The following is a 54521-nucleotide window of genomic DNA, read 5'->3' as shown; positions in this document are numbered from 1 at the left end:
GCCAGGATGGCAAGATCCGGGCGGTCAAGCACGGCGAGCCGCAATCAGACGCCGTCATTTCGCCTGGTGTACCGGTGCGCTTCGTGCTTGAGCTCAAGGCCGGCACTGCCGCCAGGAACGGCATCGAATATGGCGACCTTTTGCGCCATCCGGCTGTGGGCACGGTGTCCGGCCCCGGCATGCCACCAGCCGACAATGGCGATGCGCCAAATGGCGGTGGCGGTTGAGCACACAGGCGGGATCGCAGATGCAGTCTTTCACCCATGACGGCTTCGACCTTGCCTTCCTCGACCGCCAGCCAGCATCGGGGGAGGGCGATCCGGTGCTGATGATCCACGGCTTCGCTTCGAGCCACTATGTCAACTGGGTGTCGCCCGGCTGGTTCAAGACGCTGAACGATGCCGGTTACCGCGCCATCGCCTTTGACAATCGCGGCCACGGCGCGTCGTCCAAGAGCTATGATGAGGCCGACTATACGCCGGTCAAGATGGCCTCCGATGCCACTGCCTTGCTCGACCATCTCGGCATCGAGCGCGCCCACGTCATGGGTTATTCGATGGGCGCGCGCATCGCGGCGTTCATGGCGCTGTCCGATCCGGACAAGGTGGCGACGCTGGTCTTCGGCGGCCTCGGCATCGGCATGATCGACGGTGTCGGCGATTGGGACCCGATCGCCGACGCGCTGCTTGCCGAAGATCCGGCCGCGACCAGCCATCCGCGCGGCCGGTCGTTTCGCGCCTTTGCCGACCAGACCCGCAGCGATCGCCGTGCCTTGGCGGCTTGCATCGCCAAATCGCGCGAATTGCTGAGCGAGCAGGATGTTGCCCGCATCGCCCAGCCGACGCTGGTCGCCGTCGGAACCACCGACGACATAGGCGGCTCGCCCGATGAGCTTGCAGCGTTGATGCCGAACGCCAGCGCTTTTCATATCGAGGGCCGGGACCATATGCTGGCCGTCGGGGACAAGACCTTCAAGCAGCGCGTGCTGGAGTTCTATGCCGAAAATCCGCTCTGAGCGGAGGGCCAGGGCAGCGAGAAGCAGTGCCGTAGTCGGGGACGAGGCTGCTTGGCATCGTGATAGGCGCCTATCCTGATTGTCCTTAGCCGTTTGCAAGGGCCGCCAGCGATCGCGCGATGTTTTCCCGGGCCTGCGGTTCGAAGCGCTGGCGAAACTCTTGCGTGTGGAAGATATGCGGGCGGGCGAGGAAACTCTTCAAGACCGTACTGCGTCCGGCTCGCCACATCGGCTCCTCCATCCAGTGGTACTCGCGCCGCACGGCGCGCTCATAGGCGTCGAAGGCGTCCGGTGCGGCACCCAGGATCGACAGGTCCATATCCAGGAAAAGACTTGCGTCCTGTGTGGCCGTCGCGTCGTCGAACGGCGGGACCTGGTGCGTGGCGGTGGCGACGATCATTGCCGAGATGCGGTTGATACGTGAAGGATCTGCGCGGCCCGCCAGCTTTTTTTCGGCAAGGGCGGCACTTTGCGCCTCATTGTCCTTGGCCCTGCTGTCATAGACGGCATCGTGGAACCAGATCGCCGCTTCGATCGCCTCGGGATCGGCCAGCAACCTTCGATAGTCGCCAGCCAGCGCCAGCATCGCCTCGATATGGGCAAGGTTGTGGTAGTGGCGGCCCTGTGCCCGGTAGAGCCCTGAGAGCTCGCTTTTCAGCGCGTCGTCGATCAAGGGTTCGTTTTCCATGGCTGCTTGAATTCCCGCGAACCAAATCCATTTGACAAAGCACTAAGGAAAATTGAGTTCAATCGTGCTATGATCTGGCTTATATGTGCGGCCAGGCAACAGGCAAGCACAACAGGCAGGCCAGGCAGGACGCAGGACGAGACGGCGATGAACAGCATCAGCATTTCCCGACACAGCGCATTGAAGCCGGTCGATCCGATCTGGCGTTCGATCCGGGACGAGGCCATGGAGGCTGTCAACCGCGACCCGCTGCTCGCTGCATTCCTCTATTCGACCATCCTCAACCAGGACAGCCTGGAAGAAGCAGTCATTCATCGGCTGGCCGAGCGGCTGGCGCACCAGGACATCGGCTCCGATCTCATCCGCCAGACCTTCAAGTCCATGCTGGCCGACGACAAGGAGTGGCCGACGACGGTACGTGTCGACATCCAGGCCTATTACGATCGCGATCCTGCCTGCGACCGCTTCATCATGCCGGTGCTCTATTTCAAGGGGTTCCACGCCATCCAGACCCATCGGCTGGCGCATTGGCTGTGGAACCAGGGGCGCAAGGATTTCGCGCTCTATCTGCAGAGCCGCTCGTCCTCGGTCTTCCAGACCGACATCAACCCGGCCGCGCGCATCGGCAAGGGCATCTTCATCGACCACGCAACCGGCCTCGTGGTCGGCGAGACCGCGGTCATCGAGGATGACGTGTCGATCCTGCATGGCGTGACGCTGGGCGGCACCGGCAAGGCCGGCGGCGACCGCCACCCCAAGATCCGCTACGGCGTGCTGATCGGCGCCGGCGCCAAGATACTCGGCAACATCGAAATCGGCCATTGCTCGAAGATAGCGGCCGGCTCGGTGGTGCTGTCGCCTGTGCCGCACAACAAGACGGTTGCCGGCGTGCCGGCCCGCGTCGTCGGCGAGACCGGCTGCGATCAGCCGTCGCGCCAGATGGACCAGCTTTTGCCGTCGCAGACGATGGATCAGGTCGTCAGTTTCGACATCTGATCGTCATATGTCCGCTGCCTGAGGCCGTGGGCAGACATGGGCGATTGTTTCGCCCAAGGTCTTTTGAGATTCAGGTCAGGTCGAGCCGAAAATGGTGGGTTCCGAGAACCGGAGCGGAGCGTACGTTTGGGTACGTGAGCACAGTTCTACCGCGATGCGGTAGAACGGGGAAGCGCAGGAAACCGCCATTTGCAGGCCGGCCTCACGTGAATATCAACAGACCTTAATCAGGCCGCTTGCCTTTACATCGCCATTGTCGACGTGCCAGAAGCGCGTTCGAACGAGCAAGCCCGATGATCGGAGAAGACTGTTGAAGCCGGACGAAATCAGAAAGCTGGACGCCTATTTCAAGCGCGTCTTCCAAAACCCCAGGCTCGAGGTCAAGGCGCGGCCGCGCAAGGACGATTCGGCCGAGGTCTATGTCGGCGACGAATTCCTCGGCATCGTCTTCAAGGACGAGGACGACGGCGACTACAATTTTTCGATGGCGATTCTCGACATCGATCTGGCCTGAGCCAGCAAATCTTGCGGTCGGCCGGCTCATGCGGCCGGCCAGCCGGTTCCCTTGAAGCGTTCTTAACGTCCCGCCTTCAGAACGCGCCCGGCTTCGGTGGCGATTGCCGCGTCGAGCGCCTGCCAATCGCCCAGAAACTCCCTTGGGAAGCGATAGGTGAGGCTGAGTTCGTCGCCGACCTGGATGTCGCGCTCGCAAGGCGCCAGCGATTGGTCGGCACTCGGCCCGCTCAGGCAACGGGCCACGAACGGCTCCTTGCCGGGGCGATTGCCGACAACCAGCACCTCGTTCAGATAGCCTGATTTCTCGTTGAAACCATAAATCATCGTGCCGCCAGGCCCGGCAGTGCCGGGTCGGGTGATCAGCGCGCTGTAGATCGGCGCGAAGCGGCCGCTCATGTCACGCGACATCATCTGCTGTTCGAAGGACAGGAAGACGATGCTTTTGGCTGTTCCCGTATGGTTGAAATCATCCCGCGCGGCCTCGCTGTAGCCGTCCATCTGGGGATAGCGCAGATAGAGGTCGAGCCGCGAGGCGATGCCGTCGCGCCGGGCCTGGGCGAAACGGATGGCATTGGCCGGGACCGTGATGACATTGTTGCCGATCACCACCTGGTGGGCCGTTGCGTCGTCGGTGTATCCGGCCATGGCGATCGAATGGCCGAACCATTTGCCGGCAAGGCTGATCGCCACCGACAACAGGGCGAGCGCCGCGAACCCGTAGAGCACCCGCTTCATCAGCGTGGAATCGACCACGGTGAGTTCGTTGGCGAGCGCTGCCTGCTTCATCTCAGTCCTCGGATCTCGGGCCGCCCGTCCGCCTCCAGTGTCCCCGGGCGGCACACATCGCACGGCATGGCTCTTGCAGCCTGCATGGAACGACTGTGCAATTTCATGGTAAACGGAAAGTTAAGATGGGACCGCTGGAACTCACACTCTTTGCTTTTGCCGTCGGGTTGACGGCCTGCGGGCTGGCCGGATCGGCCATGGAACTGGTGTCGGGCCGCAAGGTCGCCTTCACCGAACCCTATGTGTCGCCGTCACATGTCTTGCGCTCGCTGCTCGCCACGGCCTGTGCGGGACCGTTCATGCTGGTCAACGACGCCATCGATGCCCGGCGTCAGCGCCGCATTTCAACGTTGGCGCTGATGTCCTGCGGCTGCACGGCAATTGCGTGGACCTTGGCGCTGGGCGTCGTCGTGCTTGCCATTGCCTCATGGTCGGTCCGTCTCCTAGGGTCCGAGCTGCCAGGCTGAGACGATTCGGAGACCAGAAATGCCGCTTTATGCGATCGATGGAACAGAGCCCAGCTTCGCCGATGCGGACTCGAACTGGATCGCGCCCGATGCGACGCTGATCGGCGACGTCAGGGTCGGACGCAATGCCGGCTTCTGGTTCGGCGCCGTCATCCGCGGCGACAATGAGCCCATCGTCATCGGTGCCGACACCAACGTGCAGGAACATACGGTCATGCACACCGATCCCGGTTTTCCGCTGACGATCGGCGAAGGCTGCACGATCGGCCACCGCGCCTTGCTGCATGGCTGCACGATCGGCGACAACAGCCTGATCGGCATGGGCGCCATCGTGCTGAACGGCGCGAAAATCGGCAGGAATTGCCTGGTCGGCGCCGGTGCGCTGGTTACCGAGGGCAAGGAATTCCCGGACAATTCGCTGATCGTCGGCTCGCCCGCCAAGGCGATCAGGGTGCTGGACGACGCGGCCGTGGCAAGGTTGCGCGGCTCGGCGGCGCATTATGTCGCCAACGGCAAGCGCTTCAAGGCGGGGTTGAAGAAGGTTTGAGGCTAGCCTGGCATTTGCTGGTTTCTTAGCGCCTCAACTCACTGTCCGTCAGTTGCGCCCAGCCATCGCATCGCGCAGCAAGGAAGCACCGCCTTCAAAGCCGGCAATCTCGGCTTCCTTGATGGCGGTCCTGTAGTCATCGATGCGGGTTTCGAGCGCCGGGTCGGCGCCCGCCGCCAAAAGCAGGCGGATCGCATCGACACTGCGGATGGCCACCGAATAGTGCAGCGGAGTCCAGTCGTTGACGCCCCGCATGTTGGGGTCGGCGCCAGCTTCGATCAGCACCCGCACGATGTCCAGCCTATTGGCGCGATCGGTGGACAGCGCCGCAATGATGGACGGAAACCCGCCATGATCCTGATAATTCGGATCCGAGCCCGCCTCCAGCAAGATCGAGATGAAGCTGACGGGGCTCCAATAGATCGCATATTCCAGCGGATGCCCAAGGCCGAACTCAAACGGCATGCGCTCGTCGAACCATCGGGAAGAGCCGCCCAAGGCTAGACCGAGGCCGTCGAAGTCGCCGGCCTTGAAGGCATCGTCGATCGCCTTGAAGAGGCGATGACGCTCGCATCGATCTTCCGGGATTTCCAACATCGCCGTGTTCCAGAAGGCGAAAACCAACGGCTTATATTGCCCCGATCCCCTGCGCGTGGAAAGGCGGTCGTCCGATGCGTCCAGTAGGTCGACGATGCGCATACCATTTCACGGATTGCTGATATAAGTCATCGCTGAATAATAATCTGCATCGCGGAGGTAGCTTTCCGGCATGCCATTCCAGCTCAGTGAGCAAACGCAGCAAATTCTTTCGCTAATTTGCATTCTGTTAGCTGGCGTCTTCATTGGTATGGCCTTGGAACGTCTCCTATCGAGGAAACGGAGGCAGGCATGGAGGGAGAGCAATAGCAGGCGCTGGGCGAGAGAGCGCAGAGGGGGCGACATTCTTAGCGGCCTATGGGTTGCCCCGAAGCCTGTTTCCGCGCCACCGAAACCGACTGATCCTGCTGACCAGTTGCGGATCGTCATGGGTGCGAGCTTCACTATTCAACCGCTCCTCAACAGGAGTGAAGTGCGCGTCTTCAAGGAACTTGATCGCATGGTGATCAGCTGCAATCCGGGATGGCAGGTGATGGCCCAAGTGTCACTGGGCGAAATTTTGCGCAGCGCGAACGCTGATGCCTACAGCTGCATCAACTCGAAACGAGTGGACCTTCTTCTTGTGGACGAGACTTGTCTACCTCGACATGCGCTCGAATACCAAGGCCATGCGCATCACCAAGGCACAGCAGCAGCACGTGATGCGGTCAAAAAGGAAGCGCTGCGACGTGCTGGCATCAGTTACCATGAGATCGTCGGCGGTCACACGACACCTTCGGAACTCAGGCGACTGGTTGAGAGGCTGGTGGACAAGCCCACCGCACCGCAATAGCTGACCTTTTGCAACGCAGATTTCTCGGAACCTGATTGGTTTTCGAACGGCCATAGCCAGAAATGGCGGAGCCGGCCCGGGGACGGGGCCGGCTCCTTTCACCCGGTCGTTGGGGACGGGGAGGGTGGGGACTCGACCGGGTTTCTCCTGAAGCGCCTCGCATTCACGCGGCGCGCTTGAGCTCTGTTTTAGCGGACGCTGGCGACCGCGTCGGAGCGGCCGTCATTGATCGTCACCCAAACGCCGGAATTCTGGTCCGACTGGCGCTTGAGATAGGTGTAGTCGGTGTCCGTCCAGGACAGGACCTTGGTCTCAAGATTGTCGAGGATGAATTCTCCGAGGCTGGTGCGCACGGTCAGCACCGCGTGGCCGTCGCCATTCGGCTGGCGCGCCACCGTCATCAGCAGATTGCCGGCGGGGACGCCCACATCCATCAACTCGCGGCGCTTTTCCAGCGCGTAATCCTCGCAATCGCCATAGCCATTGGCCGGATAGGCCCAATATTCCTCGACACCGTAGTTTTCCATGTCGGTGCGCGGCTTGATGCGGGTGTTGACCGAATTGTTGATGTTGACGATCGTCGCCCACAGCTTGCGGGTCAGTTCGACCGGCGCACCCCTGGGGGTCCGTTCGCTGCATTCGCCGGGAATGCGCTGGCAGAACTCATAGTGACCAACAGGCTGGGTGGTGCGTCCACCGGTGTGCATATAGGCCGGTCCCGCGGCATATGCTGATCCCCAAGCGGAAAGCTGCATCGCCATTGCCGCCAGCAACAGCTTGCCCCTCGTTTTCTTCATTGTTGTAGTCTCCCCGTTCGAAGGAGACATTGCCACGTGTGGATTTATTTGACGCAAAAGCGCGAAGTAGATATTGAGTAAAACTCCAATAGAATAAACGTAAAATTTGAATCATTTGAGTATTAATTCGTTTGGATCTGAAGGCTCCCACCTCGGGCGCGGAGCGCTCCCAGAAACAAGCTCCCAGAAACAAAAAACCGGCCGCAAGGGCCGGTTCCTGGAATGTTGCTGTCGGGCCTGCTCAGGCGCGTGGCGTGTTGAATTCGGAATCAAGCGTTTCGGGACGCTGGATCACAGCGAATTCGATGGCGACGCCGTCCTCGAAATGACGCACGACCTGCCCGCGCATGGTGCCAAGCATGACCTGGATGCCGATCGCCGGTTTGACGTCGATTTCGACAGCGGCGCCGGAGAGCGAAAGGTCGATGATGCGGCACTGGTACTGGCGGCCGTCGGTGAGCTGCAGCACGCTTGTCGGATTGCGCGGTGCGACGCGCTCGTGGCGGCGATCTTCCGGCAGGTCGAGTTCATGCTTGTTGGCCAGCCAGGTCAATTGCGCGGCCAGCTTGTCCTTCTTGCGATCCGACGCAATGACGGTCATCGCGAAACCGTCCTGCAGGGTGCGTGTGACGACGCCTTCGATGCGGCCGATATGATCGATGTAGGCGATGATTTTTTCGCCGGGCATGCCGATGCGGTCGGTGCGAAACGCGACATTGCCCGGTGACATGTCGACGACTTGGCAGGGATGTTCGGTGCGGTCTTCCAGCATGAAGCGTCCGTAAATTTTAACCCGGACGCGCTGAAAGTTTCGCCTTTCAGCTTGGGACGGCGCATAGTCGACCGCCGCTGACCTCATGACTGCCTACACCCCGTTTGGCATCCCGCGCGCCGATGCGAGGAACTTCATCACAGAAGTACAACAAAGCGGGTTAACAAAGGGGAAAAGCGGGCGCTCAGCGTTTTCCTTTCTGCAGGCCGTTGTGCCAAAACCGCCGCGCAGTTTTGGGCGACGTGCATCAGGTCTTAAAAAACAGCGGGCTATTCCTCGCGCCCGCCATCGAAGACGACGAGATGGCGGATGCGACGCACCCGGCCGAGCGCCGAGATCGTCTCGGGTGCCCCAAGTTCATCGGGAACAAGCGAGGGAACATCGATCGCCGGGCGATTGTTCAGAAGCTCCTTCTCCGGATCTATGACGCGGATCGAATCGATCAACGCATCGGTGATCGGATCGGCACCCAGCCAGAAGGGTTTCTCCACGGCGCTGATGACGCCCAGGCAGCGCGGATTTTCGACGCCGCCGTCCAGCGGCAGGGCAAGCAGTTCGAACTTGTTGGAGCGCCCGTTGCGGCTGAAGCCCTCATAGCTGATGAGCACGACCGATTTCTGCTCGAACACGCCATGGATCAGGCGCGAGACGAGCCGCTGGTCCTTCTCGCGCCACAGCGATGGAAAGGAAAACCCCTTGAGCTCGCGGCCGTAGCAGGAGCAAAGCCTTGTGCCGGCCAGCCGGAATACGGCCTGTCCGCGCGTGTCACGTTCCAGGATAAAGGTGTCGGCCAGCAGCGACTTGATGTCGGCCGGTTCGACCTCCGAACGCTTCGGGGCGGGGCGTCCATCACGCAGGCGGTTCCAATATTGGAACAGCGTGATCGATCCATTCTGGTTCATGCTATGCTGCTCCGCGCAATCTGTCGTCTGATGTCCCATCGGTGAACAGAAGGGCGCCCTCCGAGGACCTACATGCGTTGCGGAGCAGGAAGCGTGCCAGCGTCGTTAACACTTGTTCACGGGTCGGGGCCGTTAAGGTTAACAAGTGGTTTACGTTGCGTCTGAGCGAGCCCCGTGGCACACAAAAACCACTCCAGAAGCGGTCGTTTCGCGACGATCGGCAGCACTTCAGTCAGAGTTTTAGGGGAGCAGGGGGCTCGACCGGCCGTTCAAGGGAAACCTTGAACGGCTTCTTTTTTGATTCGCGCCAGATGATTCGCGGTTTGCTGTTCGGTCCGCGTTAATCTAGATGCTCGAACCTGGAATCCCGCAGTGAGTGCAATTTCAAATGAGTGAACCGGTAATTCCCTCGGAAGCCGACCCGGTCGAGGGCGCGCCCGAGCCGCGGCGCGAGCCGGTGTTCAACCTGCCGCCCGTCGTGCTGGCGGTGATCGGCATCTGCGTCGTCGTCTATCTGTTGCAGCAATATGTGTTGAGCGAATCCCAGCAGATGACATTGCTGTATGACGGGGCCTTCATCCCCGTTCTCTACACCGGGCAATACGGCTTCGACTGGTTCCTGTTTTCGCGGCCCTTCACCTACGCGTTCATGCATGGCGGCTTTGCCCATATCGCCATCAACATGGTGTGGCTCGCCGCGTTTGGTTCACCATTGGCAAACCGTCTGGGAACGCTGTGGTTCGCGCTGTTCTTTGCCGCAACCGGGCTGGCTTCGGTCGCGCTTTTCTGGGCACTGCATCCTTACGGTGAGGCGCCGCTGGTCGGGGCTTCCGGTGCGATATCAGGCATGATGGGGGCTGCGGCGCGTTTTGGCTTCCGCACCGATCGTTCGGCCGGCAAGGCCGCCTTCGCCGGCCCGGTGCTGCCGATCGCATTCGTGTTGCGCTTGCGCGGTGTCGTGATTTTCCTTGCCATGTGGATGGTCATCAATCTCGCCACCGGCCTGCTCGGTTTTGCCCCGGGGATAGACGGCCAGATCGCCTGGGAGGCCCATATTGGCGGCTTTGTCGCCGGCTTCTTCGGCCTGCGCTGGTTCGACAGGAGATGGCAGGCGCCCGAATGGGAGACGGCCGACCACCACACTTGAAATGCAACCGATCACGGCGCACGATGTTCACTCTTACGTGAAGGCCGGTCAGGGCAGGAACCGGCAGGCAAAGCAGAGGAGGACGCCATGACGGTTAAGGCAATTCTCGAGAGAAAAGGCCATGACGTGTTGACGCTCGGGCCGAACGAAAAGCTTAGCGAAGCCATCCGTATCCTGGCAGAGCACAAGATCGGGGCGCTGGTCATCACCAATGGCGATCGCAAGATCGTCGGCATCCTGTCAGAGCGCGACATCGTCCGGGTTGTCGCCCGCGAAGGTGGAGCCGCGCTCGATATCCCCGTGCGTTCGGCGATGACGCCGAAAGTGAAGATCTGCAACGAAAACCACACCGTCAACGAGGTGATGGAGATCATGACGCGAGGCCGCTTCCGCCATCTGCCGGTGGAAAAGGACGGCATGCTCGATGGCATCGTGTCCATTGGCGACGTGGTCAAGCGCCGCATCGAGGATGTCGAGCGCGAGGCCGACGAGATCAGAGCCTACATCGCCACCGCCTGAGCGGTGAGGCGAACCGCCGGCCGGAGAACCGACCGGCGGAGCCGTGGTTACCTGTTGTCGAGTTCGGAGCGGACGAGTGCGAGCCCGCGCCGGGTGATGCGGTAGGGTCCACCGTCAGACGAAGAAACAGCCTTCTTCCGCTTCAGTTTTCGAAACAGCTCGAGATCGACGCCCGGATAATGCCAGCCGTCGCGGGTCAGGCATTTGACGGAGGCGATCCGTTTCTTCTCGTTCTTTTCGATTTCAATGCGTCCGCCCTGCGCGAGCAGGTGCAGGATGCGCTGTTTCCACAGCGCCGCGCGTCCTCTTGGACGCGCAAGGACGCTGTGGCACTTATGATTTGGCGCATGATCCTTTCCGAAAATCGATACCGATTTTCGGGGTCATGCGCTGCGCGAAATATCCATGTGAGAGTTTTCCGGAAAAACAAAAAATGCCGCCGCCGCGAAGCTTCGCGGCACGGGGTTTCAGGTTTTTTGCCCTGCCTCGCCAGGAGGTCAGGGCCTTACCGGGACTGAGCGTAAGTGGACATCCACTCTCCATTGGAATGGACCTCCTATAGGCGAACGCAGCTGAAAAGGCCAGTCCGCGGCTTTGCGCTTGTGTTTTTTGGGCGCTTGTCTCTTTTGGCGGTTTGCACTAGCGAAGTTGCAAATCAGAATGTGCGTTAATGCAACTTCCCATCATTCCAGTTCGCAGGCTGCCATGTCCCTCATCGATACCCGCACCCCAGACGCGAAACGCCTGATCCCGGGCGCCACCGGCGACTGGGAGATCATCATCGGCCTTGAGGTCCATGCGCAGGTCACATCGGAAGCAAAGCTGTTTTCGGGCGCCTCGACCGCTTTCGGCGCGGCGCCCAACGCCAATGTCAGCCTGGTCGATGCGGCGATGCCCGGCATGCTGCCGGTCATCAACGAGGAATGCGTCAAGCAGGCAATCCGCACCGGCCTTGGGCTGAAAGCGCAGATCAACCACAAGTCGGTCTTCGATCGGAAGAACTACTTCTATCCAGACCTGCCGCAGGGCTACCAGATCTCGCAGTTCAAGCAGCCGATCGTCGGCGAGGGCACGGTGATCGTTTCCGTTGGCCCCGATCGTCAGGGCGAATTCGAGGACATCGAGGTCGGCATCGAGCGGCTGCATCTGGAGCAGGATGCCGGAAAGTCGATGCACGACCAGCATGTGACCATGTCCTATGTCGATCTCAACCGCTCCGGCGTGGCGCTGATGGAGATCGTCTCCAAGCCCGACATGCGCTCGGCCGACGAAGCCAAGGCTTATGTCACCAAGCTGCGTACCATCGTGCGCTATCTCGGCACCTGCGACGGCAACATGGACGAAGGTTCGATGCGCGCCGACGTCAACGTTTCGGTGCGCAAGCCGGGCGGCGAGTTCGGCACGCGCTGCGAGATCAAGAACGTCAACTCGATCCGCTTCATCGGCCAGGCCATCGACTTCGAGGCGCGCCGGCAGATCGCCATTCTCGAGGATGGCGGCAAGATCGACCAGGAGACGCGGCTGTTCGACGCCGTCAAGGGCGAGACGCGTTCGATGCGCTCCAAGGAAGAGGCGCATGATTACCGCTACTTCCCCGATCCGGACCTCTTGCCGCTGGAATTCGACCAGGCCTATGTCGATGCGCTGGCCAAGGAATTGCCGGAACTGCCAGACGACAAGAAGGCGCGGCTGATCGCGTCGCTCGGCCTGTCGGCCTATGACGCCTCGATCCTGGTTTCGGAAAAGCCGATCGCCGACTATTTCGAGAAGGTGGCCGCCGGCCGCGACGGCAAGCTAGCCGCCAACTGGGTCATCAACGATCTGCTCGGGCAATTGAACAAGGCCGGAAAAGACATTGAAAACGCTCCGGTTTCCCCCGAGCAGCTTGGCGCGGTCATCGATCTGATCAAGGACGGCACCATTTCCGGCAAGATCGCCAAGGACCTGTTCGAGATCGTCTGGAATGAGGGCGGCGATCCGCGCCAGCTGGTCGAGAGCCGTGGCATGAAGCAGGTCACCGACACCGGCGCCATCGAGAAGGCCGTAGACGAGGTGATCGCAGCCAACCCCGACAAGGTCGAACAGGCGCGCGCCAAGCCGAGCATGGCCGGTTGGTTCGTTGGCCAGGTGATGAAGGTGACCGGCGGCAAGGCCAATCCACAAGCGGTCAACGACCTCGTCAAGACCAAGCTGGGCATCGAGTAGCGCGGTGTTTGTCCGCACCGCAGGTGAACGTGATCTGACGGCCATCCGGGCGCTGCTGGTCGAAACCTGGCACACGACCTATGACGCGGTCTATGGCCCTGATCGGATCGACCGGGTCATCGAGGATTGGTGTTCGCCGGCGAAATTGAGAGCTAGCCTTGAGCGGCCGAATGCCGAATTCCTGGTCGCCGACGACGGCAAGCGCATCGGCGGCGTCGCCTATGCCGAAAGCGTCGAAGGCGGCACCGTGGTCGACCTGCAACAGCTCCATGTCGCACCCGACCTGCAAGGCCGGGGCATCGGCGGGATGTTGCTCGATGAGGTGATCGAGAATTTTCCGGAAGCCCGCTCTCTACGCAGCGAGGTCGTGGAGCAGAACAGGCGTGCGGTCGCCTTCTATCTGGCCAACGGCTTTGCCGAGATTGGCCGGGCCGACAATTATGGGCCGGCGCAGTCCGGTATTGCTGCGTTGATTCTTGAGCGGATGCTGACCGCCTGAGCGCTCGATGATCGCGCGATTGCATCACGTTGTTGCGAGTGGACCCTCGAGCGCACGGCTTTCATTTGACGGCGCAAATATCGAGCGCAAAGCTGTGGCCGCTGACCCCAGCCATGATCGGTGTTTGACCGGTGGCATGCGAGGCAGCTTGGGGAATCGTCATGCCAAGCTTGCCGGAACTGATGCCGACACAGGTGTCGGACGAGACCTTTGGCGGCGTCACCTATCATATAGCGGGCGAGCTGGTGCCGGTGCTTTCGGTCGATGTCACGCGCATGCCGGTCTATTTCGAGCACCACATCCTTTTGTGGAAGAATTCCACCATCACCATCGGCCTGAAATCGCTGAAGGGCGCGCTGAAGCGCATGATGGCCGGCATGCAGATCTTCGTCACCGAGGCGTCGGGGGCGGGCATCGTTGCCTTCAGCCGCGATGGGCCGGGCCACATCGTGCCGATCCATCTCAGGCACGGCGAAGAGATCCAGGTGCGCGAGCACCAGTTTCTCGCCGCCACCGGCAATGTCGACTACACCTTCGAACGGGTGCGCGGCCTGGCGACGATGCTGTTCGGCCAGAGCGGCTTTTTCATCGACCGCTTTCGCGGTGATTCCGGCGATGGCATCGTCTGGCTGCACGGCTATGGCAACGTCTTCGAAAAGACGCTCGCCGCCGGCGAAACCATCGACATCGAACCAGGCGGCTGGCTGTTCAAGGATGCCTCGGTCAGGATGGAGACCAAGATCGATCGCCTGTCGAGCGGCTTCTTCGGCGCCAACATGAATTTCATCGTCAACCGATTCACCGGACCGGGCCGTGTCGGCATCCAGTCGATGTATCTGCATATGCCGACGGAGGAATAGTTCGGCGAAGGCCACTGGCGGGCAGCAATGGCGGCCGCGACTCGGCCATGCGTCATCGCGGCGTTTGCCGTGCCGGCTCACCACGGATATGCAAGGGCCATGACCAAATTGTTCCGCACTGCGGCGCTGGCGCTGCTCGCCATCATCATTTTCGCGACCTTGTCGCCGATCCAGATGCGGCCGCATCTCGCTGAAGCAAATGTCGAGCGTGCCTTGGCTTATGTCCTGCTAGGCTTCGCCCTCGCGGTCGGCTTCCCCAACCGACTGTATCAAGTCGTGATCTTTGTGGCTGTGATCGCCGGCATGCTGGAACTGCTTCAGCTCATTGATCCCGGTCGCCATGCACGCCTCATCGATGCATGGGTGAAAGCCTTTGCCGGGGTGGTTGGGATCGTCGCGGGACACCTGATCGTCAGGGCCGGCCGGCAAAAGAGCGAGAGCTAGGCGCGGCAGCAATCCGCCGCGGAGGATCGAGCCTTCGCTAGGCAGCGGGAACCCCCACATTGTCGATTAGCCTGGTTTTGCCGAGCCATGCCGCTGCGAGAAGACGCCCTTCGCGGTTTCGACGCCATGGCGCAAGCGTCAGGCTTTCGCGTGCCTCGACATAGTCGACCTTCTGGAAACCGGCGGCGATGAGGTCGCGGCTGGCCTCTTCGGTTGCGTCGGTTTGGTGGGCGCCTGCCGCCAGGGCCGCAGCCGTTTTGCGCAATATCACGTTGAGTTGGCGGGCGACCTTCAGTTCGGCCTCATCGAGATAGGCGTTGCGTGACGACATGGCGAGACCATGCGCGTCGCGTATCGTCGGGGCGCCGACGATGTCGACGGGCAGGTCGAGATCGCCGCAGAGCTGCCTCACAACGCAAAGCTGCTGGTAGTCCTTCTCGCCGAAGACCGCAAAGTCGGGCGTTGCCTGCAGGAGGAGCTTTGCCACGACGGTGGCGACGCCTTCGAAAAAGGTCGGCCGAAAGTCCGATTCGAGCCCGGCGGAGGGGCCGCCGACCGAGATTTTCGTGGCGAAGCCGGCGGGATACATCTCGCCAACCGTCGGTGTGAAAGCAAGGTCGGCCTTTGCCGCGCCGAGCCGGTCGAGATCGCGGGCGAGTTGGCGCGGGTACTTGTCGAGGTCTTCGCTCGGCGCGAACTGTGTCGGGTTGACGAAGATCGACACGACGCAGCGCTCGGCTTTTTCGAGTGCGATCCTGACCAGCGAGATGTGCCCGTCGTGCAAAGCGCCCATAGTCGGCACCATGGCGACACGAAGGCCGTCACGGCGCCAGTCATGGATTTGCGTGCGAAGTGCGGCAACGCTGTCGACGACGACGGGTTGGCTCATGCGTCATCCCTGCTGTTTGTCGCCGAAAAGACATGGCCGGGGCCCGGGAATGTCCGGTTTCGCACTTCTGCTGCATAGCTCTTTGCGGCATGCGAGATCGCGTTGCGCAGGTCGGCGTATTCCTTGACGAATTTCGGCACGCGATCGACGGTCAGCCCGACCATGTCGTCGGTGACCAGGATCTGGCCGTCGCAGTCGCCGCTGGCGCCGATGCCGATGGTTGGGATGGCGAGGCGGCGGCTGATATCGGCGGCGACCCTCTCGACCGTGCCTTCGATGACCACCGAGAAAGCCCCGGCGTTCTCGACGGCGAGCGCATCGCGAAGCAAAGCCGCAACAGCCTCCTCGGTGCGGCCTTTGATCTTGTAGCCGCCGTCCTTCTCGACCGATTGCGGCTGCAGGCCGATATGCCCCATGACCGGAATGCCGGCGGCGACGATGGCCGCGATCTGGCTAACCATGTCGACGCCGCCTTCGAGCTTTACCGCCTGGCAGCCGGTTTCGTCGACGACCCGCCGCGCCGAGGCGACGGCAAGTGCTGCCGTGACCTCATAGCTGCCAGCCGGCAGGTCGACGACGACGCAGGCACTGGCCGAGCCGCGCATCACGGCTTGCCCATGTGCGATCATCATCTCCAGCGAGGCACCCAGTGTCGTCTTGTGGCCATGGAGGACCATGGCGACACTGTCACCGACCAGAAGCAGATCGACATGGTGATCAAGCAGACGGGCGATGGGATAGGTATAGGCGGTCAGGCAAACGATCGGCGCGCCGCCCTTGCGGTGGCGAATCGCCTCGGCGCTGATGCGCATGTCGGTGGTCGGCAATTCCGTGGCCAATCGTCACCTCCTTTGGCCTCAAGCCGGGCTGGATACAAGCATGGGCGCGCAGAGCTTTAGAAACACCGCAAAGGCTTGGCAAGCGTGCATGCAGCCACCGGCAGGATCACAGGCTTGTGTCGGGTTTCAGGAAAGCCATTTGCGCACACGCCGTGGCAAAAGCCTTGCCTTCGGCAAGGCCTGACGCCATAAGCAGGAAACGGGCGCTGCCGGCGCGAGGGTTTTGAGATGAAGACTTTCCTTACGCAGTTTTTCACCTGGTGGAACAGCCAGACGATAGGAACCCGCCTGCACACGTGGCGGTATGGCAAGAAGGTCGGCCAGGACGAGACCGGCAATTTTTACTACGAAGGCGGCATCGATTCGGAAGGCCGCACGCGCCGCTGGGTCATCTACCGCAATTATTCGGAAGCTTCGGCGATACCGCCCGGCTGGCACGGCTGGATGCACCACCGTGTCGACGTCGCGCCGTCCAGCGAGGACTACAAGCCACGCGACTGGCAGAAGCCGCATCAGCCCAATCTGACCGGCAGCCCGGCGGCCTATCGTCCGAAGGGCTCGGTGCTCACCAATCAGCATCGCCCGCAGGTCACCGGCGACTACGATGCCTGGACACCCGGGTCGTAGCGACAGGGTGCAAGCCGGTCCTTTATCGCCACAATTGGTGTTTAGCTGCTTGCTGATCAGAAAACGGCGACTAGCCTTGGCGATCGACAGAATCACCCGGGCGCGAACCACCGGTATCTTTGCATGAGCTTTTCTTACTCAATATCGGCCAGTCTGGCGCTAGCCGCCGGTCTTGCCGTCAGCACCGTGGCCTTCGCCGCTTCGCCTGAGCCCGCGGCACCCGCGCCGGCGCCGCCCGCGGGAGCGGACCGGGTTACCAATGCCGTTGCCGAGTTTGCCGGTATCGACAAGATCACCGGCCGGATCATCACCTTCGATGTCTATATCGACGAGACGGTGCAGTTCGGCGCTTTGCAGGTGACGCCGCGCGTCTGCTATTCGCGGCCGCAGGCGGAGGCGCCGAAGACCGATTCCTTCGTCGAGGTCGACGAGATCACGCTCGACCGCAAGATCCGCCGCATCTTCACCGGCTGGATGTTTGCCGAAAGCCCCGGCCTCAACGCCGTCGAGCATGCCGTCTACGACGTCTGGCTGAAGGCCTGCAAGCAGAAGTCGGATGTGCCGGCGCCCGACGGAGCCAAGGCTGACGCAACCAAAGCGGAGGCTCCCAAGCCCGCCGCAGCCAAACCGGAAGCCGCGACCACTCCGGACGTCACAACGCCTGATGTGACGGAGCCGGACGCTTCGGAACCCGATACTACCGACACCAACTGATCCCCCGGAACCGTCCTGGCCACAATGCGTTGGGCCACGGACGAGCGCACATTCATGCGTAAGGAGGATCTTCCGATGTCAGACAGCAAACGGATCACGGCTAGCAAGGCCGAATTGCTGGAACTCGAAAAGGGATTCTGGACGGGCGACTCCGCCTACTACGCGGCCAACGCCGACACCGAATGCCTGGTGGCATTTCCGCAGATGGCACAGGCGATGGACAATGCGGATCTGGCCAAGACCGCGGCCAAGCCCAACCGCTGGCGCAACCTGCGAATGGATCTCAAGGGCATTATCGAGCCGGGCAGCGACATCATCATGCTGACTTACGAGGCGCGTGCGACACGGGAAAATGGCGAGGCTTATGCCGCGCTGGTCAGCACCGGCTACGTCCATCGCGCCAACGGCTGGAAGATGATGTTCCATTCGCAGACGCCATTGGAAGCCGCTACCGGGAAGTAGGCTCAATCCTCAGGGATAGAATATTGCCTCGCCCTTCAACGCATCGGCGAGCATCTTCTCATACTTGCCGCGCGGCACGTCGACCGCGCCGAACCGCTTGAGGTGCTCGGTGGTGAACTGCGTATCAAGCAGAGCAAAGCCCCGCGCCTTCAAACGCTCGACGAGGTAGAAGAGGCAGGTCTTGGAAGCGTCCGTCTCTCTGGCGAACATGCTCTCGCCAAAGAACACCCGGCCGAGCGACACGCCATAGAGGCCGCCGACCAGCCGGTCCTCACGCCACGCTTCGACCGAATGACAATGGCCTATCCGATGCAACTCGATATAGGCTTCGCGGATCGGCGCATTGATCCAGGTCGAGCGCCGCTCCGCGCGCTTTTCGGCGCAGCCGTCGATGGTCGCCTCGAAATCGAAATCGAAACGGATGTCGAAGGGATGTTTCTTGATCGTTTTCCAGAGACTTTTCGGCGTGTGAAAGCCGTCAAGCGGGATGATGCCACGTGTCTCCGGCCGCACCCAGAACACCTCCGGGTCGCCGGCACTTTCTGCCATTGGGAAGACGCCCGAGGCGTAGGCCTTGAGCAGCAGGTCGGTGGGGATGCGATAGCCGGGCGCGTAGGGGCGGGTCATCGCGTCTCCGCGCTATTCTTCCTTGGCCAGGTATTTTTCCAGCCAGTGGATGTCATAATCGCCATTGGCGATGTCGGCATTGCCGACGAGATCGCGAAACAGCGGCAGCGTCGTCTTGATACCGTCGACGACGAACTCGTCCAGGGCGCGGCGCAGGCGCATCATGCACTCGACGCGGTTACGCCCATGTACAATCAGCTTGCCGATCAGGCTGTCGTAATAGGGCGGGATCTTGTAGCCGGAATAGACGCCGGAATCGACGCGGATGCCCAGACCACCCGGTGTGTGGAAATGGGTGATCGTACCGGGCGAGGGGGTGAAGGTGCGTGGGTCCTCGGCGTTGATGCGGCATTCGATGGCGTGGCCGTTGAACTTGATGTCCTCCTGCTTCACCGAGAGGCCGCCGCCGGAAGCGACGCGGATCTGCTCATGCACGAGATCGATGCCGGTGATCGCTTCCGTCACCGGATGCTCGACCTGCAGGCGCGTGTTCATCTCGATGAAATAGAACTCGCCATTTTCGTAGAGGAACTCGATCGTGCCGGCGCCGGAATAGCCGAGGTCGGCGATCGCCTTGGCGCAGATGCCGCCGATACGGGCGCGCTCTTCGGCATTGAGGGCCGGCGAGGGCGCCTCTTCCCAGACTTTCTGGTGGCGGCGCTGCAAGGAACAGTCGCGCTCGCCGAAATGCACGCCGCGGCCAAAGCCGTCGCCGAACACCTGCACCTCGATATGGCGCGGCTTTTCCAGGTATTTCTCGATGTAGACCGCATCGTCGCCGAAGGCCGCACCGGCTTCCGTGCTCGCCGTTTGCAAGGCGACCTCAAGGTCGGCCTCGGTAAGCGCTACCTTCATACCGCGCCCGCCACCACCGGCCGATGCCTTGATGATCACGGGATAGCCGATCTCGGCGGCAATGCGCCTGGCTTCCTTTTGGTCGGTGACGGCACCGTCCGAACCGGGCACAACCGGAATGCCGAGGCGCTTGGCGGTTCGCTTGGCCTCGATCTTGTCGCCCATGATGCGGATATGGTCGCCGGACGGACCGATGAAGGTGATGTTGTGCGCGGCCAGTATGTCGGCGAACTTGGCGTTCTCCGACAGGAAGCCGTAGCCCGGATGCACGGCGTCGGCGCCGGTGATTTCGCAGGCCGCAACGATCTGATGAATGTTGAGATAGCTGTCGCGCGATGGCGGCGGACCGATGCAGACGCTCTCGTCCGCGAGCCGCACATGCATGGCGTCGGCATCGGCGGTCGAATGCACCACCACCGTCTGGATGCCGAGTTCCTTGCAGGCGCGCAGTACCCGGAGGGCGATTTCGCCGCGATTGGCGATGAGGATCTTCTGAAACATCAGGCCCGCTCTACTCGATCACGACGAGCGGCATGCCATATTCGACCGGCTGCGAATCCTCGAAAAGGATCGCGGTCACCGTGCCGGCGCGTGGCGAGGGGATCTGGTTCATCGTTTTCATTGCTTCGATGATCAGCAGCGTCTGGCCTTCCTTGACCTTCTGGCCGACTTCGATGAATGCCTTGGCGTCCGGCGACGGAGCCAAATAGGCCGTGCCGACCATCGGTGAGGTGACCGCATTCTTGGAAAGGTCCGCCACCACAGGCACGGCAACGGCGGCAGCCTGCGCTGCTGCCGGCGCATAGGCCGGTTGCGGCGCCGCGATTGCATGGACGGCCGGCGCCTGCCGCGAGACGCGCACCTTCAGGTCGCCCAGTTCAACCTCGATCTCGGTGAGGTTGGTGTCGTTCAGTATGCCCGCCAGATCGCGGATCAGTTGCTGGTCAACACCGGTCTTCTTTATCGACATTTTCGAGCCTTCTGTTTGTTGGCCGGTCATAGGCGTGCGGCCAGCGCCTGTAGCGCCAGCGTATAGCCGAGCGGCCCAAAGCCACAGATCATGCCGACGGCGACCGGCGCGACCATGGAGACGTGGCGGAATGGTTCCCGCGCATGGATGTTGGAAAGATGAACTTCGGCCACCGGCAATGGTGCGACGGCGCGGATGGCGTCGTGGATGGCAATCGAGGTGTGGCTGTAGGCGCCCGGGTTGATGACGATGCCGACAGCCTTGTCGCCGGCTTCCTGAATCCAGTCGACAAGGTCGCCCTCATGGTTCGACTGGCGGAAATCGATCTCGAACCCCAGCGCCGTGCCTGCCTGCTTGCAGTCGTCGGCGATCGCGGCAAGCGTCTTGCCGCCATAGATGCCCGGCTCGCGCTTGCCGAGCGCGTTGAGATTGGGACCGTTCAGGACGAAAACCGTTTTCAAAAAAGCCGACCTTTCCCGGCGCCGTCATCAAGCCGGCGCGCTGGGCCCTCTATAATGGGCATAGCCGCCCGCGGAAAGAGCGCAAGTGCGTTCTTTCACTGTCCACAACAGGCGGAAATGTGCCAGTGAGAGATAGCTGGCGAGCAAGATCAGAGCGCGGCTTTCGCCGCCTCGATCTTTTCAGCCAGCACTTCCTGCCCGAGCGCCCCGAACACCACCTCGTTGCCGACGACATAGGACGGCGTTCCGGTGATCGCCAGCTTGTTGGCAAGATCGTAGGTCTTGGCGAGGGCCTCGTTGATTGTCGGGTCCTTCATCTTCTCGCGCAGCGCCGCTTCGTCGGCGCCGAGCGACAGCGCGACCTTCATGGCCGCCGCCTCGGTGGCGCGTCCCTGACCGCCGAGCAACGCATTGTGGAACTCGCCGTACTTTTCCGGGTGCATCAGGTGGAAGGCCATCGAGACCACGCTCGCCTTCTGCGAATCCGGTCCGAGGATGGGGAATTCCTTGAGCACGAAACGCAGGTCCGGATCGGTCTTGGTCAGCGCCTTCATGTCGTCGATGGCACGTTTGCAGAAGCCGCAATTATAGTCGTAGAACTCGACGATGGTGACCTTGCCGGTCGGATTGCCGACGACGCCGTCGAAGGCGGAGTTGAAAATCTGGTCCTTGGCATCTTTGATCACGCCGAGATGAGCGATGCGCTGCTCTTCCTTCTGCTTGGCCTCAAGCGCATCCTGGACTTCCAGGAGGACTTCCGGGTTTTTCAACAAATAGTCGCGGATGATGCCTTCGACCTCGGTGCGGTCGATCTTGGTATCGGCCGCCGCCGTCTCGACCGGCTGTGCGGTCCCGGCCTTGGCGATCTGCGGGTTTCCGGCAACGAATCCGAAAGCCAGCATGGCCAGAGCGACCGCAACCCCCGTGGTGCCCAGCAGCAGTGCCTTTTTCATCGTTCCTGTTCCTTCTGCCTGTTTTCCGGTCTGGCTATGTCGTGGCGCGGGGCCGGAAGGTTCACTTGATCTTGGTTGACGGCTTGTAGTTTATGATATCCTGGGCGCGAAGCCAGCGCGGCTCGCCGCGTTTCATCTGCTGCTGCGCCCGCATGGCGAAAATCTTCGCATCCTTGTAGTTGCCGGAATAGAAATGGCTTTCGGCGGTGGCAAGTTCAGCGCCAGGTATGTCGCCCAACTCGCCATAGGCCTGCGCCAGATAGCGATATCCGGCTGAATTTTCCTTGTCGCGACCGAGGCCATTGTTGATCTGCACGACGGCTTTTTTGAGGGAGTCGGGCGTGCCGACGGCCATCAGCGCCTGGCCCACGGACACCGGCAGCAGACCGGACCGAGCCGAATCGAGGCTGACCGCCTTGGCATAGGCGTCCGCGGCTTCCTTGGGTTTGTTGGCTTTCATCAGGATGTCGCCGCGCAGTTCCTGGAAGTAGGCATTCTTCGGTTGCGCCTTGATCAGTGCATTGGTCTTGGCGAGGGCGGCGGCGATGTTGCCGAACAGGTAGGTCGACTGGGCGTCGCCGTACTGGGCGGCGAGGGTTCCTTGCATCTTTCGCATCAGCCGGGACGCGGCCGCCTGGCCTTCCATGTAAACGGCGATCTTCACCCGCATCATGTCATGGCGCTGCTGCAGCGCGGGCGGGTCCGGCCTGTCGACATTGGGGTCCTGTTTCACCAGCACTTCGAGATTGGCGATGCGGTCCTGCGGCATCGGATGGCTGATCCGATACGGATCGACCTGGGCGCCCGAAAGCGAAAGTGCGGTCTGGAAGCGGCGGAATGTCTTCAGCATGCCCATGCCGGACTGGCCGGTGGCGTTGAGATAGGTGATCGCCGAGCGGTCGGCCGTCATCTCCTCGGTGCGCTGATAGGCGAGGATGCTGCGCTGTGCCATTTCGCCGCCGCCGGCAGCCACGCCCATGCCGGCGCCGGCGAGACCGCGGCTGCTGGTTGTGGCACCGGCGACAATGGCGCCGGCGCCAAGCAATGTCGCGATGACGGCCATCGTCTTGGCTCGTTCGAGCTGGTCGCGCAGCTTCTGCTGGTGGCCGCCGGCAATATGACCGGCTTCGTGCGCGATGACGCCGATGATCTCGTTGGGCGTTTCAGCCGTCATCAGCGCGCCGGTGTTGATGAACAGCCGACGCCCGGTGACGAAGGCGTTGAAACTCTGGTCGTTGACCAGGACGATGTCGATGCCGTCATTCGCCAGGCCGGCCGCCCTGAAGATCGGCCGCGCGTAATCGCGCACCAGCGCCTCGATCTCGGCGTCGCGCACCACCGGCACGTTCTGGGCGAAGGCGCTGACCGAGCTCGACATTGCAACGGCAACGCCAAGCGAAAGCGTCGCGAAGACGCGCGCTGCCTGGGCAATCGTCGATCTGGGTCGGCTCAACATGATGTGTCCACTGGTAGACGAGCGGGCGAAAGATGAAAAGTCGGCGCCGGAAACTTCCTCAACTTGTGATCCTCACATCAATCGGGCATTTGTGCGGCACATGCGCCAGTGCCTGGCGCCGTCAGTCATCGGGAATACTGGTTAAATGGTCGTTTCGCTCTCACGCCGTGGCAATGTCGAGCCCTTCCATGCGATGGACATTCTGGCAGAGGCAAACCGGCTGAAGTCCCAGGGCGTGCCGGTTGTTTCGATGGCCGTCGGCCAACCCTCCGATCCCGCACCGGTTCTGGTTCGCGCCGCAGCAGCCAAGGCGCTGCAGGATGGGCGCATCGGCTACACCGACGCGCTCGGACTGGCAGGTTTGCGCAAGGCGATAGCCGGACACTACGCCGATCACTACGGGCTTGAGATCGAGCCCGGCCGGATCGCGGTGACCACCGGCTCGTCGGCCGCCTTCAATCTTGCCTTCCTGGCGATGTTCGATCGGGGTGACCGCGTCGCCATCGCGGCACCCGGTTACCCTGCCTACCGCAACATCATGGCCGCACTCGGCATCGAGGTGGTCGAGATCGAGCTCGGCGACGCCGCCTACCTGCATGCCGGCCATTTGGAAGCCGCGCATCGTGAAAAGCCGCTGAAAGGCGTTCTCTTCGCCAGTCCCGCCAATCCAACCGGCGCGGTCATACCAGCCGATGAACTGGCGGCTCTGGTAAGGACGGCACAGGACCTCGGCATCGCCGTCATCTCCGACGAAATCTATCACCGGCTGGCCTATGCCGCCCCCGACACCACGGCACTTGCCTATGGCGGCGATGTGACGGTGATCAATTCCTTCTCCAAATATTACTGCATGACCGGCTGGCGAATCGGCTGGATGGTGCTGCCGCAGGAACTGGTGCGGCCGGTCGAGCGCGTCGCCCAGAGCCTCTACATCTCGCCGCCGGAGCTATCGCAGATTGCCGCGATCGAAGCGTTCAGGGCGACCGAGGAACTGGAGGCGGTAAAAGGCCGCTACGCCTGGAATCGCGAGCTCTTGATGAAACGCCTGCCGGAGCTCGGCTTTCCGCTGGCGGCGCCCATGGACGGCGCCTTTTATGCGTTCTGTGACGTCACCAGGCATACCAATGACAGCATGGCCTTTGCGCGAAAGATGCTGGCCGAGGCGCATGTTGCAGCAACGCCCGGCCGCGACTTCGACACTCAGGCTGGGCACCGGACCATGCGTTTCTCCTATGCCGGTAGCCACGACGACATGGTCGAGGCAATGGTGCGCATCGAACGCTGGTTGAGGTAGCACGATGCCGGAACTTGAACAGGCCCCCAAACTTGATCGGGCATTGGCCGAAGTCGCCGCCGAAATGGCCGAGCGCACCGATCGCGGCGACGTCGCTTCCTACATTCCGCAGCTGGGCAAGGTCGATCCGAAGAAGTTCGGCATCGCGGCGGTCACCAATGACGGCCGCGTGCTGATGGCCGGCGATGCCGACCAGGCATTTTCCATCCAGAGCATCTCGAAAGTGTTCACGCTGACACTGGCGCTCGGCAATGTCGGTGACGCGCTTTGGCAGCGGGTAGGCCGCGAACCGTCAGGCAATCCATTCAACTCGATTGTGCAGCTCGAGCATGAGAACGGCATTCCGCGCAACCCGTTCATCAATGCCGGCGCCATTGTCATTTCCGACATCCTGCTTGCCGGCCACCAGCCGCGCGAGGCGATCGGCGAAATCCTGCGCTTCATCCAGTTCCTCGCCGACGACGAAACGATCATCATCGATCGTGAGGTCGCGGCGTCCGAACGGGCCACCGGCTATCGCAACTTCGCGCTTGCCAACTACATGAAATCCTTCGGCAATCTCCACCACGCGCCGGAGCTGGCGCTGGGCGTCTACTTCCACCATTGCGCCATCGCCATGAGTTGCCGGCAACTGGCGCTCGCCGGCCGCTTCCTCGCCAATGGCGGCAAGAACCCGGCGACCGGGCATTCCGTGGTGTCGGCTGAACGGGCACGCCGCATCGGCGCGATGATGCTGACCTGCGGTCACTATGATGGCTCCGGCGATTTCGCCTTCCGCGTCGGCATCCCCGGCAAGAGCGGCGTCGGCGGCGGCATATTGGGCATCGTGCCGGGCGTGGCGTCGCTTGCCGTCTGGTCGCCCGGCCTCAATGCCAACGGCAACTCCAGGCTGGGGTCGATCGCGCTGGAAAAGCTGGCCAGGATGATGAACTGGTCGATCTTCGCGCCGTGATGCATGTCGCCCAAAAGTGCGCAGCGGTTTTGGGACAACGACATGCATAAAAATCAAAGAAGCGTTTTAGCCTTTCGCGATCCGGAATAGCGCCAGATAAGAAAATCCCGCACCGTCTTCGAGACGGCGCGGGATTTTTGTCAACAAACTAGCTCAGGTGGCTGAAAGGCTTAGAAAAAGCCCTTCCGCTGCCACCATCCGCCGCGTTTCGGCTTGTCGTCGGTCTTGTCCTCGGCCTTGGCCGCGGGTTCTTCCGCTACGGTCGAAGACACCACCGGCTCGACCGGCGCATTCACCGCCGCCGGCTTGCGCCGCGACGGGCGGGCCTTCGGTGCCTTCTCGACAGCCGCTGCTTCGTCGGACGCCGTGGCCGGCGTCTCGACCGGTGCTTCCGCCTCGGCAGCCGGCTCTTCGGCGACGATTTCGGCTGCGGCCTTCTTCGGCTTGGCGGCACGGCGTGGCTTCTTCGGCTTCTCCGTGCTCGGCGCGTCGTCATTGGCCGGAGCAAGCACCACCGGCTCTTCGGCCGCTGCGGTAACCACCGGCTCGCTAGCGATCACCTCGGTTGCCGAGACTTCGCCTTCGGACGCGTCGGCTGCTTCGCCAGCACTTGCCTCAGCCTCGCCTTCACCGTCTTCGCGGCGGTTGCGCTTGCCGCCGCGCTTGCCGCGCCGGCGCTTCTTGCCCTGGCCTTCGTCCGAAGCTTCAGCTGTGGCAGGAGTTTCGGAAACACCAACAGGGGCATTGTCGTCCGCTTCCGCGTCGCCATCTCCGGCGGCCGAGTCCGAGTCCGAAAACTCGCCGGCCGGAGCCGAGACGGAAGCACCGTCCGCAGGGGCGCCATGTTCGCGATCGCGATCCTTGCCGCCACGCCGACGCCGACGCTTGCGGCGCTTGCGGTCGCGGCCTTCGCCTTCCTCACCACCGGCAGCGGGCCGCGGCTGCTGTTGCTGCGGCTGCTGGCGTGGCTGTTCTGCCTGGATCGGCGCCTCGTCGTCTTCCTCGATGACGGCAATCTCATCCTCGGGCTCGTCCGGCTCGACATAGGCCGGGAAGCTGCGCGCCTCGACAAAGCCTTCCGGCTTTTCAGCCAACGCGCCGCGGAAGATCGCATAGTGCTGCGAACCCACCGAATCGTCGGCCTCGACGGTGATCGTCAGCCCGAAGCGGCTTTCGAGTTCCACCAGCGTGCCGCGCTTGTGGTTGAGCACGTAGAGTGCTGTCGCCGCTGGCGTCCGCACCGTGATGTGGCTGCGCGAATCCTTGAGCAGGAATTCCTCGATCGCCCGCACCACCATCAGCGCGACCGACGAATCGGAGCGCACATGGCCGGTGCCGCCGCAATGCGGGCAAGGCTTCATGGTCGATTCCAGCACGCTGGCGCGGATGCGCTGGCGTGACATCTCCATCAGGCCGAAATGCGAGATACGGCCGACCTGGATGCGCGCACGATCGTTCTTGAGGTGATCCTTCAGCCGCTTCTCGACGGAGCGGTTGTTGCGGTTCTCCTCCATGTCGATGAAGTCGATGACGATCAGGCCGGCAAGATCGCGCAGCCTTAGCTGACGCGCGACTTCCTCGGCCGCTTCCAGATTGGTGTGGAGCGCGGTGTCCTCGATCGAGTGCTCCTTGGTGGAACGGCCCGAATTCACGTCGATGGCAACCAGCGCTTCGGTCTGGTTGATGATGATGTAGCCGCCGCTCTTCAGCGTCACTTGCGGCTGCAGCATGCGGTCGAGCTGTGCCTCGATGCCGTTGCGCACGAAGATCGGCGTCGTGTCGCGGAACGGCTGAACCACCTTGGCGTGGCTCGGCATCAGCATGCGCATGAAGTCCTTGGCCTCGCGGTAGCCTTCCTCGCCGGAGACAAGAATCTCGTCGATATCCTTGTTGTAGAGGTCGCGCACCGAGCGCTTGATCAGGCTGCCTTCCTCGTAGACCAGGGCAGGGGCCGTGGACTGCAAGGTGAGATTGCGGACATTTTCCCAAAGCCGCATCAGATATTCGTAGTCGCGCTTGATCTCTGCCTTGGTGCGGCTCTCGCCGGCGGTGCGCAGGATGACGCCCATGCCCTGCGGCACTTCGAGATCGGCGACGACCTCCTTGAGCCGCTTGCGGTCGACCGCGCTGGTGATCTTGCGCGAAATGCCGCCGCCACGCGCCGTGTTCGGCATCAGCACCGAATAGCGGCCGGCCAGCGACAGATAGGTGGTCAGCGCCGCGCCCTTGTTGCCGCGCTCTTCCTTGACGACCTGCACCAGGAGGATCTGCCGGCGCTTGATCACTTCCTGGATCTTGTACTGGCGGCGCACCGGCTTGCGGCGGTTGCGCACTTCTTCCAGCGCATCCTCGGCGCCGACCGATTCGACCTCGTGATCGTCCGGATGCGAGGACTGCACTTCTTCCAGCATGCCGCGATCATTGTCGCCGGAGGTCGCTTCGCTGCCTTGTTCGGCCAGCGGGACGGCTTCGGAAATCACATCGGCCTCGACCGAGGCGGCGATCGACGTCGGGCCGCCTTCGCGGATTTCGCCTTCGTCCTGCTCGGCCGAATCCTCGCCATGCTCGGACGCATCGGCATGTTCGGACGAATCAGCCGCATGTTCGATGATCTCGGACGTGTGCGAGATGTCCTCGACACCAGCGTCGGCACCTTCTTCTGCCTCGTCGGCAGCGTCGCTCGCCTCGCCGGAATCGGCTGCATCGCGCTTGTGCTCGCCCCGGTCGCGGGGCTTGCCGCCGCGCCTGCGGCCGCGCCGTCCGCGATCGCGGCTCTGGCGATCATCGCCGTCGCCGTCCTCGTTCTCCTCGTCCTCAGCCTCCTGCGCTTCCGCGCGCAGCAGTGCCTGACGATCGGCGACCGGAATCTGGTAGTAATCGGGGTGGATTTCACTGAAGGCGAGAAAACCGTGACGGTTGCCGCCATATTCGACAAAGGCTGCCTGAAGGGAGGGCTCTACGCGCGTTACGCGGGCTAGGTAGATGTTTCCTTTGAGCTGCTTCTTGTCCTGGGATTCAAAGTCGAATTCTTCAATACGGTTACCGCGTATGACGACAACGCGTGTTTCCTCCGGGTGGGAGGCGTCTATCAGCATTTTGTTGGGCATTATTTCGTTTCCCCCCGGCAGCCGTCAGCCGCAGCTTGCGAGGCAAAGCCTGCTGCTGCGTTTCTGGAATGTGGGTGCCGGATATTTGAACGTCCGTCGGCCGCCGCTTGAGCGCCATGGCGGTGCCGCCCGCAGCCATAATGGCGCGGTTTGATGCGGACCTTTCCATGATTGCGCTTGAAGCCATCGTCACCAACAGAACCTTTTGAACCAAAGCCCGGACGAACCGGACCAGCTTGTTTGCTCGTACAGAGCCGGCACGGGAACAAACCCGGCCGTTTTCCTCACGCAGGCGATTCCCCCGCCACGGGAGCACGCCTGCGAAATTCGTCGCGATCACCTGAACCCTTTTCGCCTGAAGCGAAAGGAGCCGCCTTTACGTCTGACCCTGTAGCAAGAAGCTGCGGAGGAGGGCGGTTCCAGGATTGCAGTGATCCACCATCGCTTTTATGATTTGGCGGGGTGGAAGGCAACCCCGATTTCCGATGCCGGCAAAAAGCCGTTCCGTAGCGTAAAGCCAGGCTTGCGGCCCTGCATGAAAAGGCTTGGTTAACCTTCTCTGGATACCAATCGTTAATCGAGTTCGCGGCCTAACCGGCATTTCGACGAAACGACCGGGCGCCGGGCGCCAAACCGGGAGCGACTGCAAGAGAGATGGGATTGGCGGACTTCACAGACAAGGGATGTCGTGTCGGCGGCCGGATCCTGGCCGCTTTCTGCCTCTTGCTGCTGCTGGCGGCCTCATCCGTCTTGTCTGCAAATGCCAGTGCCGCCGACGCTCCGCTCGTGGCAAAAGGCTACAAGATGGCCGGCGATGCCACCAAGATGCGCATCGTCATGGATTTCGACCGCGAACCCGATATCAAATGGTTCCTGCTGCGTGGTCCCAACCGTCTTGTCATCGATCTCGCGAATACGAGGTTCGCCGTGGATGCCAAGGATTTGAAGGCGCGGGGCCTGGTCAAGGGCGTGCGCCTGGGCGAACTCGGCGAGGGCGTTTCGCGTCTGATCCTCACCGGCAAGGGACCCTTTGCCGTCGACAAGCTCGACGTGCTCAAGAACGAGGACGGAACCGGCTACCGCATTGCCATCGATATGTCGGCGGCATCCGAACGCGAGTTCGATGCCGCACTTGCCAATCAGGCGCTGACCACCGGATCGACCGTTTCGACGGACAAGGGAGGGCGGATCGGCACCGGGCCGGTCTCCAATCCGGGCCATCGGTTCACCGTCGTCATCGACCCCGGCCATGGCGGCATCGACGGCGGTGCCGAGGGCCTGAACGGCACCATCGAAAAAAACGTCACGCTGGCCTTCGCCACGGAGCTGCGCGACAAACTCGCGGCCGTCGGCAATTACGATGTGTTCATGACGCGCGACACAGACGAATTCCTGCGTCTGGACGACCGCGTGCGCATTGCCCGTCAGCATGAGGCCGACCTGCTTATTTCGATCCATGCCGACACAATCAGCGTCAAGGGCATTCGCGGCGCCACCGTCTATACCGTCTCCGACAAGGCTTCGGACCCCGAGGCGCAGGCGCTTGCCGACCGTGAGAACCTCTCCGACCAGTTCGCCGGCATGGAAATCAAGAACGACAACAAGGAAGTCACCGACATCCTGATCGACCTGATCCGCCGCGAAACACACAATTTCTCGATGAGTTTCGCCCACACGCTGGTTGGCCAGTTGTCGACCAGCGTCGGCCTTATCAACAATCCGCAGCGCTCCGCGGGTTTCAAGGTGCTCAAGGCACCCGATGTGCCGTCGGTGCTGGTCGAACTCGGTTATCTCTCGAACGCCAAGGACGAGGCGCAGTTGCTCAACGCCGACTGGCGCGGCAAGGCGGCCCAGAGCATAACCAACGCCGTCGCGCTGTTCGCGTCGGCCAAGGCCGGATCGGGAACCGGAGGTTGACATGACCGGCGACGCCTGCAACCAGAGGCGGCGTTGCGCAACGACAACACCCAGTGCTTTTATTTCCGGCCAGCAGCCGTGAAATCAGGCATTGCCGTATTTTGTCCACATGGCGGCGACAAGGGTTTTCGATTACGGATTGGGACCGGCTCGAAAGCTTGCGTGAAAGGCGGCTTCGTTTAGGAAATTCCCGAACCAAGGACTGGAGCGGGTATGATTCGTCTCATTGGCTATTTTTTCGGCATCGGCACGACGCTGGCCCTTCTGGTCGCGGCGGGCGTTGCGATCTACATCGGCCATTTGTCGAAGGATCTGCCCGACTACGAGGTGCTGGCCAAATACGAGCCGCCGGTGACCACCCGCATCCATGCGTCCGACGGCGCGCTGATGGCCGAATATGCGCGCGAACGGCGCCTGTATCTGCCGATCCAGGCCATTCCGGACCGCGTCAAGGCGGCCTTCCTGTCGGCGGAAGACAAGAATTTCTACAATCACCCGGGCATCGATGTGACCGGCCTCGGCCGCGCCATCATCGTCAACCTGCAGAATTTCGGCTCGGGCCGGCGCCAGGTCGGCGCCTCGACGATCACCCAGCAGGTGGCGAAGAACTTCCTGTTGTCCTCGGACCAGACCTACGAGCGCAAGATCAAGGAGATGATCCTCGCCTTCCGCATCGAGCAGGCCTATCCCAAGGATCGCATTCTCGAGCTCTACCTCAACGAAATCTTCTTCGGCTTCGGCGCCTATGGCGTCGCCGGTGCGGCGCTGACCTATTTCGACAAGTCGGTCAACGAACTGTCCGTGGCCGAGGCCGCCTACCTGGCCTCCCTGCCCAAGGGGCCGAACAACTATCACCCTTTCAAGCATGCCGATCGCGCGATCGAGCGCCGCAACTGGGTCATCGATCAGATGGTCGAGAACGGCTATGTCACGCGTGAGGAAGGCAACAAGGCCAAGGCCGAGCCGCTGGGCGTGACGCCGCGGCGCAGCGGCACCTATCTGTTCGCCGGCGAGTACTTCACCGAAGAGGTGCGCCGCCAGATCATCGCCCGCTACGGCGAGAATGCGCTCTACGAAGGCGGCCTCTCCGTCCGCACCACGCTCGATCCGAAGATCCAGCTCATTGCCCGCAAATCGATGCAGAACGGGTTGATGAAATACGACACGCTGCGCGGCTATCGCGGGCCGGTGACATCGATCGATGTCTCGGGCGACTGGGGCGTGCCGCTTGGCGCCGTCAAGGGACTGGAGGATGTTCCCGAATGGTCGCTCGCCGTCGTGCTCGACAGTTCGGCGACCGGCCTGTCGATCGGCCTGCAGCCCGCACGGCAGGCGTCGGGCGAGATCGTCAAGGAGCGCGTCGAAGGCACTATCAGCAAGGAGGACATGGGTTTTGCCATGCGCCATGTGGTCGCCGGCAAGACCGTCAAGGCCAAGTCGCCGGCGGAGGTGCTGAAGCCGGGCGACGTCATCTTCGTGCAGAAAAACGATGGTGCCGAGGGCACCTACAGCCTGCGCCAGGTGCCCGAAGTGGAAGGCGGCCTGATCGCCATGGACCCGCACACCGGCCGCGTGCTGGCCATGGTCGGCGGCTTCTCCTATGCGCAGTCCGAATTCAACCGCGCCACGCAAGCCATGCGCCAGCCGGGCTCCTCGTTCAAGCCGATCGTCTATTCGGCAGCGCTCGACAATGGCTATACGCCGGCCTCGGTGATCATGGACGGGCCGATCACGATCCAGAGCGGCAACACGAGCTGGACGCCGAAGAACTATGACGGCACCGTCGCCGGTCCGGCGACCCTGCGCTCCGGCATCGAGAAGTCGCGCAACCTGATGACGGTGCGGCTTGCCAATGACATGGGGATGAAGCTGGTGGTCGAATATGCCGAGCGCTTCGGTGTCTACGACCATCTGGCACCCTATCTGCCAATGGCGCTGGGTTCCGGCGAAACCACCGTGATGCGCATGGTGTCGGCCTATTCGATCATGGCCAATGGCGGCAAGTCGATCAAACCGTCGCTCATCGACCGCATCCAGGACCGCTACGGCAAGACGGTGTTCAAGCAGGACGAACGTGGCTGCCAGGGTTGCAATGCGCAGGAATGGCAGAACCAGCCGGAGCCGGAGCTGGTCGACAATTCCGAGCAGGTGCTCGACCCGATGACCGCCTACCAGATCACCTCGATGATGGAAGGCGTCGTGCAGCGCGGCACCGGCGCCACCATCGGCGAACTCGGCCGTCACATCGCCGGCAAGACCGGAACCACCAACGATGAAAAGGACGCCTGGTTCATCGGTTACACGCCCAACCTCGTCGTCGGCCTCTACATGGGCTATGACACGCCGCGCGGCCTCGGCCATGGCGCCACCGGTGGCGGCCTCGCAGCCCCGATCTTCAAGGACTTCATGCGAGTGGCGCTGGACGGCACGCCCAATGTCGACTTCAAGGTCCCCGAAGGCATGAACCTGGTCGCCATCAATCGCAAGACCGGCATGCGTGCCGCATCGGGCGATCCCGGCACCATCATCGAAGCCTTCAAGCCGGGCACCGGTCCCGCCGACAGCTATTGGGTGATCGGCATGGGCGCGGACGGCTCCAATGCCACCGGTGGCGCGCTGTCGCCGCAAGCCAATCAGGCTATCCAGTCCGGCGGCGGCGGCCTCTACTGACGATTTTCAGGGGCGGATGGGCTGGCCTTGGGCCGGCCCATTTTGCTTTACAGCCGGCGGCGGCGTGCCTATGTATCGCGCCGACCGATTTCAGCAAACAGGACAGAACAGCCAGCCATGCGCGCGGAAACGCAGAATATTGTCGACGAGATCAGGCAGGCGATAACCCTGCTGAGGAGGCATCTTTGACTGGGATCAAGCCATAAAGCGGCTTGAATACCTCAATGTGCGCGCCGAGGACGCCAGCCTCTGGAACGAGCCGCTGGAAGCGCAAAAGCTGATGCGCGAACGCCAGAGCCTCGAAGAAGGCATCGCCTCGGTGAAAGGTCTGACGCAGGCGCTGGAAGACAATATCGGCCTGATCGAACTCGGCGAGGAAGAGCGCGATGAGGGCGTGATCGCCGAGGCGGAAGCCGCGATCCGCTCGATGCAAGGCGAAGCGAAGGCCCGCCAGGTCGAGACGCTGCTGTCGGGTGAAGCAGACTCCAACGACACCTATCTCGAAATCCATGCCGGTGCCGGCGGCACCGAAAGCCAGGACTGGGCCTCGATGCTGCTGCGCATGTACACGCGCTGGGCCGAGCGGCGCCGTTTCAAAGTCGAAGTGCTGGAAATGCATGACGGCGAAGAGGCCGGCATCAAGTCCGCCACGTTGATGATCAAAGGCCACAACGCCTATGGCTGGATGAAGACGGAATCGGGCGTTCATCGCCTGGTGCGTATTTCGCCCTATGACAGCAATGCGCGCCGGCATACGTCCTTCGCCAGCGTCTGGGTCTACCCGGTCATCGACGACACGATCGAGATCGACGTCTCCGAATCCGACGTCCGCATCGATACTTATCGCTCGTCCGGCTCGGGCGGCCAGCACGTCAACACCACCGATTCGGCGGTGCGCATCACGCATCTGGCCACTGGCATCGCGGTCGCCTGCCAGGCCGAACGTTCGCAGCACAAGAACAAGGCCAAGGCCTGGGAGATGCTGCGCTCGCGCCTTTACGAGGAAGAGCTGAAGAAGCGCGAGGCGGTTGCAAACGCCACCGAAGCATCGAAGAGCGATATCGGCTGGGGCCACCAGATCCGCTCCTATGTGCTGCAGCCCTATCAGTTGGTGAAGGATCTCCGCACCGGCGTCGAGAGCACCAGCCCGTCGAGCGTGCTCGATGGCGACCTCGACGATTTCATGGAAGCCTCGTTGTCGCAGCGCATCGAAGGCGGTGCCGGCGAAGCCGTGGCGGACCTGGACTAGGATATGCCCATATTCAGGTGAGGCTGGCCTGGCCTCATCTGAACATACCCCTGCGCACCACAGCAATGGAGGAGAGAGTGCCGAGCAAGCTCACCGGAAAATGCTTTTGCGGCGCGGTTCACTACGAGGTGGCCGACGAATTCCTCTATGCCGCGAATTGCCATTGTTCGGACTGCCGGCGCACCACCGGTTCGGCATTCAAGCCTTTCGCCGGTATCGAGCGTGAAAAGTTTCTCCTCACCGAAGGCGAGGACAAACTCCTGATCTTCGGCGACCAAAGCGGCCACAACGCGCATTGCTGCCAGTGCGGCTCCTTGCTTTATTCGCTCGTGCGCGACGGCGCCTACGTCCATGTCGCCATGGGAACGCTCGTCGACGACCCATCCATTCGTCCAACCGAGCACATCTTCGTCGGTTCGAAGGCGGGCTGGTTCACCATCACCGATGACCTGCCGCAGTATCAAGAGCACGTGATTGCCGGCTCCGACCAGCAATAGGCTGGAACCACAGCGGGCCAATCCCGTTTATTCGACGCCCGTTTGCCGGGAATTGACCTTGGCCTCATCTCGTCGGCGGTAGCGGATGCCTGACGTCTGTAGAACGATGTCGGGAATGCATGTTCTTGCGCCGACCAAGGAATCAGCCCAGCATCCAAGGGCTGGGAGAGAAAAAGCATTTATGGCCGGACGCGGCATATCTGCGACCCGACGATCCGGCCACTGGGAAGATACGTTCCGGGAACGGGCAAGCGAAACGCTTGATGCTCGTTTGAAAGGAACGTTTCCATGTCTGCTGCCACACTCAGATCGGCCAATGCCGTTCAACCGGCTGGCCGACTTTTGTTTTCCCTGTTCGCGATCGGCGCGATGGCAATGCTGACGGCACCTGCCTTCGCGCATGACGCCACGCCCACGGCGGCAAAGCCACAAGGCTGGAGTTATCCGTTCGCATGCTGCGCCAACTATGATTGTCGCACGACCCATACAGGCGAAGTGCTGGAGAAACCCGAGGGCTATGTCATCGCCGGAACGGGTGAGGTCGTTCCAATGACCGACAAGCGTGTCAAGGACAGCCCGGACGGCGAGTTCCATTGGTGCGCGCACCAGGGGGGGCTCGACGCCGGCAGGACAATCTGCCTGTTCGTGCCGCCGCGCTCTTATTGACGATAGGAACGCATTCCGAAGTCCGCCTGAGCGCGTGTGACGGGACGGGCTTGCTGAGACCAGCCTGTCGCGGTAGCGCCGGGTGATGCTTGCTGACAGACAGTTGTCAGGAGCACCTCTTTATGCTGCCTTTGCCGCACAGGGTGGCGGCGACAGGAGGAGTTCGTTGATGACCATCAAGGCAAGCTGTCATTGCAAGGCGACGACGTTCGAGGTTTCGCAAGCACCGCAGACGGTGACGCAATGCACCTGTTCTTTCTGCTCGAAACGCGGCTCGCTCTGGGCCTATTACGTGCCTTCGCAATTCAAGCTCACCAGCCCGATGGAGAACGTCTCTTTCTATCGTTGGGGGTCGAAGACCGTAAAGCACGGGTTTTGCGCCACCTGCGGCTGCGGCACCTTTACCGAAACGCCGGACTGGTCGACAGGCGAGCCGGATTTCGACAATCCCAAGATCAGCGTCAACTCGCGGCTGTTCGATGATTTCGATCTCGACAAGGTCGAAGTGGTTGTCATAGACGGCAAGAACCTCTGGTAGCTTATCCAAACAATTCCGGCACGGCGATGCGGCGCCACCACCGGGTATTGGTCTCTCGGGAAAAGCCGTGAACGGCGCTTTTGCCGTTCCGCTTTTCGCCGCAATTCATGGTACAAGTCGCGGGAAGGGCTGATTTGGCGCCACCGCAAGGCGTGACTTGGAGAGGGACCATCCTATGAAAAAGACTGTGCTCGTCGTCGTGGCGACGGCTGTGCTCATGAGCGCCTGCACCACCACCGATCCGTATACAGGCGACCAGAAGATTTCCAACACGGCGGCCGGCGCCGGCCTTGGCGCCCTGGCGGGTGCCAGCCTTGGCCTGCTTGCCGGTGGCAACGACCGCCGCAACGCACTGATCGGCGCCGGCATCGGCGCGCTGGCCGGCGGCGCCATCGGCGCCACGATGGACCAGAACGAGGCCGAACTGCGCCGGCAGCTCGAGGGCACCGGTGTCAGCGTCACCCGCAGCGGCGACCAGATCATCCTCAACATGCCGTCCGACATCACCTTCAACTCGGATCAGGATGCGGTGAAGCCCGGCTTCTACCAGGTCCTGAACTCCGTCGCGCTGGTGCTGAAGAAGTTCAAGCAGACCACGGTCGACGTGTTCGGCCACACCGATTCGACCGGTGGCGACCAGCACAATTTCGATTTGTCGCAGCGTCGTGCTTTGGCGGTGGCGAACTATCTGTCCGGTCAGGGCGTGGATCAGCGGCGCTTCGCCGTCACAGGCTTCGGCAAGACACGTCCGGTCGCATCCAATGCCACAGCCGAAGGTCGGGCCCAGAACCGCCGCGTCGAGATCCAGCTGTCGCCGCTCACCTGATCCGTCCGGCAAGCGGATGCGAAACGGCCCTCATGCGGGGCCGTTTTTGTTTGAGCTGACATCGGCGCTCTGGATGGGTACGGTATAGATTTAGTTATTGCTAAAATATAGCTTTCCGGCGGCCATGGAAAGGAATAGCATCATGGCAGTCCAGCGGGGATGAGGCGGTGTAATCGGCCGCGCAATCAGCATTTTTCCGCCTCGGTCTTGCACGGCCAGATCAGAAATCTGGGAGGAATGCATGACAAGAACAGCCAGCCTTGGGCGCTGTGGCGTCCTCGTTTTAACAGGTTTGGTAGGCGCGTGGCTGAACGTTGCTTCGGCTCGGGCCGAGGACCCCAACAAGGCCGACATCGAAGCCTTGAAAAAGTCGCTCGCCAAATATGAGGATTACACCGCTGCCGTCCGCGACCTCTATCTGTCGACGGTCGGCTGCGTCTACTACAGCGGAGAAAAGATAGCGGGCGCGATGGATTACCCGAAGGGCGCCATGGGTATTCACTTCGTCAATGTCCCGAGTGTCGGCCAGAAGCTCGACCCGATGCACCCCAACGTGCTGATCTATGAACCGACCAAGAAGGGTTTGCGGCTGGTGGGCGCGGAATGGCTGGTGCCTCTGACGCCGGACATAAAGGAGCCTCCGAAGCTGTTTGGCCAAACCTTCATGGGGCCGATGGAGGGGCACTACCCTCTCATCCCGAAGGAGTTCGTCCACTATGACCTTCATGCCTGGCTCGGGGACAATCCGAACGGCATGTTCAGTCCGACGAACCCGAACGTGAAATGCTCGAAGGCCGAGTTTCCGATGCTGGAAAAACCGACCAAGATGATGCCTGGGCCGATGTAACGGGCGAACCAGGCTGGAGCTCTACCGAGAAGGCAAGCCGGATGGCTGGCTTGCCTTCGAAGCGGTCGGGATCAGACCTTGGCGACGATCCGCATGAAGGCCGGCATGTCATCGCCGAAGCCAACGGTGGAATCGTTGTCTTCCTGGTGACGTTGGCGGGCAGGGCGGCTGTTGTCTCGCTGCGGCCGGGTATCGCCGCGTTCCGGTGCGCGCTGTTCGTTGCGATCGGACGATTTGCGCTCGGTGTTTTCCGAACGGATCGCTTCCTTGCGCGAGCGCCGTTCGCCGACGTCGGCGGCTGCCGCTGCGACCTCGGCCACCGGCTGGTCCTCGCGGACTGTTTCCGGTGCCGTGTCTTCGCTGCGCTTGGCGTGGCGTTCGCGCGGTTTGCGCTCGCCGCCCTTTTCCCTGCTGCGGTCGTCGTCCTTGCGGCCGGCGCGGCGCGGTGCGCCCTTGCCACGGCGCGGAGCATCGTCCTCGCCGCCTTCGCTGGCAACCACCGTCGACAAGTCGCCATCATGCCATTCGATCTTATTGCCGATCAGCCGCTCGATGGCGTCGATGTATTTGGTGTCCGACTTGGTCGCGATGGTGAAGGATTTTCCGGAGCGTCCGGCGCGGCCGGTACGGCCGATACGGTGGACATAATCCTCGGCATGGATCGGCACGTCATAGTTGAAGACATGGCTGACGTCGGGGATGTCCAAGCCGCGCGCGGCGACGTCGGAAGCGACGAGGTAGCGCAGCTTGCCGTCGCGGAAATTGGCCAGCATCTGCATGCGCGCGCGCTGGTCCATGTCGCCATGCAGCGCACCGGCGTCGAAATCATACTTCAGCAGCGAGCGGAACAGTTCCGACACTTCGACCTTGCGGTTGCAGAAGATGATGGCGTTCTTCAGTTCGGCATCTTCGGCCTTGATCAGGTTGCGCAGCGTCTCGCGCTTGTCCCACGGCTTGGAGCCTGATTTGACCAGCCGCTGGGTGATGTTGGTGGCGGCGGACGCGGCCTTCGAGACCTCGACGCGCACCGGCGCATGCAGGAATTTCTCGGTCAGCTTGGTGATTTCCGGCGGCATCGTCGCCGAGAAGAACAGCGTCTGCCTGGTGAACGGGATCATCTCGCAGATGCGCTCGATGTCGGGAATGAAGCCCATGTCGAGCATGCGGTCGGCTTCGTCGATGACGAGGATCTCGACGCCATTGAGCAACAGCTTGCCGCGCTCGCGGTGATCGAGCAGGCGGCCGGGCGTCGCGATCAGCACGTCGACGCCGCGCTCCAGCTTCTTGTTCTGTTCGTCGAATGAGACACCGCCGATCAGGAGCGCGATGTTGAGCTTGTGGTTCTTGCCATATCGGATGAAATTCTCTTCGACCTGCGCGGCGAGTTCGCGCGTCGGCTCCAGGATCAGCGTGCGCGGCATACGGGCGCGGGCCCGGCCGTTTTCGAGGCGGGTCAGCATCGGCAGCACGAAGGAAGCCGTCTTGCCAGTGCCGGTCTGGGCGATGCCCAAAATATCCTTGCCGAGCAAGGCGTGCGGGATCGCACCAGCCTGGATCGGCGTCGGCTGGGTGTAGCCGGCGTCGGTGACTGCGGAAAGGACCTTCGGCGACAGGCCGAGGTCTGCGAAGGTCAACGCTTCTTGAGCGGTCGTGGTGTCTGAGGACAAGTGTTGTTGTCTTTGGCTGGTTCGGGGAAGCGCAACGGCGTCTAATGGCGTCGCGGCAAGCGCCACGCGCCTGCAAGATCGGTATTGCAATTAGGAGCAAGCCCTCGATTTGTCAACAGAAACGGGCAGCAATGGCACGATTGTGAAGTTGTAACCTTAATCGGGATGCTTAATCGACCTGTCGGTCGCAGAGCCGGCTCAATAGCGGAACTGTTCGGCGAGAATACGCTCGTTCCAGGAATGATTGGGATCGAACAGCAACGTTGCTGTCGCCGTGGGTGATTCTCGCACCGTCACCGAGGTCACCGCCTTGACCTCGGTATGGTCGGCGGCGGCGTTCACCGGCCGCTTTTCCGGCTCGCGGATGTCGAAGCGCACCGTCGCTTTGTTGGAGAGCAGCGCGCCGCGCCAGCGGCGCGGGCGAAACGGGCTGACCGGGGTCAGCGCCAGCAGCGGCGCGTCGAGCGGCAGGATCGGCCCGTGCGCCGAAAGATTGTAGGCGGTGGACCCGGCCGGGGTTGCGATCATGACGCCGTCGCAGTTCAGTTCCTCAAGCCGGACCTGTTCGTCGACGGTGATGCGGATCTTGGCCGTCTGGTACGATTGACGCCACAGCGCCACCTCGTTGATAGCCAGTGCCGAAATCGTTTCGCCTTCCGAGGTCACGGCCAGCATCTCCAGCGGGCGGATGGTTTCGGCGACGGCGGCTTCGAGACGCTCGGTCAGGCCACCGGAACGATACTCGTTCATCAGGAAGCCGATGGTGCCACGGTTCATGCCGTAGACCTTCTTGCCGGTCCCCATCGTGTCGCGCAGGGTCTGCAGCAGGAAGCCGTCACCCCCAAGGGCAACGACGATCTCGGCCTCCTCGACGGAAGACTGGCCATAGCGCGCCGACAGGCTTTCCAGCGCCGTCTTGGCGTCAGCGGTGTCGGACGAGACGAAGGCGATGTGGCTGGCGGCTTTGCTCATGGCTCCCCGATGACGACCGGTGGCAGCGGCAGGGCCGCGCCAATTTCGGGGTAGCATGGGCGGGGTAGGTCTGCAAACGGAGCCGCCATCCCGGATGGCAATGCCATTCCGGGATGGCGAGGCGACCGCGGGACGGCGGATGCGGACATGCGTTCGCGTATCATGTCAAAGGCTACGCGAATGTGATGGTTAAGACCGGCCTTAAAGTCTCGTAAAGCCGGATCGGTCATGTTAGCCGGCAGTGGATGGGTGGCGTGGGGGCTAGCCAGTCGAGGCCGACATATTGCCGGTAACACGCCTGATCATTGTCTTTCTGATGCTGGGAAGCTTCGCGCTGCTCTTTGCCGAACTGGTGCGCCAGTCCGAAGAGACGAGCTTCCGACCGCAGCCCACGGCGTCGCGCTGTGGTGACGCAGCCGGAGCGCCATGCCCGCAAAGGGCGCTGTAGCGCTGTAACCTGATCATCCTTTCGGACGACCGGCGGCATTGGCGGCCGCTTCGGTGCGCGACATCGCGCGGCAGTTTCTCTCCTTAAAAGCAGAGGCCGGTCGGCTGCCGCACGTTCCACTCGTGAAAGCTTGCTGTTTGCACTCGCGGCGCTTGGCGGTGTAGATGGGTGCACCGATTGGCGGAAAGGTTTTTGGGTAGCCTCGTATCCGCCGTTGTTGGGAAACAAGCCCTGCGGCTCGTTGACTGGCCGGGTGTCTGGAGCAGGGGGTTCCATGTCGCGCAGCGTGTTGATTTCTGGTGGCTGCGGCTTCCTCGGCTCACATCTGGTCGACCGTCTGTTGCGGCGAAGCGATCTGGAAAAGCTGATCGTCGTCGACAATCTTTGGACCGGGACGCGAGACAACGTCGCACATGTCGCCGATCCGCGTTTCGATCTGCAGATTGCCGATGCCGAAAGCTTTTCATCCCTTCAACGCTTCGATGAGATCATCCATCTCGCGTCGCCGGCTTCGCCGCTTTGGTACATGCGCGAGCCGGTACGCACGATCAAGGCCAACATCGGCGGCGCGCTCAATCTTCTGACGCTGCTCAAGCCCGGCGGCCGTTTCTGCTTCGCCTCGACCTCGGAAGTCTATGGCGACCCCCTGGTTTCACCCCAACCCGAGAGTTACAGGGGATCGGTGGACTGCACCGGTCCCAGGGCCTCTTATGATGAAAGCAAGCGCTGCACCGAGGCATTGCTGTTCGAACAGCAGCGGGTTGTCGGGCTCGACATTCGCGTCGTCAGGATTTTCAACACATATGGGCCGCGAACCCGCATCGACGATGGACGCGCCGTTTCGAACTTTGCCATCCAGGCTCTGACAACCGGGGTGCTGACGGTCTATGGCGACGGGTCCCAATCGCGCAGTTGGGGTTATGTCGACGACATCGTCGAGGGGCTGGAACGTTACTTCTGGCGCGACGGCATCTCGCATCGCGGCCCTCTGAACATCGGCAACGATCACGAGGTTTCCGTCCTGCGCATCGCGGAATTCGTCAGGTCGCTTGTCCCCGGCAGCCGCATCGAGCACCACCCTCCGGCTCCCCAGGATCCCACAAATCGGCGTCCGGACCTGACGTCGGCGAGGCATGTCCTTCCTGGCTGGGAAGCCAGGACGGGCTATCAGGAAGGCATCGGGCGCACCTTCGATTGGTTCCGTCAGCGAATTGCGGCTGGAACCGTTGCGGCCCCAACGGCCTGACGCGCCCGGCGTCGCGGCCAAAGCTCTTTCCTGGCTGCCCACTTGGTCACCACCGCATCGGGCGCACCCATCGGCGAGCCCTGGCCGTATCCGCATAAAGATATTGACTGCATGTTTAGTCATAGTTACTCCTGAGGTCGCGAATTGAGTTGGACAGCCGGCGCCAGCCGGTGAATGGCCACCATGAAGAGGGGAATATCTCGACTGCGATGCGGCTTGCCGTTGCCGGTGCGCCGCATGCCGCAAATGCGATGCCGACGGCCGTTCTCGTGCCGTCGATCGGCATTGTCGCCGCCATCTTTTCGTCAGCAGGAAACGGACCTGAGGCCGTAACGCCGCCGGTCCCAACAATGGGAGCATACAGCATGAACTGGAAACTGACCGCGACGGCCATCGGCCTGTCGCTGCTGACTGTCACGGGCGTTGCCCATGCCGACGGCGAACTCAACATCTACAATTGGGGCAACTACACCAGTCCCGAGCTGATCAAGAAGTTCGAGGAGACCTACAAGGTCAAGGTCACCGTCACCGACTATGATTCCAACGATACCGCCCTGGCCAAGGTCCGGCAGGGCGCCTCCGGCTATGACATCGTCGTGCCCTCGGCGAGCGTCGTGCCGGTCTGGATCAGCGAAGGTCTGCTCTTGGAGACCGATCCCAACAAGATGGAGAACTTCAAGAACGTCGATCCCAGGTGGGTCGATGTTCCATTCGATCCAGGCCGCAAATATACCGTTCCATGGCAGTGGGGAACGACCGGCATTTCGGTGAACAAGTCGGTTTATGCCGGCGACCCCAACACATCGGCGATCTTCCTCGACCCACCCCCCGAACTCGTCGGCAAGATCAATGTCGTACCCGAAATGGGTGACATCATGTTTCTCGCCATCGCTTACGAGGGTGGCAAATATTGCAGCAGCGACATGCAGATGCTGAAGAAGGTGCATGACAAGCTGGTGGAGGCCAAGGCGAAATGGCTTTCGCTCGACTATGCGGCCGTCGATGGCCTGGGCAGGGGCGACATCGCCGCGGGCGTCAACTGGAACGGCATATCGCTGCGCGAGCGGCTTGAGAACGACAAGATCGTCTATGGCTATCCCAAGGAAGGCTATCCGATCTGGATGGACAATGTCGCTGTCCTCAAAGACGCCAAAAACGTCGACAACGCCAAGCTGTTCCAGAATTTCATCATGGATCCGCAGAATGCGGCACTGATCTCAGCCTTTGCGCGTTATTCGAACGGTATCAAGGGCTCGGAAGCCTTCATGCCCGACGACATGAAGACCGCGCCGGAAGTCAACATTCCCGCCGATTTCGCCGCCAAGGGCCAGTTCATGCAGGCATGCCCGCCCGACGTGCAGGCGCTCTACACGAAGATCTGGACCGACCTGCAGAAATGACCTGACCAGGCTTTCCCGCGCCGCTGCACGCGGCGCGGTCATCTCCGTCCATGCAACGCGATGCGCAGATCGCAGGAGACTTCCCATGACCGATCTCGACCTTTGCTACATGCCGGCCAGCGAGGCGCTGCGGCTGTTCAAGGCAAAGAAGCTTTCGCCCGTCGAACTGATGCAGGCCACCATCCGCCGCGCCGAAGCCACCAAGCCGACGATCAACTGCCTCACCTTCACGCATTTCGACGAGGCGATGGACCTGGCCAGGAAAGCCGAGGCGAAATACGCCAGGGGGGCCCGTACCGGGGCGCTCGAGGGACTGCCGATCGGCATCAAGGACGAGAGCTACATCAAGGACAAGCCGACCTCGCACGGCTCGCTGCTGTCCCGGGATGCCATCGGTGGCCATACGTCGACGATGAACGAGCGCATCATCAAGGCCGGAGGCATTGTCCATGCCCGCACGGCGACGCCTGAATTCAGCTGCGCCGGCTACACCTGGTCGAAACGCTGGGGCGTGACGCGCAATCCGTGGAACCCGGAATTCACGCCCGGCGGTTCGTCCGGCGGTGCCGCGGCGACGCTGGCGTCCGGCACGTCGTCGATCGCCACCGGCTCGGACATTGCCGGGTCGATCCGAATTCCCGCGTCGGCCTGCGGTCTTGTCGGCTTCAAGCCGCCTTACGGGCGCAATCCGGACGAGCCGCCGTTCAACCTCGATTTCTACTGCCACACCGGACCTTTGGCGCGAAACGTCGGGGATGCGATCCTGCTGCAGAATGTCATGTCCGGACCGAGCCCGCTCGACATCGCCACACTCCGCCCCAAACTGCGCCTGCCCAGCGACTACAAGCCGATCAAGGGCTGGAAGATTGCTTTCTCGATGGACCTCGGTTCTTTCGAAGTGGACCCCGATGTGCGCAAGAACACGCTTGCCGCCTGCGATGTGTTTCGCTCGCTTGGCGCCACGGTCGAGGAAGTCGATCTGGGCTGGGGCGACGACGTGCTCAAGGCGGGCATGGCCTATCTCGAACATCTGTTCGGCGCCTCACTGTCGCAACTGCTCAAGGAGCACGGCAAGGACATGACGAGCTATGCCAGGCAGTTCGCCGAGGACGGGCAAAGGTCGAAGGCGACGGACTTTGTCGGAACACTGGAAGTGGCGGCCAGGATGTACCAGACGCTGGGGCCGCTGCTGGAGACCTACGATGTGCTGATCTGCCCGACCAACGCGCTTCCCGCCGTGCCGGCGGAGTTCGATCAGACAACGGGCACGGTCGAGATCAACGGCAAGCAGGTGAACCCGTCGCTTGGCTGGGTGATGACGACGCCGTTCAACATGATGAGCCGCTGTCCGGTTCTATCCGTGCCGTCGGGCCGGGCGGCAAGCGGCGTGCCGACAGGCATCCAGATCGTCGGCCGCACCTATTGCGATGCCGATGTCTTCCGGGCGGCCATGGCCTATGAGACGGCCAAGGGGCAGTGGTACACAAACGCCGAAACGCGCCCGTCGCTATAACAGGGCGATGCGGCCCTTGCCGCGATCGTGGTTGATCTGCGGTTTCGGTTGTGGTGAGCCGACGCCGGACACCTCGAATAGACGGATCCGTGGCGGCGGCGTCGGTGATCGCCGGCAGAAGGTCCGAAAGGAGCTGGACGAAGATGGCGCAACAAAAAGCTGCGGCGGCAAAACGCAAAGGCGCAACGGCGAAGAATGGACGTGCCGCAAACGATGCCGCGCCGCCCAAGGACCGTCGGCGCGAACGCGGCGAAGCCAGCGTGCAGCGGATCATCGACGCCACCATCGAGCTCATCGCGGAGGAGGGGCTGGCAAGCGTCACCATGCAGCGCATCGCCGAACATGTCGGGTCGTCCAATGCCCTGGTCGTCTTCCATTTCCGCAGCAAGGAGAACCTGTTTCGCGCCGTCCTGCAGTATCTCAGCGATCGATACGATGAGCTGTGGGTGACGCTGGTGCGAGCGCCCGGCCTGTCGCCGGTTGAGCGGGCCCTGGGCGCGGTCGATTGCGCGCAACGTTTCGCCCGCCAGCACCCGAAATGGGTTTCGGTCTTTGTCGTGTTCTCCAGCGACCGCAAGAGCATGCAGATCTACAATGAGATCGGCCTGCCGAGCGATCTTGCCTACACCGCCGAAGCGCGCGAGTTGCTGATCGAGATTTCGCGCAGCGGCGGTTACACCGGCGTCGACATCGACACGCTGTCGGAGAGCCTGAATTATCTGGTCCATGGCGCCTGGTATTGGGATCATCTCAATCCGTCCAGCCGCGACACCAACGTGCTGCGCAAGACCATGCTGCTCCTGCTGCATCAGGCATTCCCGCGGCATTTCGAACTGATGCGCTAGAGCAATTCCAGGAAAAGTGTGAAACGGTTTTCCGTCCGGAATTGCGCCAAGCAAGGAGTTGGAGTGGTTCGCCGTTTCCGTGAAACGGTGAACCGCTCTGACCGCTTTCAGGGCTGCCGCAGATGGCAGCCGGCTCGCCGCTTTTGTTCCAGATACTCGTCGACGAGCTGGCGGTAGCGCACTTTGCCGAAACTCGGGAAATGGCCGCCATGCACGACCGAGACATCGAGGTCGCGCATACGCAAGAGCGTCGCCATGTAATCGGGGATGTCCGAGTGGTAGACATCGTCGATCAGCGGGCCGTCATAGATGATATCGCCTGATAACAGGATGCCCGTCCTGTTTTCATAGAGCGCGATGCCGCCGGGCGAATGGCCGGGCGTGTGGATCACCTCGAAAGCACGATCGCCGAGATCGACGACGTCCCCATGCTTGAGCAAACGGCCTGCCGGTGCGGGCGGAATACGGTAGCGCGCCGTGTTCCAGCCTTGCGGCTGGCAATCGAACATTTCGTCGGTCGCATAGGTGCCGGCTGCCGTCCACTCGTTACGCGGATCGGCGAGGATCCCGGCCTCGGCGGCGTGCACGCAGCGCTCGGGAAATTCGTGGTGACAGCCTATATGGTCGAAATGCGTGTGGCTGGCGACGCAAATCAGCTTGCGCTCGCTGACCAACGGCACGTGACGCCGGAGGCTGAAATGGCCAAGCCCGGTGTCGAACAGGAGATCGCGATCGCGGCCGCGCACATGCCACATATTGCAGCGGAAGAACGGTTTTATCCAAGGCTCGTGGATCAAGGTCACGCCATCGCTCATGCGGATGGTCTCGTACCAGTCTGGTGCCTCGATGACCGCAAGCGTTGCCATGTTTCAATCCGTCAGAAAGTTCAGTCCGTCAGCAGGATGATCTGGTCGGTATCGCAGGAAATCGCGACCCTGTCGCCCGGCTGGACGGTCGCCGTCGCGGGCAATTTGGCGATGAAGTGGAGCGAAGGGTCCTCGACGGAAACGGCGAGCACCCGCTTGAAGCTGCCCTGGAAGACCACGTCGCTCACCTCGGCCGTGCCGAGCCTGACACCGCCGCGCGCCTCGCCGAGGACAAGATGCTCCGGCCGTATGGCCAGCGCAACGGCAAAGCCGACCGGCAAGGCGCCGGGCAGCGAGACCGGCCCGACCGGCGTCGCGACGGTGCTTGTCCTATCCTTCGCCTCCGTGACCGTGCCGGCGAGGATCGTGCTTTCGCCCATGAAGGTCGCCGAAAAACGCGTCGCCGGTCGTGCGTAGACGCGCTCTGGCGGACCTTCGTCCTCGATGCGCCCGTCATTCATCACCACGCAATGGTCGGCCAGCGCCATCGCCTCTTCCTGGTCGTGCGTGACATGGATAAAGGCGGTGCCGACGCGCTTCTGGATCGCCTTCAATTCATCCTGCATCTGCCGGCGAAGTTTGAGGTCGAGGGCGCCGAGCGGCTCGTCGAGCAAAAGCACCGCCGGCTCGATCACCAGCGCGCGCGCCAGCGCCACGCGCTGCCGTTGGCCGCCGGAGAGCTGATGCGGCTTCTTGTCGAAGGCAGAGGCGAGACCGACCAGCGCCAGCGCCTCGCGCGCCTTTGCGGCGCGTGTCGCGCCGTCGACGCCCTGCATGCGCAGGCCGAAGCCGACATTGCTGCCGACGCTCATATGTGGGAACAGCGCATAGTCCTGGAACACCGTCGTCGTCGGCCGCTTGGCCGGCGGCACCGACGTGCAATCCTCGCCACGGATGAACACCATGCCTTCGCTGGGGGTGACGAAGCCGCCCAGAATGGACAAGAGCGTCGTCTTGCCGGAGCCGGACGGCCCGAGCAGGATCGTGTAGCTGCCGGGCTCGATCTGCAGCGAGACATCCTTCAGCACGGTGTGCTGGCCGAAGCGATGCGAGACACTGCTGATGTCGACGAGGGGCGCGCTCATGCGGGCTTTCTCCGAAGCAATGTCAGTTCAAAAAACACCACCAGCACGATGGAGACGGCGAAGACCAGCGAGCCGACGGCATTGGTCTTGGGATTGAGGCCGGAACGCAGCAGGTTCCAGATCTCGACCGGCAGCGTGGTGTCGAAGCGGGTGAGCAGGAAGGAGATCACGAATTCGTCCCAGGAGAAGGTCATCGACAGGAAGAAGCCGGCGAAGATGGCCGGCGCCATGACCGGCACGGTGATCAACAGCAGCACCTTCCATTCCGGCGCGCCGAGGTCGCGCGCGGCGCGCTCGATGTTGATCTGGTGGTCGCCCATCTGGCTGTAGATGATGGCAAAGCACAGCGGCAGATTGATCACGACATGGCCGATGCCGGCAGCCAGTAGCGATTTCGGTACGCCGGCCCAGTTGAACAGCACCAGCAGCCCCATGCCGATGATGAGATAGCTGACCGTCAGCGGCAGGGTGATCAGCCCGCGCAGCAGGCCGGAGCCGGGCAGGACGAAGCGGGCAAAGCCCCAGGCGGAAAGGAAGCCGAGCGTCACGGCGGCGAGCGAGGAGATGGACGCCACCAGCAGCGAATTGACCAACGCCGAAGTCAGCCGTGGGTCCGAGAGCACTGCGTCGTACCAGCGCAGCGACGGGCCGGTGAAGGGCGGGATCGGGAACGACGTCGCCTGCAGCGAAAACAGCACCAGCACGATCACGGGCAGGAAGATGAAGCCGTAGACGGCAAGCGCGTAGAGCCAGGAGGCGATGCGGACAATCCTGCGCATCTCAGGCCCGCTCGATCTTCAGCCAGCGGGCGCAGGCGAGATAGGCGATGGTGACCACCGCCATCAGGATGATCGACAGCGCCGAGGCCAGCGGAAAGTCGCCGCGCCGGCCGATCTGCATCATCACCAGCTGCGGCATCAGCAGCTCGTTGTTGCCGCCCAGGATCTGCGGCGTGATGTAGTCGCCCATGCACAGCACGAAAGTGAGGAAGGCGCCGACCATGATGCCGGGCAAGGTCAGCGGCAGCACGACATGCAGGAAGGTTCGCACCGGCCCGGCGCCGAGATCGGCGGCCGCCTTGCGGTAGCTCGGGCTGAGCTGCTTGAGATTGGCGAAGATCGTCAGCGTCAACAACATGACGAAGAAGTGCACGAAGCCGGTGATGGTGGCGAAACGCGTGTTGGCGAGATGCACAGGCTCGCTGATGAGGCCGGAGCCGGTCAGCGCCCGGTTTACGACGCCGTTCTGCGCCAGCACCAGCAGCCAGGAATAGGAGCGCACGACATAGGAGGTCCAGAACGGCAGCACCGCCAGCATCAGCGCCAGCCGCTGCCAGCGCTCCGGCACCTGTTCGGCGAGGGTCCAGGCGAAGGGATAGGCGAGCAGCACCGAGACCACGGTGACGATCGCGGTCACCTCAAGCGAGTTCACCATCGCCTGCCAGTAGGAAGGGTTGGTGAAGAATTGGCTGTAGTTGGACAGCGTGAAGCCGCCGCCCTCATGCGCCGTCAGGCTGGAAAACCCCATGGCAATGAACGGCAGCACGAAGAACAGCAGCGTCCAGCCGAGCGCCGGCGTGACCAGCGCCCAGGGCAGAGCAGAGCTCGCCCGGGGCAGAGCAGAGCTCGCCCGGGGCAGAGCAGAGCTCGCCCGGGGCAGGGTACGGCCCGCCCGGGGCAAGGGGTTGTTTCCAGCCGAGCTCATGAGCGCTATTGGCTCATTTCGCCTGCAGCATTTCGGTCCACATGTCCTGCATCTTCTTGTCGAGATCGGCGTTCGGCGCCGGATAGGCCTGGGCACGCGTCAGGAAGCCCGGCTGTTCGTCGAAGCGCAGCACCTTCTTCTGGTCGTCGGTCAGTGCTGCCTTGGTGTTGGCCGGCATGCCCCAGTAGCAGGAGGAGGTGGCAAGCCGCGCCTGGCCCTCCGGGCTCATAATGTACTGGATGAACTTCAGCGCCATGTCCTTGTTCTTGGAATCCTTGAACATGGCCAGCGACTGCGACCACAGAACCGCACCTTCTTTCGGGATGGAGAAGTCCAGCGCCGGGTTTTCCTTGGCCAGGCCCGCCGTCACCCATTCGCCGCCGCCGACCAGTATGTCGACCTCGCCCGTCGCCAGCGCCGTCTGGCTGGCGGTCACTTCGCCGACCAGCTTGGCATTGGCTTTCATCTTCAAGAGCTCGTCCTTGAGGGCGGGCAGGTCGGCTTCGGTGAGATCGGCCGTCTTCTTGCCGATCGCCAGTGCGGCCATGCCGATGACCGGCAGGTAGTAGTCGTAGATGGCGACCTTGCCCTTGTACTTGTCGCCGGTCAGGGCCGCCATCGACTGCATGTCGGCCGGATCGACCTTGGTCTTGTTGTAGCCGATCGTGTTGTAGCCGAACTTTTCGGTGATGCCGTAGCGCTTGCCGCCGACCATGGTGGAGCCGTCCATCTTCACCTGCGCAAACAGGTCGGCCAGCGGCAGCTTGTCTTCCGGCAGCGGCTCGAACAGGCCTCTTTCGACGCCGCGCGGCACGTCGATCGAATCGATCACCATCACGTCCCAGTCGCCCGGCTGCGACTGTTCGACGATGGCGAGGCCAGCGCCGGTGCCCTCGAATTCCTTGACGTTGACCTTGACGCCATTGGCCTCCTCGAAGGGCTGCAGCAGTGCTGGATCGGCATGATCGCACCAGATCAGCGCGTTGAGGTCGGCGGCCTGGACAGCGCTGCCGGCTGCGAGCAACAGCGCCGCGGCCGCGCACGCAGCATGCAGATGGCTCTTCAACATGGAAAGCGAATTCATGGTCTTGGAATGTGCGGACATCGAGTGTTCTCCCTTGCCTTTGTGGCTTCTTGCAAAAAATTGAACCAATTCTAAAATTGAGTCAATTCTGTTTTTGTGGCAAGAGGCTGGAATGAGCGGATTGCGGGCAAGGCAAAAGGCGGACCGGCACAGGCGCATCATCGAAGCGGCGGCGGAACTGTTTCGAGAGGCCGGCTATGAGGGCGCCAAGATAGAGGCGATCGCCACGCAGGCCGAGGTCTCGGTCGGCACCATCTACAACTACTATGAGAACAAGGGCGACATCCTCGGCGCCATCGTCTCGCTGGAGGTCAATGAGGTGCTGAATGCCGGGCAGGGCGTCGTCGCCAGGCCGCCGGCCAATGTCGGCGATGCGCTGGATACGCTGATCGGCATCTACATCGAGCACTCGCTGCACTATCTCAGCAAGGAGATGTGGCGGCAGGCAATGGCGATCTCGACGCAACTGCCCGACAGCCCGTTCGGCCAGGCCTACACCGCGCTCGACCGCGCGCTGACCGAACAGATCCGCGCCCTGATCGCCCGGCTGCAGGCGCTCGGCCTGGTGCGCCAGGACATCGACGGGGCGGCGCTCGGCGAACTGATCTTCAACAACATGAACATGATGTTCATCGAGTTCGTGAAACGCGACGCGGCGAGGATACCGGAGCTGCGCGCAGCGATACGGAGGCAGAACCGGATTTTGGTGGCGGCGATCGGGGTGTGAGGGAGTCAGGAGCAGACAGGAGAAAATCGTCGGTTCGGCATATTGTCATTTCACACCAGCGCTCGCCTCTTGAGTTGAATTTAAAACCTAGTACAACTTAAGGGAGCATAAAAAGGGGAGGCGTAAATGGGGGCGTTTTCCATCTGGCATTGGGCGATCATGCTGCTGTTGATCGGCGTGCCTGTTTTCTTTGCTGTTCGATCGGCCGCGAAGCCGTCGCAGAATCCTGAGGCTCTTGTGGGCTTCGGCGGCTGGCTGATGCTGCTGGCTATCGGTCAGGCATTGTCACCGCTGCGCACACTCGCCGAATTGGGGGCCTCCAGCGATGGCTACAACCAGCTCATGCTGGTGCCGAATGGACCCATGGTGGTCTATGGCGAGGTTGCCCTGCTGCTGGCATTCATGGTGCTTCAGCTTGTGGTGCTCGTTGCCATGCTGAGGCGGAGCCTTCGGTTCAAGCAGTTGTTTCTCATCCAATGGCTCGCAATCCCGGTGGCGGTCATACTAAACGCGATCTGGGTCTCCACCGCGATCGGGGTTTCGGTTCGGCAAGTGGTCACTGGCGAGGCGCTTGCGACGTACATAGTCTCGTTTGTGCTGATAGGGCTCTGGGTCGCCTACGTCTACAAGTCCGTCAGGGTGCGGAACACCTTCACCAGGGTTAGGGCATCCACCCAGGTTGCTGGCGCGTCGTAGAAGAAGGCACAACTTGGAATGTTGGAACTGCGCGCGGCGATCCGCGGGCAGAACCGAATTCTTGTGGCGGCGATTGGGGTGTGACCTCGTGCACCACTATGTCGCCATCGAACCTGGAACGGCCAGATCCTGAGCCGACCGACCTCGACCATCATCCGTGACGGCTGCGACCTTTTGGAAAGTCTTTATTTCGTCCTCATTTATACGTGCTGCCCGCGCTCTCGCCTGGAGATCAACCAGGCGCGCCACGAGCGATTGCGACGTCTCGACTTCAGGGTTCATCATTTTCATTTGTCCGATTGAGTGGCGATTTGACGAGCGCAACCCGCCGGCATCCCTGCCGGCGGGCCTGGCCGGTTCGAAGTTTCAGTCGTAGACTTTCACAATCTTGCGTGTGCTCGGGTCCACCAAAACCGTTCGGTTGTCGACCACCGTATAGCGGTATTTGACGTTGGGAACCTCGTGGAGTTCGACCGTGTCTGGCAGAGCCGTGCCGACATTCAACTCCACCCCCGGAAGCTTCACAGAAGCCAAGGGTTGCTTCTTCACGTATTCGCGGACGACGGTGTCCTGTTCCGGTGTGATAACCACATCCTGTGCCGCAACCGCGCCGACGCTGGCCAACAGCAAGAGCGCCGCAGCGGCGCTGCTTAGATGCATCCTCATTTGTTTTTCTCCTCTTGTAACTGGCGGCAGCACGATCGGCTGGGCGCCAGCCACCCGAACACGTCGCCAGGCCAAACGTTCCTCATACGGGCCTCTGTCTGAATCCGCGCAGGACCAAAGTCTGGTTGGAAAACGCAATGGTCTTACCCGTTGGGAGTAGGCGGAACGGCTTAGGCCTAAAGGTTGTTGTCTCTCCAATTCGGAGAGAAACAGTGGAAAAAAGTGTCGGCCAGGCGCGATGGTTGCTCGCACCGATTTTCGCAACAGCCATCACCTTCCTGGTGATGGGGGTCGTTCTTGGCTGACATGGCGTGGATCGGCGCAGCTACGTCCCTTCCTGCGCTGATAGGACCCGTGAGCTGCTTCGGCGGCGGGCGGGTCCTGTATTTCACCGTGCGCCCATGCATGCTCATTCGGCAGGCGTGGGCGCATTTCTAGCACATGTACCTTGGGAGGTTTATTATGGATCGGCGATCCTTCTTGACTGCAATGTTTGGCGTTGCCGGGGCAGCGGCCCTTGCAAGCGCTGTCCGCCCAACTGACGCAATGGCGGGTGTTCCAGGGGCCGGACACGGCATCCTCGATGAACTTGAGACGCCACAAACAGAGACCTTTGAAGAAGACGCACAGGCAGAAGTGCAGCAAGTCTACCATCGGGACTGGCACTACCGTCCCCACCGCCGCCGGCGGGGCTGGAGACGGGTTTGCCGCAGTTATTGGCGGCATGGTCGCCGTCGCGTCCGGTGCTACCGCCGACGTGGTCCTTCGGTCGTCCTTCGATTTTAACTGATTTCCCGCCTCGGCCCGTTCCGGCTCACGCGCCGAGAACGGGCCGGTTCAGATTCTTTTCGGTGAACGATGACAATGACATTGGTCCACAGATCGAATGAGAGTGGCAGCGCGAACCAACCGGGAAATGGCAACGATGATCGTGCGCCCGGGTTTGTGGCCTCCGTCGCTTTGCCGGACAGAGAAAACATTGCCGACCTTGTCAGACGAACAGAGCGCATGGCCATCTTGGTGGTTCTTGGACTGAGCGGCTGGTTGATGCTCGTCCCCGCTATTTATCTTGTGCTGACGCACGGGATATGAAGCTTGCGGGACATCCGTGCGCGCTCAGGGTTGGATTGCAATCGCATCGGATCGCGGCTTCCGCAGCCGTTTCGTGTCACCGGCAATGTGGGCGGGACGGGCTGTATTGCTGGCGCGAGGCGCAGGTGCTTGGATCACCGCGGCCTACGTCCGGCATGCTTGGAGCGCTATAATCCAACTAGCCGAACGTAATCGGCTTCTGGCTTGCCGTAGGTGCCGTTTGCGCAGGCCGCAAGTCCGCTGCGGTCCCTGATGTGCACTTCGCCACGTCGAGAATAGATGAAACCACGTCCTTCCAGCACTTGCAGCCCAACGGTAACGCCTGGGCGTCTTGCTCCAAGCATGACGGCNAGAAACTCATGGGTGATCGCAAGGCGCTCGCCGTGGACCCGATCGTCACACATTAGNAGCCAGCGCGCCAACCGCTCTTCAAGGTTTGATTTTGCGTTGATCAGGGCCGTATAGCTGGTCTGGATGTGGAAGTAGTGGACATAGCGCAACAGGA

58 protein-coding genes (1 of these 58 running past the window's edge) are annotated in these 54521 nt (G+C 62.0%); 32 read left to right on the top strand and 26 right to left on the bottom strand.

Annotated elements, in window-relative coordinates:
- Nucleotides 1–227, top strand: partial view of a DUF192 domain-containing protein gene (locus M729_RS0100305; protein ID WP_027160409.1) — the 3' end only. 334 nt of this gene lie to the left of the window's left edge; the window shows 227 of its 561 coding nt (coding positions 335–561); the start codon falls outside the window, past its left edge; its stop codon occupies nucleotides 225–227.
- 20 nt (nucleotides 228–247) lie between these two features.
- Entirely contained in the window at nucleotides 248–1015 is a 768-nt protein-coding gene (locus tag M729_RS0100300) for an alpha/beta hydrolase (RefSeq protein WP_024503871.1), read from the top strand.
- 85 nt (nucleotides 1016–1100) lie between these two features.
- Here M729_RS0100300 and M729_RS0100295 read toward each other — a convergent pair whose 3' ends face one another.
- Nucleotides 1101–1703 carry a hypothetical protein gene (locus M729_RS0100295; protein WP_027160408.1) on the bottom strand — a complete coding sequence of 201 codons (603 nt, stop codon included), beginning with the start codon at nucleotides 1701–1703 and terminating at the stop codon, nucleotides 1101–1103.
- 147 nt (nucleotides 1704–1850) lie between these two features.
- Between M729_RS0100295 and cysE the strand changes: the two genes are divergently transcribed.
- Nucleotides 1851–2699 carry a serine O-acetyltransferase gene (cysE, locus tag M729_RS0100290; RefSeq protein WP_013531333.1) on the top strand — a complete coding sequence of 283 codons (849 nt, stop codon included), beginning with the start codon at nucleotides 1851–1853 and terminating at the stop codon, nucleotides 2697–2699.
- A 310-nt stretch (nucleotides 2700–3009) separates the two neighbouring features.
- On the top strand, nucleotides 3010–3213 hold the full coding sequence (locus M729_RS0100285) for a DUF3126 family protein (RefSeq protein ID WP_027160407.1): 204 nt from the start codon (nucleotides 3010–3012) through the stop codon (nucleotides 3211–3213).
- Between the two features lie 62 nt (nucleotides 3214–3275).
- Here M729_RS0100285 and M729_RS0100280 read toward each other — a convergent pair whose 3' ends face one another.
- Complete coding sequence (locus M729_RS0100280; RefSeq protein WP_024503873.1) at nucleotides 3276–4001, bottom strand: hypothetical protein; 726 nt, start codon at nucleotides 3999–4001, stop codon at nucleotides 3276–3278.
- 125 nt (nucleotides 4002–4126) lie between these two features.
- Here M729_RS0100280 and M729_RS0100275 point away from each other — a divergent pair, with 125 nt between their 5' ends.
- On the top strand, nucleotides 4127–4468 hold the full coding sequence (locus tag M729_RS0100275) for a hypothetical protein (protein ID WP_013531336.1): 342 nt from the start codon (nucleotides 4127–4129) through the stop codon (nucleotides 4466–4468).
- A gap of 19 nt (nucleotides 4469–4487) precedes the next feature.
- Nucleotides 4488–5015 carry a gamma carbonic anhydrase family protein gene (locus M729_RS0100270; protein ID WP_027160406.1) on the top strand — a complete coding sequence of 176 codons (528 nt, stop codon included), beginning with the start codon at nucleotides 4488–4490 and terminating at the stop codon, nucleotides 5013–5015.
- A 48-nt stretch (nucleotides 5016–5063) separates the two neighbouring features.
- Here M729_RS0100270 and M729_RS0100265 read toward each other — a convergent pair whose 3' ends face one another.
- Nucleotides 5064–5612, bottom strand: coding sequence for an ankyrin repeat domain-containing protein (locus M729_RS0100265; protein WP_027160405.1), 549 nt, complete (start codon nucleotides 5610–5612; stop codon nucleotides 5064–5066).
- Nucleotides 5613–5784: 172 nt separating this feature from the next.
- Here M729_RS0100265 and M729_RS0100260 point away from each other — a divergent pair, with 172 nt between their 5' ends.
- Complete coding sequence (locus M729_RS0100260; RefSeq protein WP_027160404.1) at nucleotides 5785–6444, top strand: DUF2726 domain-containing protein; 660 nt, start codon at nucleotides 5785–5787, stop codon at nucleotides 6442–6444.
- Between the two features lie 188 nt (nucleotides 6445–6632).
- On the opposite strand, the gene M729_RS0100255 is transcribed toward M729_RS0100260, so the two are convergent.
- The 3 genes from M729_RS0100255 to M729_RS0100245 form a co-directional block, all read right to left on the bottom strand.
- Nucleotides 6633–7241, bottom strand: a complete 609-nt coding sequence (locus M729_RS0100255) for a transglutaminase-like cysteine peptidase (RefSeq protein ID WP_027160403.1) — start codon at nucleotides 7239–7241, stop codon at nucleotides 6633–6635.
- A 241-nt stretch (nucleotides 7242–7482) separates the two neighbouring features.
- The gene (locus tag M729_RS0100250; RefSeq protein WP_013531341.1) at nucleotides 7483–8100 is read right to left on the bottom strand and encodes a PilZ domain-containing protein; all 618 of its coding nucleotides are present in this window, start codon (nucleotides 8098–8100) and stop codon (nucleotides 7483–7485) included.
- A gap of 182 nt (nucleotides 8101–8282) precedes the next feature.
- Nucleotides 8283–8915, bottom strand: coding sequence for a PAS domain-containing protein (locus M729_RS0100245; RefSeq protein WP_027160402.1), 633 nt, complete (start codon nucleotides 8913–8915; stop codon nucleotides 8283–8285).
- A gap of 388 nt (nucleotides 8916–9303) precedes the next feature.
- On the opposite strand from M729_RS0100245, the gene M729_RS0100240 reads away from it, so the two are divergent.
- Together M729_RS0100240 and M729_RS0100235 are read left to right on the top strand one after the other, a co-directional pair.
- Nucleotides 9304–10062, top strand: a complete 759-nt coding sequence (locus tag M729_RS0100240; protein WP_027160401.1) for a rhomboid family intramembrane serine protease — start codon at nucleotides 9304–9306, stop codon at nucleotides 10060–10062.
- A gap of 87 nt (nucleotides 10063–10149) precedes the next feature.
- The gene (locus M729_RS0100235; protein ID WP_013531344.1) at nucleotides 10150–10581 is read left to right on the top strand and encodes a CBS domain-containing protein; all 432 of its coding nucleotides are present in this window, start codon (nucleotides 10150–10152) and stop codon (nucleotides 10579–10581) included.
- Between the two features lie 47 nt (nucleotides 10582–10628).
- Here M729_RS0100235 and M729_RS1000000136745 read toward each other — a convergent pair whose 3' ends face one another.
- Nucleotides 10629–10874, bottom strand: coding sequence for a YjhX family toxin (locus tag M729_RS1000000136745; RefSeq protein WP_032899321.1), 246 nt, complete (start codon nucleotides 10872–10874; stop codon nucleotides 10629–10631).
- Between the two features lie 412 nt (nucleotides 10875–11286).
- Between M729_RS1000000136745 and gatB the strand changes: the two genes are divergently transcribed.
- The 4 genes from gatB (at nucleotide 11287) to M729_RS0100215 (ending at nucleotide 14589) form a co-directional block, all read left to right on the top strand.
- A complete protein-coding gene (gatB, locus tag M729_RS0100230; protein WP_027160400.1) occupies nucleotides 11287–12786 on the top strand; it encodes an Asp-tRNA(Asn)/Glu-tRNA(Gln) amidotransferase subunit GatB in 1500 nt (499 codons plus the stop codon).
- Between the two features lie 4 nt (nucleotides 12787–12790).
- Nucleotides 12791–13285 carry a GNAT family N-acetyltransferase gene (locus tag M729_RS0100225; protein WP_027160399.1) on the top strand — a complete coding sequence of 165 codons (495 nt, stop codon included), beginning with the start codon at nucleotides 12791–12793 and terminating at the stop codon, nucleotides 13283–13285.
- Between the two features lie 161 nt (nucleotides 13286–13446).
- Nucleotides 13447–14145 (top strand): AIM24 family protein, encoded by a 699-nt coding sequence (locus tag M729_RS0100220; protein ID WP_027160398.1) that lies wholly within the window; start codon nucleotides 13447–13449, stop codon nucleotides 14143–14145.
- Between the two features lie 99 nt (nucleotides 14146–14244).
- Nucleotides 14245–14589: a hypothetical protein gene (locus M729_RS0100215; protein ID WP_032808015.1), complete on the top strand. Its 345-nt coding sequence runs from the start codon at nucleotides 14245–14247 to the stop codon at nucleotides 14587–14589.
- A gap of 37 nt (nucleotides 14590–14626) precedes the next feature.
- Here M729_RS0100215 and panC read toward each other — a convergent pair whose 3' ends face one another.
- Together panC and panB are read right to left on the bottom strand one after the other, a co-directional pair.
- Nucleotides 14627–15478 (bottom strand): pantoate--beta-alanine ligase, encoded by an 852-nt coding sequence (gene panC, locus M729_RS0100210; RefSeq protein WP_027160396.1) that lies wholly within the window; start codon nucleotides 15476–15478, stop codon nucleotides 14627–14629.
- Complete coding sequence (gene panB / locus M729_RS0100205; RefSeq protein ID WP_032808013.1) at nucleotides 15475–16290, bottom strand: 3-methyl-2-oxobutanoate hydroxymethyltransferase; 816 nt, start codon at nucleotides 16288–16290, stop codon at nucleotides 15475–15477. The genes panC and panB overlap by 4 nt, the downstream gene beginning before the upstream one ends.
- Nucleotides 16291–16545: 255 nt before the next feature.
- Between panB and M729_RS0100200 the strand changes: the two genes are divergently transcribed.
- The 3 genes from M729_RS0100200 to M729_RS0100190 all read left to right on the top strand — a co-directional run bounded on the left by M729_RS0100200 (nucleotide 16546) and on the right by M729_RS0100190 (nucleotide 18120).
- The gene (locus M729_RS0100200; protein WP_013531353.1) at nucleotides 16546–16944 is read left to right on the top strand and encodes an NADH:ubiquinone oxidoreductase subunit NDUFA12; all 399 of its coding nucleotides are present in this window, start codon (nucleotides 16546–16548) and stop codon (nucleotides 16942–16944) included.
- A gap of 123 nt (nucleotides 16945–17067) precedes the next feature.
- On the top strand, nucleotides 17068–17658 hold the full coding sequence (locus M729_RS0100195) for a DUF2155 domain-containing protein (protein ID WP_013531354.1): 591 nt from the start codon (nucleotides 17068–17070) through the stop codon (nucleotides 17656–17658).
- Between the two features lie 75 nt (nucleotides 17659–17733).
- A complete protein-coding gene (locus M729_RS0100190; protein ID WP_013531355.1) occupies nucleotides 17734–18120 on the top strand; it encodes a hypothetical protein in 387 nt (128 codons plus the stop codon).
- A 9-nt stretch (nucleotides 18121–18129) separates the two neighbouring features.
- On the opposite strand, the gene aat is transcribed toward M729_RS0100190, so the two are convergent.
- The 6 genes from aat to M729_RS0100160 form a co-directional block, all read right to left on the bottom strand.
- Nucleotides 18130–18747, bottom strand: a complete 618-nt coding sequence (aat, locus tag M729_RS0100185; protein WP_024503883.1) for a leucyl/phenylalanyl-tRNA--protein transferase — start codon at nucleotides 18745–18747, stop codon at nucleotides 18130–18132.
- A 12-nt stretch (nucleotides 18748–18759) separates the two neighbouring features.
- Nucleotides 18760–20103, bottom strand: a complete 1344-nt coding sequence (accC, locus tag M729_RS0100180; protein WP_013531357.1) for an acetyl-CoA carboxylase biotin carboxylase subunit — start codon at nucleotides 20101–20103, stop codon at nucleotides 18760–18762.
- A gap of 10 nt (nucleotides 20104–20113) precedes the next feature.
- On the bottom strand, nucleotides 20114–20572 hold the full coding sequence (gene accB, locus M729_RS0100175) for an acetyl-CoA carboxylase biotin carboxyl carrier protein (RefSeq protein ID WP_013531358.1): 459 nt from the start codon (nucleotides 20570–20572) through the stop codon (nucleotides 20114–20116).
- Nucleotides 20573–20598: 26 nt separating this feature from the next.
- On the bottom strand, nucleotides 20599–21033 hold the full coding sequence (aroQ, locus tag M729_RS0100170) for a type II 3-dehydroquinate dehydratase (RefSeq protein ID WP_013531359.1): 435 nt from the start codon (nucleotides 21031–21033) through the stop codon (nucleotides 20599–20601).
- A gap of 149 nt (nucleotides 21034–21182) precedes the next feature.
- A complete protein-coding gene (locus M729_RS0100165; RefSeq protein ID WP_013531360.1) occupies nucleotides 21183–21986 on the bottom strand; it encodes a DsbA family protein in 804 nt (267 codons plus the stop codon).
- 61 nt (nucleotides 21987–22047) lie between these two features.
- Nucleotides 22048–23442: a M48 family metalloprotease gene (locus M729_RS0100160; RefSeq protein WP_013531361.1), complete on the bottom strand. Its 1395-nt coding sequence runs from the start codon at nucleotides 23440–23442 to the stop codon at nucleotides 22048–22050.
- Nucleotides 23443–23587: 145 nt separating this feature from the next.
- On the opposite strand from M729_RS0100160, the gene M729_RS0100155 reads away from it, so the two are divergent.
- A complete protein-coding gene (locus M729_RS0100155) occupies nucleotides 23588–24736 on the top strand; it encodes an aminotransferase class I/II-fold pyridoxal phosphate-dependent enzyme (RefSeq protein WP_027160394.1) in 1149 nt (382 codons plus the stop codon).
- Between the two features lie 4 nt (nucleotides 24737–24740).
- Entirely contained in the window at nucleotides 24741–25688 is a 948-nt protein-coding gene (locus tag M729_RS0100150) for a glutaminase (RefSeq protein ID WP_027160393.1), read from the top strand.
- A 170-nt stretch (nucleotides 25689–25858) separates the two neighbouring features.
- On the opposite strand, the gene M729_RS0100145 is transcribed toward M729_RS0100150, so the two are convergent.
- Nucleotides 25859–28795 carry a ribonuclease E/G gene (locus tag M729_RS0100145; protein WP_024503887.1) on the bottom strand — a complete coding sequence of 979 codons (2937 nt, stop codon included), beginning with the start codon at nucleotides 28793–28795 and terminating at the stop codon, nucleotides 25859–25861.
- A gap of 654 nt (nucleotides 28796–29449) precedes the next feature.
- Between M729_RS0100145 and M729_RS0100135 the strand changes: the two genes are divergently transcribed.
- From M729_RS0100135 to M729_RS0100100, 8 genes are all read left to right on the top strand, one after another.
- Nucleotides 29450–30712 carry an N-acetylmuramoyl-L-alanine amidase gene (locus M729_RS0100135; protein ID WP_027160392.1) on the top strand — a complete coding sequence of 421 codons (1263 nt, stop codon included), beginning with the start codon at nucleotides 29450–29452 and terminating at the stop codon, nucleotides 30710–30712.
- A gap of 213 nt (nucleotides 30713–30925) precedes the next feature.
- Nucleotides 30926–33382, top strand: coding sequence for a penicillin-binding protein 1A (locus M729_RS0100130; protein ID WP_013531366.1), 2457 nt, complete (start codon nucleotides 30926–30928; stop codon nucleotides 33380–33382).
- A 117-nt stretch (nucleotides 33383–33499) separates the two neighbouring features.
- Nucleotides 33500–34631, top strand: a protein-coding gene (gene prfB, locus M729_RS0100125) for a peptide chain release factor 2 (protein ID WP_013531367.1) whose coding sequence is annotated in 2 segments (ribosomal slippage) — nucleotides 33500–33565 and nucleotides 33567–34631 — 1131 coding nt in all. Because the reading frame shifts where the segments join, the coding sequence is not laid out codon by codon here.
- A gap of 77 nt (nucleotides 34632–34708) precedes the next feature.
- Nucleotides 34709–35128 (top strand): GFA family protein, encoded by a 420-nt coding sequence (locus M729_RS0100120; protein ID WP_024503890.1) that lies wholly within the window; start codon nucleotides 34709–34711, stop codon nucleotides 35126–35128.
- A gap of 288 nt (nucleotides 35129–35416) precedes the next feature.
- Nucleotides 35417–35794, top strand: a complete 378-nt coding sequence (locus M729_RS0100115) for a hypothetical protein (protein WP_013531369.1) — start codon at nucleotides 35417–35419, stop codon at nucleotides 35792–35794.
- A 169-nt stretch (nucleotides 35795–35963) separates the two neighbouring features.
- A complete protein-coding gene (locus M729_RS0100110; protein ID WP_024503891.1) occupies nucleotides 35964–36332 on the top strand; it encodes a GFA family protein in 369 nt (122 codons plus the stop codon).
- A gap of 175 nt (nucleotides 36333–36507) precedes the next feature.
- Entirely contained in the window at nucleotides 36508–37158 is a 651-nt protein-coding gene (locus M729_RS0100105; protein WP_027160391.1) for an OmpA family protein, read from the top strand.
- A gap of 241 nt (nucleotides 37159–37399) precedes the next feature.
- On the top strand, nucleotides 37400–38005 hold the full coding sequence (locus tag M729_RS0100100) for a hypothetical protein (protein WP_024503892.1): 606 nt from the start codon (nucleotides 37400–37402) through the stop codon (nucleotides 38003–38005).
- A 71-nt stretch (nucleotides 38006–38076) separates the two neighbouring features.
- On the opposite strand, the gene M729_RS0100095 is transcribed toward M729_RS0100100, so the two are convergent.
- Nucleotides 38077–39672, bottom strand: a complete 1596-nt coding sequence (locus M729_RS0100095) for a DEAD/DEAH box helicase (protein ID WP_024503893.1) — start codon at nucleotides 39670–39672, stop codon at nucleotides 38077–38079.
- A 198-nt stretch (nucleotides 39673–39870) separates the two neighbouring features.
- Nucleotides 39871–40644 (bottom strand): NAD kinase, encoded by a 774-nt coding sequence (locus M729_RS0100090; protein WP_013531374.1) that lies wholly within the window; start codon nucleotides 40642–40644, stop codon nucleotides 39871–39873.
- A gap of 722 nt (nucleotides 40645–41366) precedes the next feature.
- Here M729_RS0100090 and M729_RS0100085 point away from each other — a divergent pair.
- The gene (locus M729_RS0100085; protein ID WP_013531375.1) at nucleotides 41367–42338 is read left to right on the top strand and encodes an NAD-dependent epimerase/dehydratase family protein; all 972 of its coding nucleotides are present in this window, start codon (nucleotides 41367–41369) and stop codon (nucleotides 42336–42338) included.
- A 115-nt stretch (nucleotides 42339–42453) separates the two neighbouring features.
- Here the strand turns inward: M729_RS0100085 and M729_RS1000000138225 are convergent, their stop codons facing one another.
- Nucleotides 42454–42732: a hypothetical protein gene (locus tag M729_RS1000000138225; RefSeq protein WP_127218689.1), complete on the bottom strand. Its 279-nt coding sequence runs from the start codon at nucleotides 42730–42732 to the stop codon at nucleotides 42454–42456.
- On the opposite strand from M729_RS1000000138225, the gene M729_RS0100080 reads away from it, so the two are divergent.
- The 3 genes from M729_RS0100080 to M729_RS0100070 all read left to right on the top strand — a co-directional run bounded on the left by M729_RS0100080 (nucleotide 42704) and on the right by M729_RS0100070 (nucleotide 46096).
- The gene (locus M729_RS0100080; RefSeq protein WP_024503894.1) at nucleotides 42704–43738 is read left to right on the top strand and encodes an extracellular solute-binding protein; all 1035 of its coding nucleotides are present in this window, start codon (nucleotides 42704–42706) and stop codon (nucleotides 43736–43738) included. The genes M729_RS1000000138225 and M729_RS0100080 overlap by 29 nt on opposite strands.
- Before the next feature lie 85 nt (nucleotides 43739–43823).
- Nucleotides 43824–45251, top strand: coding sequence for an amidase (locus tag M729_RS0100075; RefSeq protein WP_027160390.1), 1428 nt, complete (start codon nucleotides 43824–43826; stop codon nucleotides 45249–45251).
- Between the two features lie 143 nt (nucleotides 45252–45394).
- Nucleotides 45395–46096 carry a TetR/AcrR family transcriptional regulator gene (locus tag M729_RS0100070; protein ID WP_013531378.1) on the top strand — a complete coding sequence of 234 codons (702 nt, stop codon included), beginning with the start codon at nucleotides 45395–45397 and terminating at the stop codon, nucleotides 46094–46096.
- A 107-nt stretch (nucleotides 46097–46203) separates the two neighbouring features.
- On the opposite strand, the gene M729_RS0100065 is transcribed toward M729_RS0100070, so the two are convergent.
- From M729_RS0100065 to M729_RS0100045, 5 genes are read right to left on the bottom strand one after another with little or no spacing between them, the layout of a single operon-like run.
- Nucleotides 46204–46962: an MBL fold metallo-hydrolase gene (locus M729_RS0100065; protein WP_027160389.1), complete on the bottom strand. Its 759-nt coding sequence runs from the start codon at nucleotides 46960–46962 to the stop codon at nucleotides 46204–46206.
- A 20-nt stretch (nucleotides 46963–46982) separates the two neighbouring features.
- Nucleotides 46983–48047, bottom strand: a complete 1065-nt coding sequence (locus M729_RS0100060) for an ABC transporter ATP-binding protein (RefSeq protein ID WP_027160388.1) — start codon at nucleotides 48045–48047, stop codon at nucleotides 46983–46985.
- A complete protein-coding gene (locus tag M729_RS0100055; protein WP_013531381.1) occupies nucleotides 48044–48826 on the bottom strand; it encodes an ABC transporter permease in 783 nt (260 codons plus the stop codon). The genes M729_RS0100060 and M729_RS0100055 overlap by 4 nt, the downstream gene beginning before the upstream one ends.
- Nucleotide 48827: 1 nt before the next feature.
- Complete coding sequence (locus M729_RS0100050) at nucleotides 48828–49751, bottom strand: ABC transporter permease (RefSeq protein WP_084652530.1); 924 nt, start codon at nucleotides 49749–49751, stop codon at nucleotides 48828–48830.
- Between the two features lie 13 nt (nucleotides 49752–49764).
- On the bottom strand, nucleotides 49765–50856 hold the full coding sequence (locus M729_RS0100045; protein ID WP_027160386.1) for a spermidine/putrescine ABC transporter substrate-binding protein: 1092 nt from the start codon (nucleotides 50854–50856) through the stop codon (nucleotides 49765–49767).
- Nucleotides 50857–50947: 91 nt separating this feature from the next.
- Between M729_RS0100045 and M729_RS0100040 the strand changes: the two genes are divergently transcribed.
- Together M729_RS0100040 and M729_RS0100035 are read left to right on the top strand one after the other, a co-directional pair.
- The gene (locus M729_RS0100040; RefSeq protein ID WP_024503901.1) at nucleotides 50948–51562 is read left to right on the top strand and encodes a TetR/AcrR family transcriptional regulator; all 615 of its coding nucleotides are present in this window, start codon (nucleotides 50948–50950) and stop codon (nucleotides 51560–51562) included.
- A 126-nt stretch (nucleotides 51563–51688) separates the two neighbouring features.
- Nucleotides 51689–52258 (top strand): DUF2569 family protein, encoded by a 570-nt coding sequence (locus M729_RS0100035; protein WP_027160385.1) that lies wholly within the window; start codon nucleotides 51689–51691, stop codon nucleotides 52256–52258.
- Nucleotides 52259–52624: 366 nt separating this feature from the next.
- Here the strand turns inward: M729_RS0100035 and M729_RS0100025 are convergent, their stop codons facing one another.
- Both M729_RS0100025 and M729_RS01000000134545 read right to left on the bottom strand, forming a co-directional pair.
- Nucleotides 52625–52924, bottom strand: a complete 300-nt coding sequence (locus M729_RS0100025) for a DUF1236 domain-containing protein (RefSeq protein WP_013531386.1) — start codon at nucleotides 52922–52924, stop codon at nucleotides 52625–52627.
- Nucleotides 52925–54183: 1259 nt separating this feature from the next.
- Nucleotides 54184–54521 (bottom strand): helix-turn-helix domain-containing protein (locus M729_RS01000000134545; protein WP_032807936.1); only part of this gene is annotated, 338 nt, incomplete at its 5' end.

The sequence above is a fragment of the Mesorhizobium sp. WSM1293 genome (assembly GCF_000513875.1).
GTDB classification, from domain to species: domain Bacteria; phylum Pseudomonadota; class Alphaproteobacteria; order Rhizobiales; family Rhizobiaceae; genus Mesorhizobium; species Mesorhizobium ciceri.
Note: the sequence above shows the minus strand (reverse complement) of the source record. Positions and strands in the feature narration are given on the sequence as shown.

Excerpts from the sequence above, each read along its gene's own strand:
- M729_RS0100300 (WP_024503871.1), top strand. The coding sequence starts at position 248 with ATGCAGTCTTTCACCCATGACGGCTTCGACCTTGCCTTCCTCGACCGC.
- M729_RS0100295 (WP_027160408.1), bottom strand. The coding sequence starts at position 1,703 with ATGGAAAACGAACCCTTGATCGACGACGCGCTGAAAAGCGAGCTCTCA.
- cysE (WP_013531333.1), top strand. The coding sequence starts at position 1,851 with ATGAACAGCATCAGCATTTCCCGACACAGCGCATTGAAGCCGGTCGAT.
- M729_RS0100280 (WP_024503873.1), bottom strand. The coding sequence starts at position 4,001 with ATGAAGCAGGCAGCGCTCGCCAACGAACTCACCGTGGTCGATTCCACG.
- M729_RS0100275 (WP_013531336.1), top strand. The coding sequence starts at position 4,127 with ATGGGACCGCTGGAACTCACACTCTTTGCTTTTGCCGTCGGGTTGACG.
- M729_RS0100270 (WP_027160406.1), top strand. The coding sequence starts at position 4,488 with ATGCCGCTTTATGCGATCGATGGAACAGAGCCCAGCTTCGCCGATGCG.
- M729_RS0100265 (WP_027160405.1), bottom strand. The coding sequence starts at position 5,612 with ATGTTGGAAATCCCGGAAGATCGATGCGAGCGTCATCGCCTCTTCAAG.
- M729_RS0100260 (WP_027160404.1), top strand. The coding sequence starts at position 5,785 with ATGCCATTCCAGCTCAGTGAGCAAACGCAGCAAATTCTTTCGCTAATT.
- M729_RS0100255 (WP_027160403.1), bottom strand. The coding sequence starts at position 7,241 with ATGAAGAAAACGAGGGGCAAGCTGTTGCTGGCGGCAATGGCGATGCAG.
- M729_RS0100250 (WP_013531341.1), bottom strand. The coding sequence starts at position 8,100 with ATGAGGTCAGCGGCGGTCGACTATGCGCCGTCCCAAGCTGAAAGGCGA.
- M729_RS0100245 (WP_027160402.1), bottom strand. The coding sequence starts at position 8,915 with ATGAACCAGAATGGATCGATCACGCTGTTCCAATATTGGAACCGCCTG.
- M729_RS0100240 (WP_027160401.1), top strand. The coding sequence starts at position 9,304 with ATGAGTGAACCGGTAATTCCCTCGGAAGCCGACCCGGTCGAGGGCGCG.
- M729_RS0100235 (WP_013531344.1), top strand. The coding sequence starts at position 10,150 with ATGACGGTTAAGGCAATTCTCGAGAGAAAAGGCCATGACGTGTTGACG.
- gatB (WP_027160400.1), top strand. The coding sequence starts at position 11,287 with ATGTCCCTCATCGATACCCGCACCCCAGACGCGAAACGCCTGATCCCG.
- M729_RS0100220 (WP_027160398.1), top strand. The coding sequence starts at position 13,447 with ATGCCAAGCTTGCCGGAACTGATGCCGACACAGGTGTCGGACGAGACC.
- M729_RS0100215 (WP_032808015.1), top strand. The coding sequence starts at position 14,245 with ATGACCAAATTGTTCCGCACTGCGGCGCTGGCGCTGCTCGCCATCATC.
- panC (WP_027160396.1), bottom strand. The coding sequence starts at position 15,478 with ATGAGCCAACCCGTCGTCGTCGACAGCGTTGCCGCACTTCGCACGCAA.
- panB (WP_032808013.1), bottom strand. The coding sequence starts at position 16,290 with ATGCGCATCAGCGCCGAGGCGATTCGCCACCGCAAGGGCGGCGCGCCG.
- M729_RS0100200 (WP_013531353.1), top strand. The coding sequence starts at position 16,546 with ATGAAGACTTTCCTTACGCAGTTTTTCACCTGGTGGAACAGCCAGACG.
- M729_RS0100195 (WP_013531354.1), top strand. The coding sequence starts at position 17,068 with ATGAGCTTTTCTTACTCAATATCGGCCAGTCTGGCGCTAGCCGCCGGT.
- M729_RS0100190 (WP_013531355.1), top strand. The coding sequence starts at position 17,734 with ATGTCAGACAGCAAACGGATCACGGCTAGCAAGGCCGAATTGCTGGAA.
- aat (WP_024503883.1), bottom strand. The coding sequence starts at position 18,747 with ATGACCCGCCCCTACGCGCCCGGCTATCGCATCCCCACCGACCTGCTG.
- accC (WP_013531357.1), bottom strand. The coding sequence starts at position 20,103 with ATGTTTCAGAAGATCCTCATCGCCAATCGCGGCGAAATCGCCCTCCGG.
- accB (WP_013531358.1), bottom strand. The coding sequence starts at position 20,572 with ATGTCGATAAAGAAGACCGGTGTTGACCAGCAACTGATCCGCGATCTG.
- M729_RS0100165 (WP_013531360.1), bottom strand. The coding sequence starts at position 21,986 with ATGAAAAAGGCACTGCTGCTGGGCACCACGGGGGTTGCGGTCGCTCTG.
- M729_RS0100160 (WP_013531361.1), bottom strand. The coding sequence starts at position 23,442 with ATGTTGAGCCGACCCAGATCGACGATTGCCCAGGCAGCGCGCGTCTTC.
- M729_RS0100155 (WP_027160394.1), top strand. The coding sequence starts at position 23,588 with ATGGTCGTTTCGCTCTCACGCCGTGGCAATGTCGAGCCCTTCCATGCG.
- M729_RS0100150 (WP_027160393.1), top strand. The coding sequence starts at position 24,741 with ATGCCGGAACTTGAACAGGCCCCCAAACTTGATCGGGCATTGGCCGAA.
- M729_RS0100145 (WP_024503887.1), bottom strand. The coding sequence starts at position 28,795 with ATGCCCAACAAAATGCTGATAGACGCCTCCCACCCGGAGGAAACACGC.
- M729_RS0100135 (WP_027160392.1), top strand. The coding sequence starts at position 29,450 with ATGGGATTGGCGGACTTCACAGACAAGGGATGTCGTGTCGGCGGCCGG.
- M729_RS0100130 (WP_013531366.1), top strand. The coding sequence starts at position 30,926 with ATGATTCGTCTCATTGGCTATTTTTTCGGCATCGGCACGACGCTGGCC.
- M729_RS0100115 (WP_013531369.1), top strand. The coding sequence starts at position 35,417 with ATGTCTGCTGCCACACTCAGATCGGCCAATGCCGTTCAACCGGCTGGC.
- M729_RS0100110 (WP_024503891.1), top strand. The coding sequence starts at position 35,964 with ATGACCATCAAGGCAAGCTGTCATTGCAAGGCGACGACGTTCGAGGTT.
- M729_RS0100105 (WP_027160391.1), top strand. The coding sequence starts at position 36,508 with ATGAAAAAGACTGTGCTCGTCGTCGTGGCGACGGCTGTGCTCATGAGC.
- M729_RS0100100 (WP_024503892.1), top strand. The coding sequence starts at position 37,400 with ATGACAAGAACAGCCAGCCTTGGGCGCTGTGGCGTCCTCGTTTTAACA.
- M729_RS0100090 (WP_013531374.1), bottom strand. The coding sequence starts at position 40,644 with ATGAGCAAAGCCGCCAGCCACATCGCCTTCGTCTCGTCCGACACCGCT.
- M729_RS0100085 (WP_013531375.1), top strand. The coding sequence starts at position 41,367 with ATGTCGCGCAGCGTGTTGATTTCTGGTGGCTGCGGCTTCCTCGGCTCA.
- M729_RS0100080 (WP_024503894.1), top strand. The coding sequence starts at position 42,704 with ATGAACTGGAAACTGACCGCGACGGCCATCGGCCTGTCGCTGCTGACT.
- M729_RS1000000138225 (WP_127218689.1), bottom strand. The coding sequence starts at position 42,732 with ATGGCCGTCGCGGTCAGTTTCCAGTTCATGCTGTATGCTCCCATTGTT.
- M729_RS0100075 (WP_027160390.1), top strand. The coding sequence starts at position 43,824 with ATGACCGATCTCGACCTTTGCTACATGCCGGCCAGCGAGGCGCTGCGG.
- M729_RS0100070 (WP_013531378.1), top strand. The coding sequence starts at position 45,395 with ATGGCGCAACAAAAAGCTGCGGCGGCAAAACGCAAAGGCGCAACGGCG.
- M729_RS0100065 (WP_027160389.1), bottom strand. The coding sequence starts at position 46,962 with ATGGCAACGCTTGCGGTCATCGAGGCACCAGACTGGTACGAGACCATC.
- M729_RS0100060 (WP_027160388.1), bottom strand. The coding sequence starts at position 48,047 with ATGAGCGCGCCCCTCGTCGACATCAGCAGTGTCTCGCATCGCTTCGGC.
- M729_RS0100055 (WP_013531381.1), bottom strand. The coding sequence starts at position 48,826 with ATGCGCAGGATTGTCCGCATCGCCTCCTGGCTCTACGCGCTTGCCGTC.
- M729_RS0100050 (WP_084652530.1), bottom strand. The coding sequence starts at position 49,751 with ATGAGCTCGGCTGGAAACAACCCCTTGCCCCGGGCGGGCCGTACCCTG.
- M729_RS0100045 (WP_027160386.1), bottom strand. The coding sequence starts at position 50,856 with ATGTCCGCACATTCCAAGACCATGAATTCGCTTTCCATGTTGAAGAGC.
- M729_RS0100040 (WP_024503901.1), top strand. The coding sequence starts at position 50,948 with ATGAGCGGATTGCGGGCAAGGCAAAAGGCGGACCGGCACAGGCGCATC.
- M729_RS0100035 (WP_027160385.1), top strand. The coding sequence starts at position 51,689 with ATGGGGGCGTTTTCCATCTGGCATTGGGCGATCATGCTGCTGTTGATC.
- M729_RS0100025 (WP_013531386.1), bottom strand. The coding sequence starts at position 52,924 with ATGAGGATGCATCTAAGCAGCGCCGCTGCGGCGCTCTTGCTGTTGGCC.